Here is a 56,985-nt window from a genome sequence, read left to right on the forward strand (position 1 = left end):
CGAGGGACTGGCCGCGTTCATGCGCTACTGCTCCGTCTTGAGGACCGCGAGGAAGGCTTCCTGCGGGATCTCCACCGTGCCCACCTGCTTCATACGCTTCTTGCCCTCCTTCTGCTTCTCCAGGAGCTTGCGCTTGCGGCTGATATCGCCACCGTAGCACTTGGCCAGAACGTTCTTGCGCATGGCGGAGATGGTCTCACGCGAGATGATCTTCGCGCCGATGGCCGCCTGGATGGCCACCTCGTACATCTGCTTCGGGATGACCTCCTTCAGCTTCTGGCACACCTCGCGGCCGCGCAGGTACGCGCGCTCGCGGTGCACGATGACGCTGAGGGCGTCCACCGGCTCCCCGTTGATGAGGATGTCCAGGCGGGCCAGGTCGGACTCCATGTACCCGGCCAGCTCGTAGTCGAGGCTGGCGTAGCCGCGCGACACGCTCTTGAGCTTGTCGAAGAAGTCGAACACCACCTCGGCGAGCGGCATCGCGTACGTCACCTGCACGCGCTGGCCGCTGCTGCCCAGGTACTTGATGTCCTTCTGCACACCGCGCCGGTCCTGGCACAGCTTGAGGATGGCGCCCAGGTGGTCGTTGGGGACGTGGATGTGGCAGGTGAGGAGGGGCTCCTCGAACTTCTCGATGTTCTGCACCGGCGGCAGCTTGGCCGGGTTGTCCACCAGCATCACGTCACCCTTGCTGGTGGTGATGCGGTACACCACGCTGGGCGCGGTGGTGATGAGGTTCAGGTTGTACTCGCGCTCCAGGCGCTCCTGGACGATCTCCATGTGCAGCAGGCCCAGGTAGCCGCAGCGGAAACCGAAGCCGAGCGCGGTGGAGGACTCGGGCTCGTAGGTGAAGGCGGAGTCGTTGAGCGTCAGCTTCGCCAGCGCGTCGCGCAGGTTCTCGTACTCCGCGGAGTCCACCGGGAAGATGCCGGAGAACACCATCGGCTTGACTTCCTTGAAGCCGGGGAACGGCGCGTCCGTGGGACGGGCCTCCTCGGTGACGGTGTCGCCCACCTTGGCGTCCTGCAGCTCCTTCACGTTGGCGACGAGCACGCCCACCTCGCCGGCCATCAGCTGCTGCACCGGGCGGGAGAACGGGCTGAACACGCCCAGCTCCTGCACCTCGAAGACCTTGTTGTTGCTGAAGAGCTTGATCTTCTGCTTCAGCTTGAGCGTGCCTTCCAGCACACGCACCAGCGTCACCACGCCCCGGTAGTTGTCGTACCAGGAGTCGAAGATGAGGGCCTTGAGGGGCGCATCCGGCGCGCCGCTCGGGGGCGGCACGCGCGCCACCACGGACTCGAGGATCTCCTCGATGCCGATGCCCTCCTTGGCGGAGGCCGGCACCGCGATGGACGCGTCGATGCCGATGACGTCTTCAATCTCGGAGCGCGTGCGCGCCACGTCCGCGCTGGGCAGGTCGATCTTGTTGATGACCGGGATGATTTCCAGGTCGTGGTCCAACGCCATGTAGACGTTGGCCAGCGTCTGGGCCTCCACGCCCTGCGACGCGTCCACCACCAGGAGCGCGCCCTCGCACGCGGCCAGGCTGCGGCTGACCTCGTAGGCGAAGTCGACGTGTCCCGGCGTGTCGATGAGGTTGAGGACGTACTGCTTGCCGTCCTTGGCGGTGTAGTTCATCCGCACGGACTGGGCCTTGATGGTGATGCCCCGTTCGCGCTCGATGTCCATGTTGTCGAGGAACTGGGCCTGCGCCTCACGCTTGGTCAGCGTCCCCGTCTTGTCGAGGAGACGGTCGGCCAGCGTCGACTTTCCATGGTCGATATGGGCGATGATGCAGAAGTTGCGGATGTGCGCGTTTTCAGCCGGCATGTTCGGGGCGCTCGTCGGAAGAAGCGGGCGTGAGTAACACCGAACCGCGCGAAAATCTACGCGCGACCGCCCGCAGCCCGAGCAACCCGTCAGGGGAGCACGTTTGTTCCCGGGACACCTGTAGCGCCCGCCCGGGGGCCCCTCCCCCACCCGGCCTCGGCCCCGTCACGGGCCAGGCACACGGGAGGGGCCGGGCTGCCTCGACAAAACAGCCGGCGGCGCGGGCAGCGCAGCCGGCCGGATGACACACGGGACGGGACGCGCAAGGGCGCCCCGGCCCTCCTCAGCCGTGGACGCGCGAGGGGGTACCGGCCTTCTCGCGGAAGAAGGCGATGGTGCGGCGCAGGCCCTCGCGGATGTCCACGGTGGGCTCCCAACCGAGCACCTTCTTCGCCAGGGCGTTGTCGATGCAGGAGCGCAGCTGCTCGCCGGGCTTGCCCGGGGCGTGCGCCGCGGTGGCGGTGGAGCCAGCGCCCTCGGCCAGCAGCGAGAAGAGGCGGTTGATGTCCGTCTCCACGCCGGTGCCGATGTTGATGGCGCCCACGTAGTCCTTCTCGAAGGCGAGCCGGTTGGCGCGGGCCACGTCCGGGCCGAAGACGAAGTCACGCGTCTGCTTGCCCTCGCCGAAGATGGTGCAGGCCTGGCCGGCGATCAGCCGCTGGCTGAAGATGGCCACCACGCCGGCCTCGCCGTGCGGGTTCTGCCGCGGGCCGTACACGTTGGCGTACCGCAGGGCGACGTACGGCAGGCCGTACTGCGCGCGGTAGTAGCCGAGGTACAGCTCGCCCGCCGCCTTGGAGACGCCGTACGGGGACAACGGCCGCGTCGGGTGGCCTTCCGGCGCGGGGAACACGTCCTGCTCGCCGTAGATGGCGCCGCCCGTGGAGCTGAAGATGACCTTCTTCACCCCGGAGACGCGGGCGGCCTCCAGGAGGTTCAGGAAGCCACGGATGTTCACATCCGCGTCGAAGCCCGGGTCGTCCACGCTGCGGCGCACGTCCATCTGCGCGGCCAGGTGGCAGAGCACCTGCGGTTTCTCGGCCTTGATGAGCTCCGCGGCCTCGCGGCTGCGGATGTCATGCACCGCCAGGCGCACGCGCGGGTCCAGGTTCTCCCGCTTGCCGCCAGACAGATCATCCAGGGCGATGACCTCGTGCCCATCTCGCAGGAACTCATCGCACACGTGTGAGCCGATGAAGCCCGCACCACCTGTCACCAGGACTTTCACGCTTCCTCCCGCCACCCGACCGTGTGGCCGAAATATCTACAGATCCGCAATGTCATTGACGCCGCGAAACTAGGGCGTTCATGCCCTACCGGCAACCTCTCGGAAATAGGCAATGGTCTCCTTCAGACCTTCTTCCAGGGGCACCTTCGGCTCCCACCCCAGCAGCGTGCGGGCGCGGGTGATGTCCGGCTGGCGCTGCTTCGGATCATCCTTGGGCAGCGGCTTCTCGATGATCTTCCCGCCGCCGCCCGCCGCCACGCGCACGGCCTCCGCGAACTGGCGGATGGTCATCTCGCGCGGGTTGCCGATGTTCACCGGGTTCGGCTCGTCCGAGAGCATCAGCCGCACCAGCCCGTCCACCAGGTCCTTCACGTAGCAGAACGAGCGCGTCTGGCTGCCGTCGCCGAAGACGGTGAAGTCCTCGCCCTTGAGCGCCTGGCCCACGAAGGCCGGCACCACGCGGCCGTCGTTGAGGCGCATGCGCGGGCCGTAGGTGTTGAAGATGCGCACGATGCGCACCTGCACGCCGCGGCTGCGGCCGTAGGCGGCGGTGATCGCCTCCGAGTAGCGCTTCGCCTCGTCGTACACCGAGCGCGGACCGATGGGATTCACGTTGCCCCAGTAGTCCTCGCGCTGCGGGTGGACGAGCGGATCTCCGTAGACCTCGGACGTGGAGGCCATCAGGAAGACGGCCTTGTTCGCCTCGGCCAGCTTCAGCCCGTTCTCCGTGCCGATGGAGCCCACGCGCAAGGTCTCCAGCGGCAGCTCCGCGTAGTCGATGGGCGACGCGGGCGACGCCATGTTGAACACGTAGTCGATGGGGCCCTTCACCGGAATCCCCTCGATGATGTCCGCCTTCACGTACTCGAAGCCCTGGCGCCCGTTGAGGGTGGTGAGGTTGCGCTCGCTCCCGGTGATGAGGTTGTCCACCGCCACCACCGACGCCGCGCCGTCATCCAGGATCCGCTCGCACAGGTGCGAACCCACGAAGCCCGCACCGCCGAGGACCACCACCCGCTTCCCACGAAAGCTCTTCACGTCACGCCTCTCTCTCACAGCTCGTCGAAGGTCACCTGACCCGGGAGCTGGGCCTTGTACTTCTCGAGTACCAGATCGATGCCCTGGCGGATGTACTCGGCCACGGGCACCTTCGTCTTCTGGTTCAGCGCCTTGAGGAGCTCGTTCTGCTCCGGAGTGATGTAGATGGTGGTGCTGACTTTCTTTCGGGCCATGGCGATATGTGAAAATATATGAAGTGACGTGTCGCGCGAAAGCCTCTCGTGCACGCGGCGAGGCCCCGCCGCTCCGTCACACCGGAGTCCCGCATGTCACACAGCAAGAGCTTGTTTTTCCTGGGTTTTCTGGCCGTGACTCCCCTGGCCGGCTGCGCGGGCGGCAAGTCGGCGGAGCGCGGGGAGGGGGCCCCGGGGGCCCGGGACGCGGCCCGGACGCAGGCGGAGCCCATCCAGCCGGAGCGCTCGGGTGACGAGCGGGTGCAGGAGCAGGACGTCAACGGCGACGGGAAACCGGACGTGTGGACGTACACGGTGAAGGACCCGGGCACGGGCGACAGCGCCGGGGGCGACCGCAAGGTGCGCCAGGAGCTGGACCTCAACTGGGACGGCCGCGTGGACCTGACGCGCTACTTCGACGCCAATGGCGAGCAGACGCGCGAGACGCTGGACCTGGACTACGACGGCAAGGTGGACGCCACCTACTTCTTCGAGAAGGGCGTCAACACGCGCCGGGAGCGGGACATCAACGGCGACGGCCGCGCGGACAGCTTCACCTTCTACGAGGGCGGCACGCTGGTGCGGAAGGAGCGCGACACCAACGCCGACGGCAAGGTGGACTACTGGGAGTACTGGGAGGGCGGCCAGGTGGACCGCATCGGCGAGGACCTGGACGGGGACGGGACGGTGGACAAGTGGACCCGCAATCCCAACAACGCGGCCAGCGAGTAGGACGCCGGCCGCGCGCGCCAGGAGCGACTACGGCTTGCTGGTGCCGGTGCGGCCGTACGAGTCCTCCAGCCGCACCACATCATCCAGCTCCGGGGTGCTGACCTCGAGGATGTCGCAGTCGGTCAGCGCCACCATGCGGTGCTTGGTGAGCGGCTTGATGTGGTAGCTCTCGCCGGGGTTCATCTCCTTCTCGATGAGCCCCTGGCCTTCATCGACGACGAAGAGCAGCTTGCCGCTCTGGACGTGGATGGTCTCGTCCTTCTGGTTGTGGAACTGCAGGCTGAGCTTGTGGCCCTGCTTCACGTGCAGCAGCTTGCCCACGTACCGCTCGGTGTGGGCCCAGATGAGCTCGTGGCCCCAGGGCTTCTCCACCCGCCTCGTCGTCGTCATGATGCTTACCGTCTTCCTCGCCCCGCTCTAGTTCGTGCCGGCCACGAAGGCGTCGAGCTGGGTCTCACGCTTGAAGTCTGACAGATATCGGCTGGCCGCATCCTTGGACGCGAAGCTGCCCATGCGGACGCGATACCACGTGCCCTTCCCGGGCACCTCGGCCGTCAGGATATAGGGGGCATAGCCCCTGTCGCGCAACCGAGCGGCGAAGCGGTCGGCCTCCTGGCGGTCCTGAAAGGCGGAGAGCTGCAGGGTGAAGGCGCCGCCCTTCACGGCCTGGTCCGGCGGCTGCGCGGCGCGTGCGATGGCCTCCTTCAAGCCCCCACCTTCCTTGTTCGTGGTGCGCGTGGGGACGGCCGCGGCTTCCACCTTGCCCGACACCGGCACCGCCTTGACCTCGGCCCTGGCGGGCTCGGGCTTCACGGGCTCGGGCTTCACGGGCTCGGGCTTCGGGGCCACGGCGACGGGGGTCGGCGCGGTGGGGGCCTCGGCGGCGACGACGGTCTCCGACTCCTCGGGCTCCTCCGGGGGCAGCTCGCCCGTGTCGGGGTCCGGCGTGGGGGCCAGCTTCGGGCGCTCGGCGGTGGTCGTCTCGGCCGGCTTCGCGGCGGCGGGCTTCTCCGCGGGCGCGACGGGCTTCGGGCCAGGCTTCGGTGCGACGGCGACGGCCACGTGCTCGGAGGCGGCCTTCTTCGTCAGCTCGTCCTGGAAGGTGAGCGGCGCGTCCTTCTGCTGCACGTCCTGGAGCGCCTGCGCGTTGGCGTCCAGCGCGGAGAGCAGGTCCGGCGCGGAGGCCGTCTGGACATTGCCCGCCAGCTTCTTGCCGACGACGACGCCCAGCACGAAGACGGCGCCCATGACGACGATGCCGGCAATCAGCAGGCTGACGATTTGCCGGTTGTCCAGGGAGACGTCGAACTTCTCCTTCATCCGGTGGGCGTCACGCATGGCTTGGGAATCCTCGGGCGCGGACGCAGCGGGCCACACGAATCCGTGTTGCGGCCTGTAGCGTCGGCATGGAGGGCAAGGTACGCCCCACCTCCGGGCCGGTCAAATTCGCGGAAGGCGTTCCCCGGCCGCTGTCAACCCGTGGCGAACGCGGGTGGCGCCGGAGGCGAGGGAGCGAGCGGGCCGGGCGGCTCCGCGGGCGACGGCGCGAGGGGCACCGGCGCGGCCACCGGGACGGGCGCGGCCACCGACACCGGCGCGGCCACCGGGACGGGCGCGGCCGCCGTGGCGGTGGGCGGCATGTTGAGCCGCTCGCGCAGCTCCTTGCCGGCGGCGAAGGACAGCGTCCGGCGCTCGGGCACGGAGACGCTCTGCCCCGTCTTCGGGTTGCGGCCCGTGCGCGCGCGGCGGCTGCGGACGGAGAAGACGCCGAAGCCGCGCAGCTCGATGCGCTTGCCGGCCACGAGCGCCTTGCACATGCAGTCGAAGACGGCGTGAACGATGGCCTCCACCTCACGCCGGGGGACGTGCGGGGCACGCACCACGATGCGCTCGATGAGCTCACTCCTCGTCATCGCACACCTCTCTGGAGGGACGAGGGACTCTACAGAAGCAGGGCCCGCGAGGACAAACCACCCCTCCCTCCAGGGCTAGCGGAGACGGAGGTCGGCGGGGCCCGCCACCTCTGTTTCCTTGCCGTCCCCAGAGCGCAGCACCACCTCCGCGCCGTCTGGAATCAGGAGGCGCACGGTGCGGCCCAGGGGCACCTCTCGGTCCTCCAACAGTACGGCGGTGGCCAGGTCGTCCGTCTCGGCCACGGCGAAGCCATCCTCCACGGTGGCCACCAGCCCGCCCTCGCCCAGGGCCCCCGCGTGGATGAAAGGTACGCGCGGACGCATGGGCGGCGGGGGCAGCGGCTGACGCGGTCCGTCCTGCTTCGCCGTGTCCGAGCCCAGGTTGCTCAGGCCGTTGGGCGTGAAGAAGGCCACGAAGTACTGCGCGGAGCTGTAGTCGCCCTGTTCCTGCTGCGCGGACGCAGGCGTCACCTGCACGTTGGTATAGCGCGCGGCGACGATGCGCAGCGCGCGGGGCGCCCCCTGCACCTCCCCGTCCTCCCAGCGGCGGGACGGCAGGTTGACGCCGTGGAGCTTCGCCTCGTCGGCGTCGCCCACCTCCAGCGTGTCGCCGTCCTCCAGGAAGCGCAGGCCACCGCCGAAGTACTCGAGCACCGCGGGGCCGGTGGCGGTGAGCTGCTCATCCGGGAGGAGCTGGGCGCCCACGGCGACGGGGAGCTTCTCCTTGCCCACCGTGCGCAGCACCGGTGCGCCCGCGGCCAGCAGCCCGGCGATGGGCTTGTCCGAGCGCTCCTTGCACCCTACGGCGAGGCCCAGGGCGGCGGCCGCGAGCAGGCATCTTACGAGGCGCTGCGCCATATCCGGCACCCTCCTCAGCGGCGCGGGGTCAGACGATCCAACCACCGCCGAGCACACGGTCCTGATGGTAGACCACCGCGGCCTGTCCCGGCGTGACGGCGCGCGCGGGAGCGTCCAGCTTCACGGAGACGAGCCCGTGCGGCGACACGTGCACACGGCCCGGAGCCCCGGCGTGGCGGTGGCGGATGCGGACCTCCACGGCCTGCTCGGGTGGGGGCGGCCCGTCCACCCAGTGGGGCTGGAGGAGGCCGAACTTGTCACGGCCGGTGCCCTCGGCGGGGCCCACGACGACGCGGTGCGTGTCCGGCTCCAGGCGCTGCACGTAGCGCACCTCGCCGCCGCCCAGGTTGAGCCCCTTGCGCTGGCCCACGGTGAAGCGGTGGATGCCCTGGTGCGTGCCGAGCACCTGGCCCTCGGTGTCCACAATCTCGCCCGAGGGCTGCGGCCCGGCGACCTTCTCCACGAAGCCGGCGTAGTCGCCGTCGGGCACGAAGCAGATCTCCATGCTCTCCGGCTTGTGGCTGGTGACGAGCCCATGGCGCTCGGCGACGGCGCGCACCTCGGCCTTCGTCATGTGGCCCACGGGGAAGACGATGTCGCGCAGCTCGTCCTGGCCGAGCGTGAAGAGGAAGTAGCTCTGGTCCTTCGCGGCATCGACGGCGCGGCGCAGGACGTAGCGGCCATCCGCCTCCTCGACGCGGGCGTAGTGGCCGGTGGCCAGGCGGGCGCCGAGCGCACGGGCGCGCTTGAGCAGGAAGTTGAACTTCACGTCGCGGTTGCAGGCGACGCAGGGGATGGGAGTGCGGCCCCCGAGGTAGGACTGGACGAACGGGTTGATGACGCGGTCCTGGAAGATCTCCTCCGCGTTGGCCACGTAGAAGGGAATCCCCAGCGTCTGGGCCACGGCCCGGGCGTCATCGATGTCATCCGGGCTGCAGCAACTCCCGCACTTCGCCTTGCCCTCGTAGGACCAGACGCGCAGGGTGATGCCGATGACCTCATGGCCCTGCTCCTTGAGCAGGGCGGCCGCGGCCGAGGAATCCACCCCGCCGCTCATGGCAACGACGACTCGCATGGTGCTCCTTCCTACACGCCCGGACGCCCCGGCGCACGCGGGAGGACGCCCGAGAGGCCCCTTTCCCGACACGCACCAGAGGGGCATGGGGTGGGCAGGCCGCTCCCCTGCCCCACCAGCGCTCAGCGCGCGCTCTTGGCGTGCCAGTCCTTGAGCCGGGTCTTCAGCGTCTCCGCCGTGTTCAGGGCCGGGTCATCGAGCACGGACTCCATGAGGAACCGCGTGGCCTCGCCGACGATGGGCGAAGGCCCGACGCCCAGGGTGGCCATGATGTCGCCGCCCGTGAGGGCCAATTCCTTCGCGCTCAGCGGAGGCTTCGCCGCGGCGAGCGCCTCCAGCCGCGCGAAGAGCGCCTCGACCTCCGGCAGCCGGTCCGGAGCGCGGACGCCGACGCGGGCACGGGCCACGGCAATCAGGTGCGGAAGCTGGGGCAGGCCCACGCGGGCCAGGAGCCTGCGCAGCGCGGGGTCGGAGTCCCCGACCCTCGCCTCCAGCTTCGCGTGCTCCACGAGGAGCGCGATGTTGTCGGCGGTCTTGTTGGGGAACTTGAGGCGCAGGCCGATGTCACGGGCCTGGGGGCGGTCCACGAGGTCCGCGAGCAGCACGGCCATGCGGACCTCCACGTCGACGGGCGCGGCCTGCACGGCGGCGCGAGCCTGACGCGCGGCCTCCGCGTCGGCACGGGCCAGCTCGGGGAGGAACACGTCCAGCAGGCCGGTGTCCGCGAGCAGCGCCAGTCCCAGCTCGGCGCGGGGGGTGTTGAGCAACTTCACCAGCTCGTCGTGGATGCGCTCGAAGGCCACCTTCCGGAAGACGGAGAGCGTGGTGGGAATGGCGTCACGGGTCGCCGGGTCCAGGGAGAAGCCCAGCACCGCGGCGAAACGCACGGCGCGAAGGGAGCGGAGCCCGTCCTCGGAGAAGCGCTCCTGCGCCGACCCCACGCACCGGATGAGCTGGGCCTTGAGGTCGTCCTGTCCACCGAAGGGGTCCACCAGCTCGCGGTCCACCGGGTTGTACGCCATGGCGTTCATGGTGAAGTCGCGGCGGGACAGGTCCTTGACGATGTCGCTCTCGAAGGCGACGGAGCTGGGCCGGCGCCCGTCGTGGTAGTCGCCCTCGGAGCGGAACGTCGTCACCTCCACGTGGGTGCCGCCCTGCACGACGGTGACGGTGCCGTGCTGGATGCCGGTGGGGATGACCTTGCGGAAGGCGCGCTGGACCTCCTCGGGCAGCGCGCTGGTCGCCACGTCGAAGTCCTTCGGGTGGACCTTGCGCACCATGTCCCGGACGCAGCCGCCGACGAGGTACACGGCATGGCCCAGCTCGCGCAGCCGGGCGATGACTTCGAGCACGGGCTTGGGAATGTCGGCGTTGTGGAGGTTGGCGATCATCGATTCCGCGTTGTAGCGGCGGGCCTCGCGCAATCCAAGCCCGCTCACCCCCGAGGGCATTCATTGCCATTGCAGGCAATGGAGGGGAGGCGATTCCTGGCCCTGGTGGGTGAACGGCGCTCGTGCGCACAGGCGGCCGGTGCGTGGACCCCAGACCGGGCGGAGGCGCGGCCAGATATGTCCATGCGAGCGACGCGGCCCACCGTTGTGGAGGGTGCCCGGCATGGCCCTGACCAGACAGGTGAGCAAGCGCGAGGCTGAAGGCGAAGTCGAGCGCATCTACCACGAGCTGCAGCAGACGCTGCGGGTGACGGGCGTGGACGTGTCGCTGCGCATGTGGGCGGCCTTCCCGCGCTTCTTCGAGGCGATGTGGGAGACACTGCTTCCAAACGTGGAGACGCGGGCCTTCGAGAAGGCGGCGGACAACCTGCGTGATGAAGCGCTGGAGGTGGCGGCGGACTGGGAGCCGCTCGGCGCATGGGACGCGGTGACGCTGGGCGCGAGCCAGCGCTTCCACGTGAAGGGCGTGCTGGAACTCTATGGTGCCCTGCAGCCGAAGGTGCTGCTGATGGCATCCGCGGTGCGGCTGGCGCTGACGGATGAGCCGGTAGGGCTGAAGGGAGTCCCAGGCACGGTGGAGCGGCTGGAGCGGGGCGTGCCTCCGAGGATGGCGGCGATGGAATGGGTGCCCGACAGGCCCGACGACCCCCGGCTGCGGGCGCTGTTCTCGGACGTGGTGAAGTCGGTGGGACCGCCCGCGGTGCCCGGAGAGTTCCGCGCGCTGGCGCTGTGGCCGGAGTACCTGGAGGCGGCGTGGCGCCGGCTGAAGCCGAAGCTGCGGGAGGATGAGTTCACCCAGGAGGTGGAGTCGCTGCGGCAGTCGGCGCGGCGGCAGGCTCGGGCGCTGCCGTACGAGGTGGTGCTCAGTCGCGAGCGGGTGCACGCGCTGGGAGAGGACGCGGCGGCGGTGTTCCGCGTGACGGACGCGCTGGAGCGTCGGTTGCCGGTGCTGCTGTTGAACCTGGCGCAGCTGATGTTGGACGCGCCGGAGGTGGAGCGTCACCCCTTCCCTGGAGCCACGAGGCGGGTACCGGCCTGGGCGGCAGAGGAGGCGCTGCGATGAACTGGCGCGACTGGCAGGCCCGGCAGGCGGTGGTGGAATTGGGGGACCGCTTCCTGAGCTACGTGGACCTGGGCGAAGGACGGCCGGTGGTGTTGCTGCACGGGATTCCGACGTGGGGCTTCCTGTGGAGCGGGCTGGCACCGGCGCTGGCGTTGAAGCACCGGGTGCTGGTGCCGGACCTGCTGGGCTACGGGTACTCGGACCGGAGGGATGCGTTCGACCGTTCCGTGGCGCGGCAGGCGGAGGCGGTGGATGCGTGGATGGACCGGCTGGGCGTGAAGGACGCGGTGGTGGTGGGGCACGACGTGGGAGGCGGCGTGGCGCTGCACCTGGCGGTGCGCTTTCCCCAGCGCGTGGACCGGCTGTGCCTGATGGACAGCGTCTGTTACGACGCCTGGCCGGGAGAGCTGATGATTCAGCTCGGGCACCATGGGGTGGTGAAGAAGCTGTCGGCCGAAGCTGTGTATCGGCTGTTGAAGGTCGCCGCGAAGCGGGGCGGCTTCGCGAAGGCGCCGCCGGATGGGTTGGTGGAGGGACTGCTGGCGCCGTACGCGACGGAAGTGGGAAAGGTGTCGCTGGTGCGCAACGCGGTGGCGCTGAACACCAACCACACGCAGGAGCTGGCGCCTCGCCTGGGGCAACTCTCCGTGCCGGTGCTGATTCTCTGGGGCGAGGACGACGCCTTCCTGTCGTCGAAGTATGGCGAGCGGCTGGCCTGGGACATCCCCGGGGCGAAGTACGTGAAGGTGCCGGACGCGAGGCACTTCGTCATGTGGGACGCGCCGCACGTCGTGGCCACGGAGCTGTACCGGTTCCTCGGAGTGGAAGCGCCGGAGGAGACCGGCGTCGCGCGGTAGCCGTGGCGGCGGGGGATGGAAACGGAGGGAAGGAACGGGGTAACAAGGTGCGTGAGGCGTGCCGGTCCAGGCACGCGCCGTGCCGAGGTGCGCATGCGAACGCAGCAGAGCCGCTCGCTCGTCTTCCTCCAATGCCTGGGGCCAGGGGTCCGGAGTGGCTACGCGAGCCTCCCTGGACTGGAGGACGTGCTGGCCTCGCTGTACGCCGCGGGACAGCATGCCTGGCCGGGCGTGTCCCTGGAGGAGGAGGACTACCTGCGGCACCTCGCCGGGCACGTGCCACCGGACGAGGACCCTGCCAGGGTGCTCGCCTCCGTGCATGCCGCGGACCTCTACCTGGCCTGTGCCTGCGCGCGAGGTGACCCCACGGCGCATGCCGCGCTGGAGCGCCACGTGTTTCCCAAGGCAGCGGCCTCGGTGGCTCGGCTGCGGGAGACTGGAGTGGAGCCGGCCGAGGTGTTCCAGCAACTGCGCGAGCGGCTCCTCGTTCCGGAAGGAGACCGGCCCGCGCGCGTGGCGGAATACCAGGGCAGCGGTCCGCTCGCGGCCTGGCTGCGGGCGGCGGCGGTGCGCACGGCCCTCAACCTCCAGCGTGCGGAACGCCGGAGGGCCCACGCCGAGGAGGAAGCAGAGGCGCTGCCACTCCCAACCGAAGCGGGCGCGGCGGACGTCGAGCTGGACTACCTGCGCAGAAACCACCGCGAGGACTTCCAGGCGGCGCTCTCCGAGGCACTCAAGGCCCTGCCCGCGCGGGAGCGCACCGTGCTGCGCCTGCACGCCGTGGAAGGACTGAGTCTGGAGCGCATTGGCACCATGTACCAGACGCACAAGTCCACCGTGTCGCGCTGGGTGTCCCGGGCACGGGAGACCGCGCTGGAGGGGACCCGGCAGCGACTGGTGGAGCGGCTCAAGCTGTCCTCCGGCGAGCTGCACAGCCTGATGCGCGCGCTGAACGGGGAGCTGGACCTGAGCCTCCCTTCCCTGCTGAGCAAGCCCGGGTAGCCTTGGGGGCCGAGATTATTTTCGCGGTGTCGTGCAACGCCTCGAGGTGGCCGGTGTCATCCCGGTGAAGGTGAAGCCAACCCCCTGGAGGACACCCCATGCATCACGGAATGAAGCTGGCCCTGGTCGCGCTGACGTTGGTGGGAACCCCTGTGCTGTCGGCGGAGGAGGCGAAGCCGGCCAAGGCCGCCGAGGCCCCGCAAGCCGCTGAGGGGACCATCGTCCTGAAGAAGGGTGGCCAGAAGGACCTGCGCGTGCCGGGCATGGTCCGTGTCGCGATTGACGACCCGGAGGTGGCCGACGTCGACGCGCCGGGCAAGGACGTGCTGCGACTCACCGGCAGCAAGGCCGGGGAGACGGACCTGCTCGTCTGGTCGGGTGCCTCGAACAAGCGCAGCACCTACCACATCGTCGTTCGCGACTGACGGACGCAGCCCGCGCGCGGTGGGGTTCCAGGCTTTCTGGATGGGGGCCTGGGAATTTCCCCGCGCGCGCGGCGCATGATGGAGGGGCGCCGTGGCACTTCGTCACGCCGCCCCGGCTTTCCCGCGCCAGTCCGGGCTGCGAAGATTCGACGGACGCCATGAACCCGTTGCCCAGCCCTCCCCTGCCCTCCTGTCCGGACGAGAACCTGCTCGCGGCTTTCGCCACCGGTTCGCTTCGCGGGGGGAAGGTGTCAGGGGTGGAAGCACACCTCGATGACTGTGCGAATTGCCGGGCACTGGTGGCTGCCGTGGCGGCTGAGTCCTCGCATCCGGGCACGGGTGATTTCGAGGCGCCCACGCGGCTGGACACCGGTGCGCCCACGCTGTCGGACGCACGGCGGGAAGAGAAGCTTCCGCCGGGGACTCAGCTGGGGCCCTACCTGATTCGCGGCGTGCTGGGCATGGGGGGCATGGGCGTGGTGTACGCGGCGGACGACCCGCGGCTGGGACGGCGGGTGGCGCTCAAGCTGCTGCGGCCGCTGCAAGAAGGCGCGGAGGAAGAAGGCCGGGCGCGGCTGCTCCGGGAAGCACAGGCGATGGCGCGCCTGTCCCATCCCAATGTGCTGCCCATCTTCGAGCTGGGCACGGCGGAGGGGCGTGACTTCCTGGCCATGGAGTGGGTGGAAGGCACGACGCTCGCGGACTGGCTCCGCGCGCGAGAGCGTCCCTGGCGCGAGGTGCTGGAGGTGTTCCTCGCGGCGGGAGCGGGGCTCGCCGCCGCGCACCGGGCGGGCCTGGTCCACCGTGACTTCAAGCCCTCCAACGTCCTGGTGGGGCTCGACGGACGGGTGCGTGTCACGGACTTCGGCCTCGCGAGTCGCGGCACGCAGGCGCAGGAGGCCGTGACGTCTGGGGAGAAGGACGAAGCGGCTCCCGCGGATGCGTCCGCGCTCACGCAGCGGGGCCGGGTTCCGGGTACGCCCGCATACATGTCTCCCGAGCAGCGGGCAGGTCAGGCGGTGGACGCGCGCAGTGACCAGTACAGCTTCTGTGTCGCGCTCCACGAAGCGCTCCAGGGTGAGCGGCCTTCGGACGTTTCCGCGCCCTCGTCACGCCGGGCCCTTCAGCGGAAAGCGAGGGCTTCGAACCTGCCGAAGTACGTCCAGGCCGCGCTGGCGCGGGGGCTCGCGAAGGCCCCGGAGGAGCGCTTCCCTTCCATGGATGCGCTGATGGCGGTGCTCTCCCTGCCACCTCCGTCGAGGCTGAGGCACGCGGGAGGATTCACCGCCGTGCTGCTGGGCGTGGGACTCGGGGTGTTCCTGTGGAAGCAGCCTCAGCGCCATGAGCCGCCTGACGCACAGGTGCAAGCGGCCCCCGTCGCAGCGGAGCGCGGTGACACCTCGAACACGCTCATCTCGCTGCGCATGGGCCAGGTGCGCGAGCTGACCATTCCCGAGATCGAGCGCGTCGCGGTGGGCGACCCGGAAATCATGGAGATAGAGAACCTGGGCGGCGGCGTGCTGCGCCTGACGGCCAGGACGGTGGGCGCCACGCACCTGGTGACGTGGACCCACGATAACGCGGAGATGCAGGTCTACACCCTGTCCGTCACCGCGCGCTGACGTCAGAGTCCGCCGGTCCCCTTCTCCCCAAGCTTCGTGAGCGCTACGACGTCACGCAACCCAGATGCGATGCTCCGTAGGCTGTCCGTGCGTGTCCAACTCCAGGCGCATGCCATGGGCGTTCCGTGGGCCGTAGTAGCCTGCGGCGTACACCGCACACCTGCCGCGGTAGGGTGCGACTTCGAGCACCGCCACCCTGGTCGCAAGTGGGTAGTGGAGCCGTGAGTACTGCATGGCGCGGTGGCGCAGGTAGCTCCACATGTCGCGACGCACGAAGCCGGATTCGGTGAGGAACCAGGCCGCAAGCAGCGGCACTGCGGGCCAGGGGCCTTCGAGCTCGTCATCGCTTTCGATGGCTCCCCAGAGCAGCACCCACGTCCCCCAGGGACGATGCTCCTCATCGCGTGACGACCAGTCGGCGACCAACCGCCGGACCGTCTGTTCCACGAGCCATTGACGTGTGTTGTTCGGGGTGGACATGGGACGAGTGTTACCCGCTTCGGTGGACTGGAGCCCATACCCACCAGGCAGGGGAGCCGCGCGCTCCGCGCGCTTCGGGTTATCCTACCGGAGCAACGATGGCCCTCCGATTCGCGCGCGGTGCGCTCTGGCTTCTTCCCCTGGCGCTCATGACGGTTGCCCATGCGGGCACACCGCCCGTGCGCGGCTCCCGCGTCATCGAGGGCATCGCTGTCGCGAGCACGGGGCCCGTGGCCTCGGTGAAGGTCCGCGCCACCCATGGAGGGCGCGTCGTTACCACCCGCACCGACGCGCACGGCCACTTCGTACTCCGCGGCCTGTCCGACGGCTGGTGGACCCTGACCGCGTCCCGAGGCTCCGAGGTGGGAGAAGTCCAGGCAGCGCCAGGAGCATTGGAGCCGCACTTCGTGGTGCTGGAGCTGGGCCTGCCCAGGACCGTGCGCGGCGTCGTGCGCTCCGAGTCGGGACTGCCCGTGCTCGGGGCCCGGGTGGAGGCGGGCCTCCAGGGCGTGGACGGCCTGCGAAACCCCCGCGAGTACCGCACCGCCAGCAACGGACGGTTCGAGCTTGCTGTGGCGGGCCTCTCTCCGATCGCGGTCCAGGTGAGCGCTCCAGGGTTCCTTCGCCAGCAAGTCACCGAGGCGTCGTCCACCGGGGAGTGGGACGTGGTGCTCGAGAGCACGGTGGAGCTGCGCGGCAGGGTCACCGATAGCCGAGGCACGCCGGTGATGGGCGTCCGGGTTCGTCTCAAGCGGTACGGGCAGACGTCGTTCTCCAGGACCTTCTCCGGCCGTGACTCGCTCGCCACCCTGACGGAGGGTGACGGCACCTTCGCCATCGGGGGGCTCCAGCGAGGCCGTTACAGCTTCCTGCTCGAGCATCGGGCCCACGCCGCTCTCATCGGAGACGTAGAGGTCCCCACCGCCGAGGTGCGCTGGGCGCTCCCGGAGGGCATCCGCGTCTCCACCACCGTCACGACTCAGGGCGGTGCGCCCACGCCTGCCACGGTGTCCTTCTCCGGACCGCTGGCGGACCCGGCCTTCTTCCCCTCGGAGCGAACCGTCGAGACCGACGCTGCGGGAGGCGCGGTGCTCGATGGCCTCGTGCCCGGGACCTACCAGGTGACGGCGAGCGTGCGGTCTCGCGTGGAGGAGCGGTCCATGTCCCGCAGGGTCCAGGTCTCCGCCGGCGAGCCGGCCCTGGCGCTGGACTTCCGGAGCCCCCACCTGCTCCGAGGGCGTGTCGTCGACGCGCGCGGGCGTCCCCTGCGGGGCGTACGGCTGTCAGTCCGTCACGAGGACGAGGAGCGGGCGGGCTTCTCGGTGACGCGCCGGAGCATCGACGGCACCTTTACCTTCGACAGCCTTCCTGAAAGAGCGCTGACGGTGGCGGCCTGGAAGGAGGGCTACGAGCCCGTCTCCACCGAGGTCCGGGTCCCCACTTCGGCACCGCTCCGCCTCGTGCTGAAGCGGCAGCGGAGCGTCCCGGTCTCTGGCCGCGTGGTGGATGCGCGGGGCCGGCCCATTCGCTCGTTCAGCGTGAACGGCACCCAGAAGCGGCACGCGGGGGGCCGCTTCTCGATGCCGGTGCCGCCGGGCGTGGAGGCGGTCGTGCTTCGCATCTCCGCCGATGGCTTCGCCCCCAGGCTGCTGACCCTCGATCCGCGTGCCCCGGCGGCGCGGAAACAGGGGGCCGTCCGGCTCGACAAGGGCAGGACGCTCACGGGGCGCGTGGAGACCCCGGAAGGCTGGGACCTTGCCGGAGTGACGGTCCGGTGCAGATGGCCCGGCGCGCCGACACACCGGGACCCGAGCGCCTGCCACGGCGAGACGCTTCCGGATGGGAGCCTCTACCTCTTCCACGTGCCGACAGAGCCGGTCGTGCTCGAGCTGGATTCTCCGGACTGGCCACTGACACGGCTCCTCGTGCCCGAGGGCGTCACGGAGGCGCGGGTACGGGTGCCTCATGGGTTGACGGTGCGGGGCACCGTCAAGGACGCGCGCGGGCTCCCCCTGGAGGACGGCGACGTCCGCGTGGAGGTGAAGGGGGAGGCGCACTTCGCACCCATCCGTCCCGACGGGACGTACGTCATCCGGGTATCGCCAGGGCGCGGCTCCATCCAGGTCGTCAACCAGCGGGGCGAGCCGACGACCTTCGAGGGCGCGGAAGGACAGACGGCCCGCGTGGACCTGCTGGTGCGGAGCGATTCCTGACAGGCCCCGAGCTCGGTGTTCCGTAGGGCATGAGGACCGAACCGGACACCAGCTCCGCGTCCATTGAGCACCGCGTCGGCTGCGGTCTTCTTGGCTGCCTGCGCCTTTGTCAGCCTGGCGGCAGCGGCGCTCACGGAAACTTGAGCGTGCCCTCGCGCCACGCCTTGAGCGCGTACTCCGCTCGTGTCCGGATACGCCCTGGGCGGGCAGCAAACTCCAACAGAACAGGTTCACCCTGAGCTGGAGCGAATTCAAGCGCGTGTGCAGCAGCAATGGAACGGACATTCTCGTCCACGCTCTTCAACAGCGGGAGGAGATAAGAGGCCACCGATCGACTCCGGAGCTCACGGTAGGCACTTGCAATCCTGTCGTGAGCCCGATTGGCAGCACGATGATTCGCAGCGGCCAGCGCCTGTCCGTAGGCTACCGCCGCCTGCTCGTACTCTTGGACGAGTTCATCAATGCTCGCCCCTTGGATATTGCGCATGCTCATGGAACGACTCCGTAGTCCCGGAGGATTCTCAAACAGAACTCGCGTTGGGCCTGAAAGGACTGACCACTCAGCCACTGCCGCACGGTTTGTCCACCAGAGAGGAGGGGATCTTTCGACGAGTAGTACGCGCCGATTTGCCGGTGAATCCCTTCGTCGATGGCGATCACGTTCTCGGTGTTGTGAAGGGCCTGAGGACCGAATCGCTCCACGTTGCCAGGCGTCTGCTCGACGATGTGGTGCCACTGATTGCCGGGTTCCGCCGAGCCCAAGGCGCTCTTAAGGCCACCCCTTTCAAGGTGATGAAGACGGCTCCCTGGCGGGCGGGGTGGCAGGAGGGGTAGCGGTCGCAGAGGGCAGCGGCGCTGGGAGAGGTCAGCGAGAGCATCTTTCAGGGAGGTATGGCCGGAGGAAGAGTCATGGCCCTGGACGTCGTCTTCGAGCGCTTCGTGCACCACAGCCCCTTGCCCCTCATGGCGCGGCTGCTCATGCAGCGGGCCCTGGGTGCTGAGTGGCTCGACAGCCTGTTCGAGCAGCATCGCCAGCGGCAGTACACGCGCGAGCTGCTCTTCTCCACCGAGGTGGACCTGATGGCGCTGGTGGCCCTGGGCCTGCGGCCGTCGCTGCATGCGGCGGCCCAATCCAGCGAGGGGCTGAAGGTGTCGATGCAGGCGCTGTACGAGAAGGTGCACCACACCGAGCCGCGGGTAGTACGGGAGTTGGTGCAGTGCAGCGGGGAGCGGCTGAGGCCCGTGCTGGAGCATCTGAAGCTGCAGCAGCCGTCCTGGGCTTCGGGCTATCGGGTGCGGGTGCTGGATGGAAACCACCTGGCGGCCAGCCAGAAGAGACTCAAGCCGCTGCGGGGCTTGCGAGGCGCGGCGCTGCCCGGCCAGGCGCTGGTGGTGTACGCGCCGGAGTGGGATTTGGTAGTGGACCTGGTGCCGGCGGAGGATGCGCACGCGAATGAGCGGGCGTTGATGGGGCCGGTGCTGGAGCGAGTGCAGGCGGGGGAGTTGTGGTTGGCGGACCGGAACTTCTCGACGCGGCAGATACTCTTCGCCGTGGAGGACAAGCACGCCGCCTTCGTCATCCGCGAGCATGGCGTTTCGCCCTCGCCGACGGAGGCGGGGCCGCTGAAGAAGGTGGGACGAGTCGAAACGGGCGTCGTCTTCGAGCAGGCTGTCGAGATTGAGGACGAGCAGGGGCGGCGCCTGCGGCTGCGACGGATTGAGTTGCAGTTGGAGGAGCCGACCGAGGACGGCGATACCCGCATTCGCGTGCTGACGAACGTGCCCTCCGAGCGCATGGGGGCCAAGGAGGTGGCGGGGTTGTACCGGCGGCGCTGGAGCATCGAAGGGATGTTCGGCCGGCTGGAGTCGGTGTTGAAGAGCGAGGTGAAGACGCTGGGCTACCCGCGAGCGGCGCTGCTGGCTTTCGGCGTGGCGGTGATGGCGTACAACGTGCTGGCGGTGATGCTGGCGGCGGTAGAGACCGAACACCGGTTGAAGGCGACGGAGGTATCCAGCTATTACATAGCAGACGAAGTGAAGGCCACCTATGGCGGGATGATGATAGCCATTGCTGAGCCACTCTGGCGTGGATTCGAGTCTCAGACGGATGAGGAGTTGGGCAAGGAGTTGCTGTGGCTGGCCAGCCATGTGAAGCCCTCGAAGTTGCGCAAGCATCCCCGAGGGCCGAAGAAGAAGGAGAAGAAAGGGTACGCGCCGAGGCGAGAAGTGGACCGGCATGTCTCGACGGCGCGAGTGTTACGGGGAGACGAGAAGACCTGACAGCCTGGCGGGAGATAGTCGCGACTCTAACGAGCGGCGCTGAGGCGAAAAGACTGTCCGGACGCTGGATGGCGCAGCGTGATTTCAGGGGCGAGGCCTCTTTCACGAAACCAAGACACGAAAAGCCTGCTCGTGGGACTCAGAAAACCGCAGGCGCGGGCTCTCATGGAGCCCGGCATGCCCCAGGGAGCGGTATGCTCCCAACACCTTGAAAGGGGTGGCTCTTAAGGCCGCTGAACGAGCCCCAGGACCTGAAACCGATAGAACTGACTCCCGTTACGGCTCCGCTCACGCCCTGGGCCGTCATGGCGACCGCCGTGGCAGGCAGGGAGATGACGACGGTGCTTCCTTGAATGGCTACCGCACTCACCTGCCCCACGTTCGCAAGGCTGATGCCTAGCCGTGAGGCCCCGGCCGCCGCAGCCTCCATGTAGCTGGGCAGCATCGACAGCCGCGAGGCCAGCCCCACGGCGCCCCCGGTCATGCCATGACTCACCACCACGGTGACCGCGAGGACGAAGACGCGCGCCACCTCCGGTCCTACTCGATTGGCGAAGCGATGGCCGGCCTGTTCAAGTTCCACCCAGGTGGTGGCCCGGTCCGTGGCCGTCTTCAACTCCCGGCTCGCGTCCACCACCTCAAGGAAGGTCTCTACTCCCAGGTAGATGAGCAGGACCGCTGAGACGATGGCCGCCACCTTGGTGAACACGGGCTCGGGATTGGCCGCCAGGACGGCCCAGGTAACGAGGCCCGTGGCGATGACGGTGTAGAAGAGCTGGGGCGCCAGGGTCTTCTCCACCGCCCGGGCGATGCTCTCCTTGAGGGGCTCCAGCGACAAGCCCAGGGCAACCCCAGCTTGTCCCACTCGCCCAGGCCTGGCCCGATGTCGAGCAGGGAGAGGCAGTGGTCCCTACGCTGGCCCGGCACGCAGAGGCCACCGAAGCTCTTGCGCATCAGGCGCTGCCATCGGGTGTCTGCACTGTTCTCCGGGTGGGAGGCGCGCACCAGCAAGCCTTGCTGCGGTGCACGGAGCGTCAGAGGTACCTCCAGCACCAGCCGCGCCAGCGCCTCCTCGAATGATTCCGCGTCCACCGTCACGGACTGGCTTGCGGAGGACGGCCTGTACTCCAGGGGCGAGCCCTGCCCCGTGTCGAGGCGGATGACACGCGGGGCGGCGCACGCATCGAGCAGGGCGAGGAGCAGGAGCGCGACGGCCAGCCGGATTGCCATGAGCCGCTTTCGGGAGCGAGGAGGGCTCCAGCCTACGGAAAGGTTCCTCCGGAGACGATGTTGTTCCGGTCCTCATCTTCGTCCTGCAGCTGAACGCGATGGTGCGCTGCCTCTGCACCGCCCCCAGTCCGGCCTTGGAGTGGGCAAGGAAGCGGGCCTCCCGCTGCGGCTCGATGAGCGCCGCGCCAACCGCAGACCTCTTGGCTGCCTCGGATTCTGTCAGGTAGGCGTCAAGGTCCCCGTCGAACAGGGGCCCGCACCGCGCTGGCCTCGCGCTCGTTGCGCGCGTCGGTCCGCCTGCTATAACGCGCCAGCACGACCCCGTAGCTCAGTTGGATAGAGCGGCGGTTTCCTAAACCGCAGGCCACAGGTTCGATTCCTGTCGGGGTCATCGCCCTGCTTCCCAAGTCCGCGGAAGCAGGGCGTTTTTCTGTCCGGTGGCGTTCAGCGGCGTTCAGGCAGGTTCGCTGGATTTGGTACCCGTTTGGTACCGAGTTTGCCCCTCCTGAAGCGCTGTCTCGGTCGCGCCTCGAACCCCCGAGCAGTCAGGGGCTCCACTCAAACCCGTGGGAGACCCTCCGTAGCGTGAGCCCTGGCGAGGTGTGGCTGGGGAGGGGCAGGTGGAGGAGCGCGGGCGGGAGTACCGGCGCAGGCAGCCGGAGGGGACGGTGCTGTACGAGGCGGTGAGGGAGAACCTGGCCACGCTGCTGGAGGAGGCGAGCGAGGTGGGGTGCGGCCTGCCCCGATACGTGGAGCGGGACTTTGCCCGGTACCTGGAGTGCGGAGTGCTGGCACACGGCTTCGCGCGGGTGCGCTGCGAGAGTTGCAAGGACGCGCTGCTCGTCGCCTTCTCGTGCAAGGGGCGAGGGGTGTGTCCCTCCTGCAACGCGAAGCGGGCGCACGTCACCGCGGCGCACTTGGTGGAGGGGGTGCTGCCGCGCGTGCCCTACCGGCAGTGGACGCTGTCCTTTCCGCATCGGGTACGGTGGGTGCTGCTCAAGGACGTGGGGCTGCTCTCGGACGTCCTCACCGTCTTCCTGCGCGCGGTGTTCGCCCTGCAGCGCCGGAGGGCACGGCGGCATGGCCTACGTGGTGGGCAGGTCGGGGCCGTGTCATTCATCCAGTTCTTCGGCTCCGCTTTGCAGGTGACTCCTTATTTCCACTCGCTGGTGCCGGACGGCGTCTTCGTGCCACGGGAGGGCGGCGTGCGCTTCGAGCCGTTGCCGCCGCCCACGCAAGCAGAGGTGGAGCGGTTGCTGAGGGTGGTGCACCACCGGGTGCTGCGGCTGTTGGAGAAAAGAGGCGCCTTGCCCGCCCAAGGGCCTGAGGACGCGCGGCAGGCGTACCAGGCGCACTCCCTGCAACAGCGGCTGCGCTGGACGGAGGTGGACGTGCGGCCCCCTCCCCGAAAGCAGTCCCGGTGCGCCTTGCTGGAGGGCTTCTCCCTGCACGCCAATACGCACCTGCACGCCAACGACAGGCAAGGACTGGAGCGGCTCTGCCGCTACGGGGCGCGCGGTGCGCTGGCGCTGGAGCGGCTGTCACGAGCGGAGGACGGCCGCATCGCCTACCGCATGAAGCGCCCGCTGCCGGACGGCACCACGCACCTGCTCTTCACCGGGCTGGAACTGTTACGGCGTGTAGCGTCCCTGGTACCTCCGCCTCGGACAAACCTCACGAGGTTCCACGGCGTCTTCGCTCCAGGCGCGCAACTGCGGCCATTTCTGGTCCCTCAAGCAGGTGCGGAGGAGGCGAGCGAGGCGCCCCAGGCAGCGGTCAGGAAGGAGCGGATGAAGGAGAGGACGCCGCGAGTGGACTTTCGCAGAGTTGCTCAGGAGGACGTTCGACTTGGCGGTTTAGCCACAATCGACAAAAGGCTGGTGCGGTTCGCCCTGTACCGTCGGGTGCCCAAGCGTAGCTGGCCCTCGGCTCCACCTCCTGAGGTGAAGCAGGAGGGCGGCAGCTCTAGCCGTCCACGTTCGGCTGCGCCACGCGAGAAGGGTGCGCAAGAGAGAATGGAGCATCAAGTGGAAGCCCGCCCCGACGGCCGACGGCCGCGAGCGGATGGGGCGCGCCGTGCAGTTGCTCCTGGACGCGGCCCGCGGCGCGGCCGGAAGGCCCCGAGGGCCTCCAGCCGAGGCAAGCGACGTCACAAGTCCCGGCGTCGTTGAGCTGGGCACCAAGAGAGGAGCCGATGATGGCTGAAAGGGCTGCGCTCTACGCTCGCGTTTCCTCGGCGCGGCAGGAGCAGGAACAGACGGTCGCCTCGCAAGTGGCGGCACTCCACAAGGCTGCCGCGGAGTTGGGGCTGCAGGTGCCCCCGCAGCACTGCTACGTGGACGAGGGCTTCAGTGGTACCCGGCTGGACAGGCCTGCCTTCGACGCCATGCGGGATGCGGCAGCCGACGGCCTGCTCGACGTGGTGCTCGTCTTCGCACCCGACAGGCTGGCGCGCAATTATGTGCACCAGCAGGTGGTGCTCGAGGAGTTGGCGGCGCGGGGCGTGCGCGTGCACTTCGTCGAGCGGCCTATTGGAGAGAAGGCCGAGGACAAGCTGCTGGTGCAGATGCAGGGAGTCATCGCCGAGTACGAGCGAGCGAAAATCATCGAGCGCACCCGACGTGGGCGTATGCACAAGGTGCGCACGGGCCAGACGCCCCCCGTCTCGCGGCCACCGTACGGCTACCGCCTGGTGGCGAGTCCGGACGGGCGGCAGAAGACAGTCGTCCTCCACGAGGAGGAGGCCGCGCACGTGCGCGACATGTACCGCTGGGTGCTGGAGGAGGGCCAGAGTGCGCGCGCAGTTGCACGACGACTCACCGCCCAGGGCGTGCGGCCACGGTGCGCAGCGCGCTGGACGGGCGCCAGCGTCCGCCACCTCCTGGTCAACCCGGCATTCACCGGTACCGCTGTCTACAACCGGCTGATGGCCGCCGTGCCGACACATCCACGCAAGGCTGCGGCTCTGCGCAAGGTCGCCAAGAGCAGCCATCTGCTGCGCCCGCGCGAGCAGTGGCAGACGGTGCCCGTTCCGCCCCTCGTCGACGAGGCCACGCAAGCGGCGGTGAAGCTGCAGCTGGCACGCAACAAGGTGCTCTCCTCGCGCAACGTGCAATATAGCTACTTGCTGCGCCTGCTGGTGGTGTGCGGCCAATGCGGCATGCGCATGACCTGCTTCCGCCGCGCGCAGTCCAACGGACGGGGCGACTACCACTACTACGGGTGCAGCCGAGGCCCCGAGGACAGCGGGCGTGCAGCACGCTGCAAGGCCCAGTACCTCAGGGCCGAGGCGCTGGACGCGACGGTGTGGAGCGCAGTGTGCCAGTGGCTGCGCGAGCCCCGCATTCTGGTGGAGGAGGTCGCCTCTTGGCAGGAGCACCGGGAGGCAGAGGAGATCTCGACACGTGAGCGAGCTCGTCTCGAGTCAACGCGCAGAAACCTCGAGCGGCAGGTGGAGCGACTGGTGGATGCCTACCAGCAGGGCGCGCTGCGGGTGGACGAGTTGAAGGTGCGGCGTACGCAATTGGAGGCTGCCCTTGAGGCAGCACGCGCCCGGGCCAAGGAACTCCAGGAGCAGCATGCCGATGAGGAGCGGTTGGGCGAGCGGGAAGCGCAACTGGAGGCCTTTGCCGCGGCTGTGCGTGAGGGGCTCGACGCGCTCGACTTCGAGGGCAGGCAACGGCTGGTACGCCTGCTCATCGAGCGCGTCGTGGTGACGGGCGAGCACGTCACCATCGAGCACGCTGTCCCTCTCTCCGGCCGGTTTTGTCGTTTGCGGGAAAACGACGTTGGACGTGTTCGTCTGCGTGAGGTGTGGAGGCAGGCTCAAGGGTGCTGGCGTATGTGCAGGGAGGGGGTGGAGTGCGAGCGATTCTGGAGCACCTGGGCCTGCCTCCGGCAGGTGCGAGGCTGGCCCCGGCGCGAGGGCCCCCCCAGAGTGCGGGGTGTTGAGGCTCAAGCCGCCCCAGCCAAGAGAACCAGGCCCCTGCCGCGCACCTCATGGGAAGGCGGCCTGGGCCGACGTGTATCCCATGGGGCTGCGCGGCTTCTCCACCCCCCTAGCGTACTGCCCGGGCGGCCCCGTCAGCGGCCCTCCTCGGCTCCTGCGCTCCAGCACTCACCCTCAACATGGCCTTTATCCCGCCTATGCTTCCTTCGTCCTTGAGTTGTCTGATTTGACGGGAGCAACTCCAGACACACGACTCCCGAGAACGACGAACACAAGAGACACGGCGTGGCTGGCAGGACACATCTCCTGGCACCAGAGCAATCCCCGGGCCAGGGCTTTCGAGAGGACCGAGGCTGCATGGAGACACCCTCGGCCCCTCTCCTGATGGAGGCAATACATAGATGACAAGAGAGGACCCCTCTGGCGGGACAGCGCCGAAGGAGGTGCGGCCTCCATGACACGACGTGGCCAGACTGCCACACAAGACATTCTCGCAGGACGTCTTCGCCCACATCGAGAGCCTTGTTCACTCACGCATTGAATTCACAGACACTCCCTGCGTCGGTCTCCGCGAAACACAAGGAGACAATCACATGAAATGCATTGCGGTGTCGAAGTGGGGCGGAGTCCTGACCCTGTTGGTGGGACTCCTTCTGGGCGTGGGTTGTGGTCAGCCTGCGTCCCTGGCGGAGACAGAAGGCGTCCAGGCATCAACGATTGCCCGGATGCGGCCACGGGCACGCATCGCCACGGGCGCGCAGCACTCCCTGGCCATCCGTTCGGATGGAACGGTGTGGACCGCGGGGGACAACAGGTACGGGCAGCTCGGCACGGGTGACTTCACCAGCTCTTCGACTCCAGTCCAGGCGCAGGGTATGGCGGGAGTGACCGCGGTGGCCGGAGGCAAGAGCCACTCCGTCGCGCTCCGCTCCAACGGCACGGTCTGGACCTGGGGCGCCAACGGGCTGGGCCAACTGGGTGACGGCACCACCCGCACCCGCACCACGCCGGTCCAGGTCCCAGGGCTCATCGGTGCCACCTCCGTGGCGGCTGGCTGGTACTACACGCTCGCGGTGAAAACCGACGGCACCGTCTGGGGCTGGGGAGACAACAGCTTCGGCCAGCTCGGAGATGGCACGACCACCTCGCGCCCTGCTCCCGTCCAGGTCCAGGGGTTGTCCGGCATCGTGGCCGTTTCGACGAGCGCCGAGACCTCCCTGGCCATCCGCGCGGATGGAACCTTGTGGAGCTGGGGACGGAACAGCGCGGGGCAGCTCGGCGACGGCACGTACGCCGACAGTCCCCGCCCCGTCCAGGTCCAGGGGATGACGGGCGTCGTCGCCGCGTCCGCGGGTCTCATGAGCGCGTTCGCCATCCGGTCGGATGGCTCCCTCTGGGGCTGGGGCTCGGACTTCGCCCTCGGAGGGATGCAGACCACGCCGACCCGCATCGAGGGCCTGACGGGCTGCATCGATGTCGTCGTGGGCAACTACTCCGGCCGAGTCATCAAGACCGATGGCACGGTGTGGAGCTGGGGCATGAACGTGGCAGGCGAGCTGGGCGATGGAACCAAGCAGTCCCGTTCGCTTCCCGTCCAGGTGCCAGGGCTCATGGGCGTCTCGGCGGTTGCAGCGGGTCATGACCACGTGCTGGCGCTGCGCTCGAATGGCTCCATCTGGGGCTGGGGCAGCAATCGCGATGGCCAGCTCGCGAACGGAGCCGTCACCCGCCATGCCGTTCCCGCCCCCGTGCAGGGCGGACTGACGGGGGCGCTCTCCGTGGCGGCGGGCAGCATGCATTCACTGCTGCTCCACCATGATGGAACGGTCTGGGCCTGGGGTCAGAACGAGTACGGGCAGCTGGGCGATGGAACGCTGACGCGGCGAACCGAACCCACCCAGGTGCCCGGGCTCGACGGCGTCGCCGCCATCAGCGCGGGAGGGCATGCCTCGCTCGCGTTGCGACATGACGGCTCCGTCTGGGAATGGGGACAGGGAAGCATGACACCCCACCTGGTTCCAGGCCTGCCCCCCATCGTCGCCATCTCCGTGAGTTGGAGCCACGCGCTGGCGCTCGCCGATGACGGGACTGTCTGGGCCTGGGGACAGAACAACGCCGGCAATCTGGGTGACGGTACGACCCTCATGCGCTGGATTCCCGTCAAGGTCCTGAACCTGGACGGGGTCGTGAAGGTGGCCGCGGCGAACGAGCTCTCGCTCGCCGTCCGACAGGACGGCACGGCCTGGGCCTGGGGGCAGAACGCCGACGGGCAGCTTGGCGACGGCACGACTGAAAACAGACACACCCCCGTGCAGGTGCAGACACTGACAGATGTCATTGCCATCGCGGGAGGCGACTACCACGCCATGGCCCTGAAGTCCGACGGCAGCGGGTGGACCTGGGGCCAGGACTACCAGGGCGCGGGAATGCGGAGCCAGGAAAGCGAAGACCTGCTCCCTGTTCCCATGAGCGTCAACGGACTGCTCGACGTGGTCTCCGGCCCCTCTTCGGCCATGGCGACCATCGACAGCCGCGTGTGGGCCAGCGGCCGCAACCACCGGGGCCAGCTCGGCGACGGCACCACGGCCTCTCGCTTCAACCCCGTCCTCGTCCAGGGAATCACCACGGGCGTGACGGCCCTCGCGGTCGGCGGCGAGCACATGCTGGCCCTCCAGCCGGACGGCACGGCGTGGGCCTGGGGCAACAACTCGGATGGGCAGCTGGGGTATGGCGAGCCGCTCGACAAGCTCGTCCCAATCCTCACCCTGCTGCCCTGAGCCATTGAAGGAAGGGGCCCCACACACTCCCGGCAGGCGTCAGGACGGCCCGCTTTAGCTGCTACGCACGCGCCCCAATCCTGCCTGGGGTTTGCTATCGCCCTGCCCACGGGTTCAAGTCCCGTACTCCTCGCCATTGAGAGCCCAGCAATCCTCAGGGGTTGCTGGGCTTTTTCTCCGTCCCCTCATGTGCCCTCCGGCGTCGCCGAGGGCCTGCGGGAGAGGCATCGTGAGTGACGATGCGGTGACCAGGAAGTCTGGCAGGGGATGCTTCGTGCGTGCTTCGGACGATCCCGATCACCCTCTCCGGAGCAAGCCGATCACCTTCTCCGGGACAAGCCGAACACCGATTCCGGAGCAAGCCGAACACCTGTAGCAGGTTGAAGCACCGGGGCCTGAGCAGCGCGGAGGTCCTCGCGGACTGAAGGCCCGGCCGGAACGTTGACGACGCTGGACAGAGCGCCGACCACGCCGCCTCCCGAAAGGAGGAGGCGGTGGCGGCAGAGAGACTGTCCATGCGGAAGCTGAGAGAGATTCTGAGGCTGCACCTGGAGATGGGGCTGGGGCCGCGGGCGATAGCGCGCAGCCTCTCGGTGTCGCCTGGCACGGTGAGTGGCTACCTGGGCCGGGTACGGGTGGCGAAGCTGACGTGGCCGCTGCCACCGGAGTTGGACGAGGACGTGGCGCTGACGCGGCTGCTGTTCGCCGACGAGAGGACGGCGCGCCCGGGCCGGCCGGAGCCGGACTGGGGGCGGCTGCACCTGGAGCTGCGCAAGAAGCACGTGACGAAGCAGTTGCTCTGGGAGGAGTACAAGGCGGAGCAGCCGGACGGGTACCAGTTCAGCCAATTCTGCGAGAGGTACGCGCTGTGGGCCGCGACGCTGAGCGTGACGATGCGCCAGGCGCACGTGGCGGGCGAGAAGCTCTTCCTGGACTTCAGCGGGGACGGCATTGACGTAGTGGACCCGAAGACGGGCGAGAAGAGGAAGGCGAAGCTCTTCCTGGCGGTGCTGGGCGCCAGCAACTTCACCTACGCGGGGCCGGTGCTCAGCGAGAGCCTGCCCACCTGGGTGCAGTGCCATGTCCACGCGCTGGAGTACATGGGCGGCGCGACGCAGGTATGGGTACCGGACAACCTGAAGAGCGCGGTGACGAGCCCGCACCGGTACGAGCCGGACTTGAACCCCACCTACGCGGAGCTGGCGCGGCACTACGGCGCGGCGGTGATTCCGGCCCGGGTGCGCAAGCCGAGGGACAAGGCGAAGGTGGAGCAAGGCGTGCTGCTGGCTGAGCGGTGGATTCTGGCGGCGCTGCGCCACCAGCGTTTCTTCTCGCTGGAGGAGGTGCGCCAGGCGGTGAGGCCGCTACTGGAGAAACTCAACAGCCGGCCGATGAAGAAGCTGAAGAAGTCGCGCCGGGAAGTCTTCGAGGAAGTGGAGCGCGCCGCGCTGCGGCCGCTGCCGGCGCGGCGGTACGAGTATTCCGACTGGGCTCGCCCGAGGGTGCGCGTCGACTACCACGTCGAGTTCGACGGCCACTACTACAGCGTGCCGTACCAGCTGGTGGGCCAGCAGCTGGACGTGCGCGCGACGGCGAGCGCCCTGGAGGTGCTGCACGGTGGACGCCGCGTCAGCTCGCACCCGCGTAGCTTCGAGAGGGGCGGCCACACGACGCAGCGCGAGCACATGCCCAAGTCCCACCAGGCGCAGGCGGAATGGACGCCGCTGAAGCTGGTGGAGTGGGCGAAGAAAACGGGGCCAGCCACCGCGGCGCTGGTGGAGGAAATCCTGAGGTACCGGGTGCACGCGCGGCACGGCTTCCAGGCCTGCCTCGGCGTGCTGCACCTGGGCCGCAGGTACGAGGCGGAACGCATCGAGGCCGCGTGCGCCAGGGCGCTGCGGCTGGGGGCGTGCACGTACAAGAGCGTCGCGGCGATTCTCAGGAACAACCTCGACCGCGAGCCGGTGCGGCAAGAGCCACGGCCCGAGGCGCTGCCCGTGCACGACAACGTGCGGGGTCCCGGCTACTACCACTGAAGCACCGCTGGGCGCCGAGGACGGCCTCGCGGTGCTCCAGCAATGGCCTTGGAGCGCGGTGCACGCGCCCGGGCCGCCAAGACGTCACGAGGCCCCGCACAGGCAACGGACACGCCGCTGCCCAAGGAGACACGCATGCTGGTGGAACAGACGCTCGAGAAGCTCAACGAGATGAAGCTGCACGGAATGGCGAAGGCGATGAAGCAGTGGCTGGAGCAGCCCAAGGGCAAGGACCTGACGCCCGAGGACGTGCTCGGGCTGCTCGTCGATGCGGAGCAGATGCATCGCGACAACCGCAAGCTCCAGCAGCGGCTGAAGAACGCGAAGCTGCGGCAGCAGGCGTGCGTGGAGGACATCGACTACGCGCACACCCGAGGGCTGACGAAGGCGGTGGTGATGGACCTGGCCTCGTCGAGGTGGGCGCAGCGCCACCAGAACATCCTGCTCACCGGGCCGACGGGCGTGGGCAAGAGCTGCCTGGCGTGCGCGCTGGGCCACAAGGCGTGCCGCGACGGCTACAGCGTGGTGTATCGCCGTGCCTCTCGCCTCTTCGACGAGCTGGCGCAGGCCCGCGCGGATGGCACGTACCCGCACGTGCTGCGCAGGCTGGCCAAGGCGCAGGTGCTCATCCTCGATGACTTCGGGCTGGAGCCGCTGGCGGCCACGCAGCGCAAGGAACTGCTCGAAGTGCTCGATGACCGCTACCAGCTGGGCTCGACGATTGTGGCCAGCCAGCTGGAGCCCAAGGACTGGCACGCCATCATCGGCGACGCGACGCTGGCCGACGCCATCCTCGACCGGCTCGTCCACAACGCCCACCGCCTCCGGCTCTCCGGAGACTCCATCCGCAAGGCGGACGCGAATTTGACGAAGGCTCGTAGGCAGGTGAAGTGACGCAACGTCCCAGCGTCGCTGACGCTCCGACTGCTCGCCATGGCCGGAACGGCTGCTCGGCTTGAGCTGGAATGGGTGCTCACCATTGGACGGGCGTCCTCACGCCCCTCACCGACGAGTGTGGCGACCTGGAGCGTGCGCACGACGCTCCACGACCCGGAAGGGATCCTCCGCCAGTCCGTCTACGTGCTGGCCTCGCACCGTGGCCAGGTGCGGCCCGGAAAGGTGCCCCTTGGCGCGTGAGGGCTGCTGTTCATCCTTACAGCCTGCTAGTGCAAACTGATGCCGCGCGTCAGCTTCCACGTGCCCTCTTGCTTGCGCCAGATGAAGACGAACTTGGAGTAGCGCCCCGCCGCGTCAGGGCCGTCCGGCGTGGTGCGGAAGCGATGGACCCCCATCTCCACGGCCCCGTAGTTGGCGATGGGGTATACCTCCAGACTGCCTTCGGCCAGCTCGCGCGTGACACGTCCGCAGATGTTGTCCTTGTAGAGACCAACGAACGTCTTGCCAGAGGTCACCAGACCGCCGATGTCATGGTAGAACTCGAGATCGTCCGCGACGGACGCCGAGAGTGCGGCGACGTCACAGGTGTTGTAGGCCCTGAAGAACGCGCCATCCACCTGGGCAATCGCCTCATGCAGTTCCTGGGATGCGGGCGAGTACGTGCCCAACGGGTTGCTGGAACCGCGTGGCGGGGTGGCGCAGGCCGAAGCCAGGGCGGCCACGAGCAGGAGCACGGCGGCGGAATGTCTTTTCATTCCGCGCAGCCTAACCCGGCCCAGCAGGTCCTTTCGCAGCTTCTGGCGGTCCTCGTCCTTCTGGCCGCGGGCCGCCAGCGCGACCTCCACCGAGGCCTCGCTCACGCCCATCTCGCGCGCCATGGCGAGCACCTCCTCTCGCGTCAGGGTCCGCTCGCGAGACTGGCTCCTGAGGGCGTGCGTGCTCGCCTCGCGGATGATGTCCGCGGCCTCCGCCTCGGTGAAGTGCGCGGGAGGCGCCTTGGTTCGTGTGTCCGCCATGGCCCGGGGACGTTAGTGCGCCGCCCGGGCCCGCGTCGATACGCCGCCGTATGCCTAGGAGCCGGTGCGCCGGGGCATGACGGAGAAGGTGGGCGGGAGACCCTATGCGAGCTTCAGGTCGAGCCCGTAAGGGATGTCGTCGTTCTTGCGCTTTCCCGGCTTGACTGCGACCTGGTCATCGCGGACGAGCGTGGCCGAGTCGGAGCCATCGAAGGACACCGCGTCGTCGACGCCCAGCTTGATGAGCGTGTCCCGGATTTCCGACATCTTCTTCCCGGGTGAAGCGCCGTCCTTCTGCACGATGACGTACTGCGTACCGGTGTCCCTGTCGTATCCGATGATGACCTTGCCCGTACTGGCTTCCCGTTCCTCCTGGCTGATGAAGCCATTGTTGTTCTTCTGGGTGAGATGGGACGCGTACCGGGCCTCCGGGTCCCCCGTCTTCGGGGCGCCTTCAGGAACGCCGGAATCGTATTTGTTGCCGTCCCCGTAGGGCAGGTTGTTGATGATGAGCGGCACCGCCCCACCGAACCCCACCTTCGAGTCGGGCGGCGGATTGCCCTTCCCGAACTTCACACCGCTGGGAGTCCATGCCGCGAAGAAGCGATCCGGCTCTGACCCTCCAGCGATGACCTTGCCATCCTGGATGACCTGGCCGACAGGCGTGCCGCCATCCGCGATGAGCCCCCCGGCCAGCGCCTTGTAGAAGCTCATGTTGACGATGGTGTCATTGCCTGGCTGGGCGCCCTGGGCCTTGGCTGTATCGGTGAAGTTCGTCTTGCCGCTGGCGCTGACAATGGAGGGTTGGGGGTCCTTCATTGCCAGAACGGTGACGCCGTCTACCGAGAACTCCACCGGAACCTTTGGGTTTGCGTCGACCTTCTGCGCAATCGCCCCGGCAATCTTCTTGCCGTCCTCGTCTGTCTTGGGGAAGGAGAGCGGCTGAGCCTCAGCGGAGCTTTGCGCCAGCCTCAGGAGGTTCTCTTTCGTCGCCTGGGAACGGGGGATGTAGATGGGCCCGCTTCCAGGGGAGGCGTGCCCATCCTTCTGCGCGCCGGGAAGTGCGGCGTACTCCTTGTCATCGAGGACTTGAATCTGGACGCCACGCTTTTCGAGGAGCCCGAAGGTCCTCTTGCCTTCGGGCGTCTGCTCGACTTCCTCTCGGAGTCTCGCGACGGATGCCGCGCTCGCGCTCTCGGCGAGCTCCTTGGTCTTCTGGTTGTAGTCATCGTTTGCTTCTTGAATCAGGTAACGATTGTTCAAATCAGAGGCCTTGGGAGGGCCGTTCTTGACGTGCTCCGCGTACTTGTCCCAGGCGGCTGTTTCGGCCGGGCTGTCCGCGACCAACATCTGCTGGAGCTCGGGGGAAATCTTTGCATTCGCCAGGGCTTCCGCGCGCTCGGGGGAGCCGGGCTTCGTGGCGAAGACCTTGGCGGCCGTGGTGCCCTTGATGGAACCCGCCTCGGAGTACTGAGGCTGTTCCTTGAGGTAGGCCTTCATGTCCTCGTAGGACTTGCCGGTGCCCGGGTCGAGGACTCGCTGCCCCTGGCGCACGACGACATGGCCGGACTGGCCCTCGGCCCCCGGACGCGAGTCCTTGAGAAACACCAACTCGGACTTCGCCTGGATGGTTGGCGAGCTCTTGTTGATGAAGTCCGCGGCCAGGTCGAGGCAGTTGACCTGGCCGTCCCGGGTGTCTTCCGTCAGCAACGAGGTCGAGGGCGCGCCGCCCTGTTCGCTGATCTTCAGCGGGCTCTTCTGCCCCGCGGCCTCGAATGTTGATGCGTACCTCCTGGTGTCAACAGGCTGGCGGGCGGCCGCGGCCGCCTGACGTGCCGCTTCTTCAGCTCGGCGTGCCGCCTCCTCCGCTGCGCGCCTTGCGGCCTCCTGTGCCAGCCGTGCTGCTTCTGCCGCTCCGAAACCACCTTCGACGCGTCCACCCATGGGGCTTGCTCCTCTGTTGAAGGGGGCGGCCATGGGCTGCCCCGGGCTTCAAAAGGGAGAGTGGGCGGTCCGGCCCGCGTCCCAGGAAAATCTTCCGGGCCGCTCGTGCGCCCTAATCGCAGCCGTGGCGGACGAGACGACCGACACTGTGCCGCCAGTCTTCGACAATCCGAATCGCCTCGGGAGCGCCCTCCGGCCGTCCTCCTCGAAGGCCACGACTCCCAGGGCCCCCTGCACCACGCACAGCAACTCGAAGCCGTCGCGCCCCGGAGGACGCGGATGCCGGTGCGGCCGGACATAGGTCCCCGGCTGCAACGCGAGCAGCATCCGCTGCCGCGCACCTCATGGGAAGGCGACCTGGGCCGACGTGTATCCCAAGGGGCTGCGCGGCTTCTCCACCCCCCTAGCGTACTGCCCGGGCGGCCCCGTCAGCGGCCCTCCTCGGCTCCTGCGCTCCAGCCCTCACCCTCAACATGGCCTTTATCCCGCCTATGCTCTGTCGGGCGAGGTCCGGCCAAGGTCCGTCACTTCGTGGACGCCATGGTGACGTTGACCGAGCCGGTGCTGCCGCTGCAGCTCGGCAAGCGTCGCGCGGGACGTCAGCGGCGCAAAAGGAATTGAATCATTGTAATGCAGTTGTATTACACTTGTTTGTTTGTGACTTTTGCAACGCCGACTTGCGAAGACATGGCGACCTGGGATTTCCTCGGCCTTCAGGGCCCGAGGGCTCCAGGGGATTCATCCATGCATCAGTCCATCCGAGTCGCCGCGCGGTTCGCTTCCGCGCGGATGTTGTCCTTGCTGCTGCTCGTGGGAGCCAGCGGCGCCGCCGAGGCGCAGGCGCTGAACCCGTGCGGCGGCGTCACGGTGTCCCTCTCCCCCGTGGGGGCGGCGATGAGCGCGCTGCCCCGCGCGGGCATCCAGCACTCCACCTGCGCGGGCGTGCCGGAGTTCTGGCTGTACAACCTCGACGGGCTGGACAGCACGGTGACGCAGCTGGAGGGGACCATCCAGGCGCAGCTGGAGGCGACGACGAGCAGCTTCTCCCACGCTTCACTCTACTTCCATCCGAACCTGGGATTCGCGCCGGGGCTCGCCGCGCTCCACACGAACGTGGGCCTGCGCGTGGGGGCGTTTCCGGTGCCTCAGGCGCTCAAGCCCATCGTCCGGCTGTACTTCGGCGGCCCCAACGAGACGGCCCAGCAGATCTACGACAGCGTCACCGCGCCGCTGGTGGCGCTGGCCGGCGCGGACCCGGCGCAGTGGAACGTCCGCGTCGCGGTGGGGCGCAGTGAGACGCAGCTCAACGGGTGGAACCACTCCAAGCTGAGCGTCCGGGACCGCATCGAGGCCATCGCCACCAGCTACGAGACGGCCCAGCAGGAGCTGGCCATCCACCTGGCCGGGGAGCCCGCGAGCCATGCGGCGAACTGGTTCGACACCATCTGGAACCAGCGCTTCATCCCCTGCGTCGGGGACAGCTCGCTCTGCTACACGGTGCCCACCGCGCCCTCCGTCACCGCGACCACGCCGCACGCGTTCCGGTCCGCCAACGTGCTGGCCCTGTCGCGGGGCAGCCTGGACAGCGGGCAGAACTTCGACGCGGACGACGCGCTGGTGGCCGGCATGGGCGCCACCGAGCGGTCCATGTTCTTCCTCAACCCGGCGCTGGTGGGCTTCGTGCCGCCCTACTCGAACATCTTCTCCCCCATCTTCATGGAGAACGTAGGGGATGCCATCGCCCGGGGCGTCGACGTGAAGTTCGTCTGGGGAACCGACGCGCAGGCCCGGTCACCGGGAGTCTGGAACGTGATGGAAGACATCCTGGAGGCCCGCTTCGCGGACCACCAGCTGAACCCGGTGCGCCGCGCGGTGGGGCACTGCATGTTCCACATGGTGTCGTACCGGGACGCGCGCCCCGGCGCGGTGTCACCGGAGTCCCACGCCAAGTTCTACATGCTGGATGACGGCTTCTACGTGGGCTCGCAGAACCTGTACCCCTCGGGCTTCATGGGGCGCGTGTACTCGCCCGAGCTCAAGGAGTTCGGCTTCTTCGTGGATACCCGGCCGGGCGTGAACGAGGACCTCGCGGACGAGGTCATCTCCCGCATCGTGGAGCCGGTGTGGAACAACTCCCGCGCCGCCGTGGAGCCGAGCGCCTATGCGACGTGCAACGCGCTCGCGCACCCGGTGCGCGCGTCCGGCTCGGCCAACACCCCCTTCGGCGTCTTCACCTGCGGCAGCGACTTCAACCTGACGCTGGACTTCCAGAACGTGGCGCACGACCAGGTGGCCATCGCCCAGGGACAGACGACGTGCACCAGCTCCATCTACACGGTGTACGTGGGAGTGCAGGGCGTCATCGGCACCGATGGCGTCTTCACCGGCACCATCTCCGGCCACCTGCCCGGGTTGACTGGCGACACCGCGCCGCTCACCGGCGTCTTCCATCAGGGGGCGCTCAACGCGTCGTTCTCCGGGCTGGAGCCCATCCAGGGCGTGCCCTACAGCGGCACGGTGTCCACGCGCATGCCTCCTCCGTGAGGAATGGCGGGATCGGGCATGCCGCGCGGAGGGCATGCCCTGGTCCGCGTCAGTGAGGGGACGTCGCGTCCGGCTGCGTGCCCGAGGCGGGAAGTGGCCGCATCGGCCCCTGCTTCCCCTGCGTGAGCAGGTGCAGCTTCAGCTGGTGCCGGCCCCGGCGCTCGCGCTTGAGGAAGAGCTTGTAGAGGTACTCGGACCCCAGGGCGAGCCGCTCCGCCAGCGGGAGCTCTCGCACTTCGTGCATCAGCTTCGCGGACAGCTCGGCACGGCGCCGGAGGATGGCATTGCCACAAGCAGAGGCCGCCGCGCGCCAGGGGCCTTCCGGCCGGTCCACCAGGGAGCGCACGTGCGCCTTCAGCGGGCCCGCGGCCGCTTCGTCTCCCCCGGGCCACCTCCGTCGCGAGCGGCCCCTTCAGGTAGTTGATGACGCCCTCGTCCACCTGCTCCCGGGAGTCGAGCGACTGGCGGACGTCGTTCTCCTCGACGAGGTCCAGGGCCCGCAGCAGCAGCGGCACGAGCAGACGCTGACGCAGGCGGCGGCCCAGCTTCCTACCCTTGAGCGAGACGAGCGCTCCGGCCAGGCGGCTGGCGAGCAGCACCTTGCCCGGGTCCGTCTTGAGCATGTCGTAGCTGCGCCGCACCCCCGCGCCTACAGCGCCACCACCTCTTCGGCCGGGTAGCGCTCCGCGTCCACCAGTGACGTCAGGAGCACCTGGGGACGAACGAGGGGTGGCCCAGCCGACTTGTCGCGAGTGCACCTCCCCCGTGCCGCGGGCCAGGGGAATAGTCGGCCTCGCTGTTCCTCTCCACCGGAGTCTCCATACCTCGCGCCTCGCCCCGCCCCTGCCGTGCACTCCTCCTGGTCGCGCTCGCGGCGCTTGCCGCGTGCGGCGGCGGGTCCACCGACGGGACTGACGATGGAGAAGCAGACGGCGGCCGAGGCGCCGCCGGGGACGGAGGAGACGGTCCTCTTCACCCTCCCGCCGCCCTCAACAGGGCTCCTATCCGTCCTATACGTATACGTTTCAACCAATAAGGAGTGTTCAATGTTGAGGCCTATGTCGGCGGCGTTGGTCGTGAGTGTCTTTTTCGGATGTAACGTTCCAGAGGGTGCTGAGCCTGAGGAAGAGGTTGCGCGCGCACAGCAGGAGGAGGCGCTGTACTCACAGACGGGAGTCACCATGTGGTCGCCCGGCGCTCAAATTCCGGTGTGCTGGGTTACCGTCGGAAATGACGCGAGTAAGGCGATCATCGTGAATGCAGTTCGCAACACGTGGGAGCGTCACGGAAACGTGCGCTTCAACTGGAGCGGCATCTGCCCCTCCACCGGTTCCCAGCAATTCGTCAGGGTGCTCGTCGAGCTCGGCAGTGATCAGGGCGGCGGTGGCAGCAGCCAAGTGGGAATGGCTGCGCTGATGAACCCCACGCCGAATCTCTCGGCACGCAGTACCCACATCGCGCTGCCGCTCAGCGGGAGCGTGTCACGCACGGAGTACCTCGCGGTGCATGAGTTCGGTCACGTGCTCGGCTTCGGGCACGAGCAGGACCGTGGCGACAACACGTCGACCAGCCATCCTGTCTGCAACCCCGCCGGCTCCATCACTGGCAACAACTTCTCCAGCTACGACCCTGAGTCCGTCATGCACTACTGCAACAGCGGCGGAAACAACTCGGGCCGACTGAGCCAGCGCGACATCTACGGAGTCGTTGTTGCCTACGGTGGAAAGCGCGGCGGCATGATTCTGAGTGATACGAACTCCGGTCTCGCCGTGAACGCCTACGGAGGCGCTTCGCATCTCGGCCAGCTCAAGTTGGTCAACAACTGCACCGCCACGAACACGGACTGCACGTGGACCTACCGCAACGGCATGCTTCTGAGCGACACGAACCCGGGCCTGGCGATCAACGCATACGGCGGCGCTTCACACCTCGGCGACGTTCGCCTGGTGAACAACTGCTCGCCCACGAACACGGACTGCACCTGGACGTTGAAGGACGGCCTGTTCGTGAGCGACACCAACCCGAGTCTCGCGATCAATGCGTATGGCGGAGCTGTTCATGGCGCCCCGCTCAAGTTGGTGAACAACTGCACGTCAGCTTCCACCGATTGCACGTTCACGTACCGCGACATTCCGATTCGCAGCAGCGCTGACGAAGGCCTGATGATGAACGCCTACGGTGGCGCTGCGCAGAATGCATTGCTGAAGCTGGTGAACAACTGCACTTCGGGGCACCCCGACTGCACGTGGTCCATCTCACGCGGACTGATCTCCAACCGGGCCGCACCGTCGCTCTTCGTAAACGTCGAGAGCACCGGTACGGGCGTCAGCCCACTCAAGTTGACCAACGACTGCAGTGTCGGTACCGCCCGCTGCACCTTCACGCTCACCAAGGGCATGGTGGTGAGTGAGCTGCCTGCAGCTGTCATGAACGCGTACGGTGGCCCGTCGCACGGAGCGGAGCTCAAGGTGGTCAACAATTGCTCCACCGCGTTCTCGAGCTGTGTGTTCGCGGTGAGCGGCAACCCCTGAAATAGCAATTCGAGCTCGTTCACTAGTTCGCGAATCCGCCCGGCTCACATGCACGAGCCGGGCGCTTTCATGCCCGCCGCTTCACACGCTGCATCGAGCGCGAGTGCCTTTGTCATGGCTTCACTTCCTTGCCGCTGGGCGGCCCCTCCTGACGCGCAATCCTGGTCACGCAGCGCCGCGTCCTCTCCGTGCGTTGAGGCACCCGCTCAGGGCCGCGCCTCGCCGGCCAGCGCCGCGCGGTGGATGGCCACCCAGAAGTCGGCGGCCCGCCGGGCCCCTTCGAGCAGCGGCTCCGGGTGCCCGGCCCCCAGCGCTGCGCAGAGCGCCTGGGCCCGCGCGCCGTGCTCCAGGTCCACGTCGAGGTGGACGAGGATGAAGCGCGCCTTCGTCCGCTCCAGCCCGAGCCGCCCCAGCCCCTGGCGGGCCTCGCCTCCCAGGTGCCGCGCCACGCCCTCCAGCACGCGCAGCGCGCCCAGGAAGGCGAGCTGCCGCTCCGGCCCGATTCCCTCCCAGAAGGCGTGGAAGTCGGCCACCTCGCGAGGCGTGTCGGACGAGGGCTCGCGCCCGAAGGCCGCGAGGTCCGCCTGGGCCAGCAGGTAGTGCGACTGCTCGTCCCCCGCCAGCTCCGCGAAGAAGGCCTTCAGCTCGGGGAGCGTGGCGCGCTCGGCCGCGAGCCGCAGCCGGTCTCCGCTGCGCCGCGTGTAGTGGTACATCATGTCGAGGAACGCCACGTAGCGCTCTGGCGTCACCGCCGGCAGCCAGCTGGCGACCTGCCGCGCCATCCCGACGGTGAGCGCCTCCAACTGCTCCTCAATCGACGACATCCTCAGTCCCTCCGGTCCGAAAGCAGCGCGCCCAACGTCCGCCGAGCATGCGCGAGGTGCGGCGCCGCCCGCTGGGGGGGCAGCTCGTCCAGGCGCACCACGCCCGCGTCGAGCAACCCCTCCCCACCGAGTCCCCGTCCACAGGCGGTGGGCACCGCGCGCAAATCCACCGGCTGGAGCACGCCCCGCGCGTCCCGGGCGAGCGCGAGCTTCAGCACGGCCCCCGTCTGGCACGCCAGCGTGGGCATGATGCTCAGGAAGTTGCCCAGCGAGTACGCGATGAGCCCCATCCGCGCGGGCCCGCCCCGGCGCACCTGCGTGGGGCATGTGGCGTCCGCGCCGTCGATGGACACCCACTCCACCGGCTGGAGGACATGCGGCGAGGAGCCCAGGAGGAGGTCCGCCCCGCGCTCGATGAGCCGCCAGGCGTGCTCGCGCTGGAGGGCCTCGGGCCAGTACTCGTACTCGAAGCCCCAGTGCGGCATCAGCACCACCAGGTCCGGCCCCACCGCGCGAGCGGCGTCGATGAGCGCGCCCAGCCGATCCCAGTCCGGCGCGTGGAGGGGGCTGCCCAGCCGCGTCACCGGCACCCCGGCGGGCGGCGCCCCCACGAGGTGGTTGATGTCATACGTCACGGCGGCGATGCCCATCCGCACCCCGTCCACCTCCAGGGCGGCCACCGCGTCCTCCGGCCGGGGGCCTCCCACGCAGCGGTGCTGGGAGGAGGCCAGCACCGTCCCCCGGGTCCGCTCCAGCCCTTCGGCGCCCTGGTCGAGCGCGTGGTTGTTGCAGAGGGAGAAGACGCGGTGGCGCGCCGTGCCCTCCCAGGCCGCGAGGTAGTCCGGTGGGGCGTTGTAGTGGAGCGTCTCGTAGACGAGCCGGGGCACGGGCCGCGCCGGGTCCACCGGCGTCTCCAGGTTGGCGAAGGCCACCGCGTCCCCCGCCATCACCTCCCGGACGCCGGGAGACAGGGCGCGGTGGAAGCCGCTGCGAATCCACATCATGTCGCCCACGGCGCTCAGCCGGAGCTCCGGCGCGCCCGCGTGCCGCCAGCTCCCCGAGGCGAGGTGCCGGGCGACTCGCGCGAAGTGCTCCCCGGTTTCGGCCGAGCGCGGCTCCGGCAGGTGCAGGAGGCTCTTGGTGATGTAGCGCAGGTTGAGGTCCCACCGGTACAGCGGCCAGCGGCCGTCCTCGTAGCGGATGTCCGCGTACAGCCGGCGCAGGGCGTTCATGGGCGCTTTCGCTCCAGGGTGACGAGTCGCACGTCCTCCTCCACCACCATGGGGCCGGCCAGGAGGGCCCGCCACATGACGTGGAGGTAGCTGTCGAAGACGGGGGCCCCGCGCGCGAGCAGCTCGGGGCGCAGGCGCGCGTGCAGCCGCGCGAGGTTGTAGCCGGGCACCCGCGGGTAGAGGTGGTGGTCCAGGTGGTGGTTGAGGCCGTTCCACAGGAAGGTGACGAGCCGGGTGCTGCGCACCGTCGTCGCGGTGTGGAAGCGGTCGCCGCGCCAGACGTTGGCGTGGTGGTCGGAGATGGACTTGAGCCCGTTGAGGGGGCTGGCGAAGAGCACCGGCAGCAGCCAGCACTCCACCGCGCCCCCGAGCAGCCCGTGGCCCGCCAGGAGCCAGAAGAGCAGCGCGTAGAAGGCCCCGTAGCCGAGCAGCACCCGCGCATGGCGGCGCAGGCGGGCGGCGTCGAAGTGCTGCACCGGGTAGAGGACGTTGAAGTAGACGAGGCTGAGCGGCAGGCCCAGCAGCACGGTGGCGTAGAAGAGTGCCCACAGCCCGGGCGAGCGGCGGCCCGCGTTGTAGGCGTCAGGGTCCTTCTCGGTGCGGTTCCAGCGGTGGTGCGCGAGGTGGTCGTGCCGCATCGGCTCGTAGGCGATGCCCACGAGCAGGCTGAGCCCGTTGCCGAAGAGGCGGTTCTGCCAGGGCCTCGGGAAGAGGGTGTCGTGCCACGCGTCGTGGTCGAGCTGGATGAGCCCCATGACGCCCTGGGCCGCCAGCAGCCACAGGGGCAGCTTCAGCCAGAAGCCGCTGACGTGCGCGAGCCCCACGCCGGCCAGCCCCCACACGCCCAGGTGGAGGACCGCCATGCCCAGAGCCCGCGCGGGGCGGATGCGCAGCAGCTCCACCAGCTCGTCGCGGGAGGGGCCCGGCCCGGCGGGGGCAGCGGGTGAAGCGCAGACGGGGGCGAGGGCGGGCTGCATGGGGCCTTTAGAGGTAGCGGGGGACGCGCTGGCGGTAGCGCGCGTAGGCCTCGCCGAGGCGGGCGGAGAGGTAGCGCTCCTCCTGGAGCACCAGCCCGTGGAACAGCCCCCCCAGCCCCGCGCACGCCCCGAGCGTCACCAGCGACGGAGCCCAGAGCGAGGCGCCCACGAGGTACAGGTAGGAGAAGACGTAGATGGGGTTGCGCGAGTAGCGGTGGAGTCCTCTCTCGTGCAGCACGGGCGGGGCCTCCCCCGCGTCCACGCCGATGCGGAACGTCGCGCCCATGCCGTACTGCGCCGCCAGCATGCCCACCAGCCCGAGCACGCCCAGCGCCCAGCCCACCTCCGGCGGAAGGGCCAGCAGGGGCCGGCCCCAGGGCAGCTCGGACCAGCGCGGCCAGAGCGCCGCCGCCACCACCGAGCCAGCCCACACCAGCGAGGCGCCGCTGATGCGCCGCGTGAGGCGCGTGTGGGCGGAGTCGGCCCCGGTGCTCCGGTAGGCCAGCGGGCTGCGGCCGAAGCGCAGGCGGTAGACGAGGCTGGAGCCCAGGTGCCCCAGCAGCAGGTGCAGCGAGATGAAGCCCAGGTAGAGCGCGGGCGCGTCGCGAAGCCCCTTCATGGTCCCACCACCTCCGCCGGAAGCCCGAAGCCCGAGGACGCCCAGCCCGCAAGCTGCTCGGTGAAGTCGCGCAGCTCGCCCCGGGTCCACAGTCCCTCGAACGTCGCAGTGTTGATGTTGAGCGTGTCGCCAAAGCCCAGGCCCGTCGCGCCCCAGGTGGCCGTGTGGCTGCGCATGGAGTGGATGCGGAAGGGCGCGTCCACGAAGTGCTTGTCGAGCCGCCCCAGGTAGGTCGCCACCAGCGTGTTGGTGCGGGGCTCGGCCACCAGCCCGGGGCGCGCGTTGCGCCGCAGCACGGGCCCCGGGGCGAGCCGCGCCACCGCCATGCACTCCAGCGCCGTCGTCCAGTGCACGCCCTCGTCGAGCACGCGCCGCAGCGCCTCGCGCACCAGCGCCGCCAGGGCGGGCGCGTCCTCCAGCCGGGCGCGGACCTCCCGCAGGGGAAGCTCCAGCGGCACCGTCGAGCAGCCGTTGCCCAGCATCCGCCCCAGCCCCAGCATGCGCCGCAGGTCCACCGGCACCCGCAGGCGGATGAGCCCGTCCTTCGTGGGCTCGCGCAGCGCGACGCCCGCCAGCAGCGCGGCGAAGAAGACCTCCGAGGCCTGGACGTCCGTGCGGCCCGCCGGGAGTGTCAGGCGCGCCGTCGCCATCAACGAGCGGCCCGCGGTGTCTCCACTGCGGCGCAGGCCCAGGCCCCGCTGCGCGAGGAGCCGGCGGCGGGGGCTCGCGAGGCCCAGCACCCGGCCCGGCCCGCGCAGCGCCGCGAGCAGCACCTTGCCATCCGTCAGCGTCGAGGGGCCCAGCGGGGGCGACTCCGACGCGCGCCCCGCGCAGTGCAGCCAGAGCCGCTCCAGCAGGTGGGCGAGCGCCTTGGCGTCCCCAATCGCGTGGTGGAGCTGGATGGCGAGCAGCCACGGGCCCGGCGCGCCATCGGCCAGGGGGTGGAGGTGCAGCCGCAGCGGCACGTCGCTCGCGAGGTCCACCCGGGTGTTGATGACCCGCGTCACCGCCTCGGGCTCGTCCAGCGGCTCGGCGCCTTCCAGCAGGGCCGCGTCCACCGCCTCGTCCGTGCGCGGTGCGGGCACCCACGCACCGCGCGCGTCGTCCCAGGCCACGTTGAGGCGCTCGCTCTCGCGCACCAGGGCGCGCAAGGCCCCGCGCAGCCGCGCCACGTCGGGCCGCGCGTCGATGCGCAGCAGCACCGTGGCCCAGATGGTGGCCACCTCGCCGTCCAGCCGCGCGAGGAGCGTGTCTACGAAGTTCGCGCGCATCGCTCCACCCATCCGCTCCACAGGGCGCGGGCCGCCTCGCCGTCCAGCCGCGCCCGCCCCACCGCCTCGCGCGCCCGCTCCGGCGCCGGCAGGTGCTGGAAGACGATGTCGTCGGGCGCGTCCAGGCGCGGGCGGAGGCCCGTCGGCAGGTAGCCCGCCGCGAGGAGCACGGGCGTGGCCTCGGCCACCCGCTGGGGCTCGCCCATGGACAGGTGGACGAGGTCCACGCGCGCCCGCGAGGACGGGAGCGCCGTGGCCCCCTGCCCTTCCCCGGCAGGCCCCACCAGCTCCCGCCGTTCGAGCCGCAGGGACTCGTTCCAGTCGAGCGGGCGCAGCACGAGGCCCCCGGCGCGAGGGCGGCGCTCCAGCGGCGTCAGCTCCACCGTCCCCGGCAGGCCCGAGGCGGCGAGGATGGACGCGAGCCACTCCCCCCACGGCCCCGCGGGCAGGAAGCGCCGGCGCGGAGGCAGCGGCGCGAGCACCGTCGTCATCGCCAGCGCCTGCATCGGCAGGCCCGAGCCCTCCACCCCCACCAGCGTCTCCCCCTCGGTGTAGTCGACGATGAGGCCCACCGGCACGGCCCGCATGAAGCGCGACGCGTAGCGCTGCGCCATGAGGTGCAGCGTGGACGTCTGCTGGTGCAGGAAGCCCACGCGCGCCTCGAGCAGCTCCAGGAGGTGGCTCCACAGCCGCTCGTGCTCGGAGCGGTCCATGGAGGTGCGCCGGCCAGGCAGGGCCATGGAGAGCCCCGAGTCCAGGGAGTCCCGCCCCGGCTTGCACCACAGCCCCGTGTGCCAGAGGAGCGTGCCCTGGACGTCGAACTCCCCCAGGCTGAGCAGCGCGCCGGCCCTCCAGAGCCGCAAGGCCCCTCCAGGCTCATGGAGGAAGCGGTAGGAGTAGCTCCCGGCGTAGCGCGCGTGGAGCAGCTCGCGCAGCGCGGGCTCATCGGGCTCCGCCAGCCAGCGGGTGTGCTCGCTGGGCTGGGCGGCGCGAAGGCCGTCAAAAGGGGTGGCGGCGCATTCACTGCACATGGAGCGTCAGCAATGCACCAACAGGGCCAGCCGGGAAGCCTCCCTCCTTCCGCGGGGATGGGCCCGGCCGCCGCCCCGCGCCCCCACCGGGTGTGCAGCCCGCTGCACGAGGTGGAGTGCTCGGCTGCACAGGCGGCAAGCGCCTGCCCGGCCGTGCATCCCCGGCGCCCTCAGTGGGGCCCGGCGTCACGCGAGTGCGCGGAGAGCGTACGCACCACCACGGAACGGCACTCCTTGCAGACGACGCCCGCGCGCTCCCAGTGCACCTGCCTCCCTCAAGCGGGGGCGGAGCCGGGGCTAGAGGAGGAGTGCCCGACCCCCTCCCCTTCGCCCCATGCGTTCCGCAAGAGCGCCTGATCGCCGGTTCCGGCGGAGCCCTGGGACAACGCAATCACCTCCGGCCCCGTTCGTAGGGCAGCGAACAGCAATGACACATCAATAGGGCCCACACCTTGGTGATTCGATGCTCGAACTGAACAACGTCAGCCATGTCTATGGCAACGGCACGCGCGCGCTCGACGGTGTTTCCTTGAGCATTCCACGCGGCATGTACGGCCTGTTGGGGCCGAACGGCGCCGGCAAATCGACGTTGATGCGGACCCTCGCAACGCTCCAGGCCCCGACTGGGGGCAGCATCCGCTTCGGCGACATCGACGTGATTGCCGAGCCCGAGAAATTGCGGCGCACGCTCGGCTATCTCCCCCAGGATTTCGGTGTGTATCCCCGGGTCTCGGCCTACGACATGCTCGACCACATGGCGGTGCTGAAAGGCATCTCCTCGGCATCCGACAGGAAGGCGACGGTCGAAAGCCTGCTGAACCAGGTCAACCTCTGGTCGGTGCGCAAGAAGGCACTGGCCGGCTTTTCCGGTGGCATGCGGCAGCGCTTCGGCATCGCCCAGGCGCTGATCGGCAATCCCGAGCTGATCATCGTCGATGAACCCACCGCCGGCCTCGACCCCGAAGAGCGCAACCGCTTCCTCAATCTGCTGGCCGAGATTGGCGAGAATGTAGTGGTGCTCCTGTCCACGCACATCGTCGAGGACGTCGCCGACCTCTGCCCGCGCATGGCGGTGCTGGCCGGCGGCCGGATACAGCTGGAAGGCGCGCCGCTCGAGCTCATCCAAGGCAGCCGCGGCCGAATCTGGATGAAGGCGCTCGAGCGAGCTGACCTCGAGCGGCACAAGGCGCAGTACGAGGTCATCTCGACGCGGCTGTTCGCCGGGCGAACGGTGGTTCACGTCCTTTCCGATATGGACCCGGGCAACGGCTTCACCGCCGTCGAGGGAGACCTGGAGGACGTCTACTTCGCCACCCTCGCCCCCTCCCGCCGCGCAGCCTGAGGGACGACATGCTCGGCCAGATCGCCGCCTTCGAATTCCGCTACCAGGTCAACAGCCCCCTTTTCAGAGCGGTCGCGGCCCTCTGCTTCCTGGCCGCTTTCGGCGACATGGCGGTGGTAAAGCTCGTGACCCCTGGGGGCGGGAATGTCCTGTTCAACAGCCCGCACTCCATCATCGTGTCTCACCTCGTCGTGTCGCTCGTCTTCCTGTTCGTAGGCGCCGCCTTTGTGTCAAACGTCATCGTGCGCGACGATCAGACCGGGTTCGGCCCCATCGTCCGCTCCACCCGGATCGCGAAATTCGATTATCTGTTTGGCCGCTTTCTCGGCGCGTTCGCTGTCGGTGCACTGGTCGTAGCGACCGTTACACTCGGCTCATGGCTCGGCACGCTGATGCCTTTCGCCAATCAGGAGATGCTCGGGCCCAACCGTCTCTCCGCTTGGGCTTATGGCTATGGCCTGTTCGCGCTGCCGAACGCGCTCATCATTTCGGCGATTCTTTTTGCGCTCGCCACCGCAACGCGCTCGACCGCTGGGACCTTCATCGGGGTGGTCGGCCTCCTCTTCCTCTACCTCTTCTCGCAGAGGCTGATGGAGGACCAGCCACAGCTCCTCAATTTCCGTGTGCTTGCCGATCCTTTGGGAATGTCCGCCTATATGGCGAGCTCGCGCTATTTCACGGCGGCCGAGCTCAACGCCGGCCGGGTCCCCGTGACGGACCTGATGCTGCTGAGCAGGCTGCTCTGGGTCGGAGTGTCGATCGCCCTTCTGGCGCTGGCCCATCACCGATTCCGGTTTTCAGATCGGGGTGTGTCGCGGCGACAGCAGCGCAAGCTCCGGCGACAGGGGGCAATGGAAGCGCCTTCTTCCGCGGCCGGTCCAGTCACGCAATTCACCCGGCTGGCGGAACCGCGCTTTGACAGCCGCACCGCTCTTGCGCAGTTCGTCGCCCGCGCCGCGATGGAAGCGCGCTACATCTTCAAGAGCCCCGTCTTCCTGATTCTTCTCACCATTGCCTTCGCCTTCACGCTTCCGAGTCTGTGGACCGCTTCGGGTTGGATGGGCGTGGCGCTCCATCCGCTCACCTCGGTCTCCGTGCCGATCATCAAGGCAAGCTTCGACACGCTCCTGATCATCATCGCCACCTATTACGGCGGCGAGCTCGTGTGGCGCGAGCGCGAACGGAAGATACACGAGCTCATCGATGCGACGCCGCTTCCGGCATGGGCCTTGATGCTCCCGAAGATGCTCGGCCTGGCGCTGGTCCTGTTCACGACGCTGCTCGTCGGCATGGCGGTCGGCATCCTCGTGCAGCTGCTGAAGGGCGGCGTGGAGCTCGCGCCCGGCCAATATCTGCTCTGGTATCTCCTTCCGGGTGGAGTGGACGTCGTTCTGATCGCGGTGCTCGCGGTTTTCGTCCAGGCGCTCAGCCCCAGCAAATATGCCGGCTGGGGCGTGATGGTTCTCTACATCATCCTTCTGTTTTTCGGGCCCACACTGGGACTCGAGCATCCCCTCTTCCTCTATGGCAACGTCCCCGCCGTGCCTCTGTCCGACATGACCGGCACCGGCAACTTCTGGACGGCGGCCTGGTGGTTCCGGCTGTTCTGGGCTGCGACGGCGGCGCTGCTTCTGGTCGCTGTGCACCTGCTCTGGCCGCGCGGCACCGAACAGCGCTTGAAGCCGCGGCTGCGTCAGATTCCCGCGCGATGGACCGGCAGGACCGGACGGGTGACCATCGCGGCGACTGCCCTCTTCGTGCTGAGTGGATCCTGGATTGTCTACAATACGCTCATCCGGAACGACTTTCGCACCGGGGATTCGCAGCGGTACCTCGCCGAATATGAAAAGCGTTTCTTCCGCTACGCACCCTTGCCACAACCGGTGGTCAGGCATGTCGAGCTCGACGTAGCGCTCTATCCCGAGGAGGTCCGCGCGGAGGTGCGTGGCGGCTACCGGCTCGTCAACGAGACGGAGTCGCCGATCGAATCGGTCCACGTGCGCCTCATGAATCTCGATCTCGACCTCGTCGACATCGATTTTCCGGCGGCGCGGCTGGAACGGAATGACGAGGAGTTCGGCTACCGCATCTATCGTCTTGATGCGCCGATGCAGCCGGGGGAAGCACGCTCGTTCGCCTTCCGAACCCGCCGGGAGCAGGTCGGTTTCCGGGCCTCCGGCACCGAGACGGGAATCGCACCGAACGGTACCGATCTCGACAGCCTCGAGCTGACGCCGCGCATCGGCATGAGCGATGTCGGACTGATTGAAGAGCCGGCCGCGCGCCGCCAATACGGTCTTCCGGAACGGCAGCCGCTCCCGCGGCTGGACGATCTGGCGGCCACGAAAGTCATACCTGGCGGCGACGCCAGCTGGACCACCGCGGATATCACCATCTCGACCCCCGCTGATCAGATCCCGATCGCCCCCGGCAAGAGGGTGTCCGAGCAGGTGCAAGACGGCCGTCGGATCGCGCGGTTCGTGTCCGACACGCCCATCAAGAATTTCTTTTCAATCCTGTCGGGCCGCTATGCCGTCAGAAGGCAGACTCACGCGGGTGTCGAACACTCGGTCTACTTCCACCCCGCGCATCACTGGAATGTCGACCGCATGATGACGGCGATGCGGACCTCCATCGATTATTACAGCCAGGCCTTCGGTCCCTATCAGTTCGACCAGGCACGGATCATCGAGACTCCCGTCTACCGGCAAGGCGGCCAGGCCTTTGCGCACACCATCCCTGTTTCCGAAACGGGCAGCTTCGCCATGGACCTCCGGGATCCGGAAGCGTTCGACATGGTCAGCATGCTCACCGCCCACGAGCTTGCGCACCAATGGTGGGGGCATCAGGTGCTGGGCGCCCGGATGCAGGGCGCCGGGCTGTTGTACGAAACGCTTGCTCAATATTCCGCGCTGATGGTGATGAAGAGGATTCAGGGCGAGGACAAGATCCGCCGTTTCCTGCAGTTTCAGCTCGATCGTTATCTGAGCGGCCGTCGTACCCAGGTGCTCGCGGAGGAGCCGCTCGTCAGCGTCGAGCTCGACCAGAAGCACATCGCCTACGGTAAAGGCGCGCTCGCCCTGTATCTGCTCCAGCAGCGGATGGGCGAGGAAGCGGTGAATCGCGCGCTGCGGCGGTACGTCGACCGGTACCGTTTCACGGTTGCACCCTATCCCCGCTCCGTCGACCTGGTTGCCTTTCTGCGCGAGGAGGCACAGACGCCAGAGGACCAGGCGCTGATCACGGACTTGTTCGAACGGATCACGCTCTACGACCTCAAGGTGCAGCACCCGAAGGCCGTGAAGCGGGCGGACGGAAAATGGGACGTCACCGTGCCGGTCGAGGCGAAGAAGCTCTACGCCAACGGCCAGGGCGAGGAGACGGAGGCGCCGCTCAGTGACCTCATCGAGATCGGCCTCTTCACCTCGGAACCGGGTGGAGGCGCTTTCGACAAGAAGGACGTGATCCGCATGGAGCGGCAGAAGGTGCGCAGCGGAAAGCAGGTCTTCCGCTTCGTCACGGACACGGAGCCGACCCACGCGGGTATCGACCCGTACAATCTCTACATCGACCGGAATTCCGGCGACAATGTCGGGCCGGTGACGGGCTGAACCCGGTCCGGCTCCCTCACGTGGGGAAGGAGCCAGGGTTGGAGGAGAAGCGCCGGCCGGAAGGACGGCCGCTCAGGACATCTGGAAGACGCGGAGCAGCACGAGCGCGCGCTGCAGGTCGCCGATGACGGAGATCTTCCCCGCACCGAACAGCGCCATGGCCTCGCTCGGGTCGTTGTAGAGCCGCTGGAAGTCGCTCTCGGAGAGCGCGAGCGAGATATCCGGCGTGGCACGGCCCTCGTACACGGTGGGCTGCGCGCGCGACAGGTCCAGGGTGAAGGTCCGCACGCCGCTCAGGCGCAGCTCGTACACCCCGCCCAGCGTCCGGGCCTCCTCGGCGTTGCGCTCCAGGGCCGGCTTGAGCCGCTCGAGCAGCAGCGCTTCCAGGGACAGGTCCACGGCCGCCTCCGTCGCCGTCTTGAAGAAGATGCGGTCCTCCAGCACCAGCGCATCCAGCGCGCAGCCGAGGAAGAACTTGATTGCATCCGCGGGCGTCTCGACGATGGGCATGCCCTTGCGGTTGAAGGAGGTATTCAGCAGCACGGAGATGCCAGTGACCGCCTTGAAGTCCTTCAGCAGCCGGTAGTACGCGGGGGACACGTCCTCGGTCACTGTCTGGATGCGGGCCGAGTTGTCCTGGTGCACCACGCTGGGCAGGCGCGAGCGCCACTCGGGGCGCACCGGCGCCACCAGGATCATGTACGGGCTGTCGTAGTCGCAGTCGAAGTAGGTGGAGCAGTCCTCCCGCAGCACGGACGGGGCGAAGGGGCGGAAGTCCTCGCGGAACTTCACCTTCGGTTGCGCCGGTTCCGCGACGACATGAACGCGGAGCTCCGCCGCAACGGCGGCTCGTACACGCTGCGCGTGCAGTAACGAGCACGAAGAGGCCGGAGCGGGTGCGCGCCCTCGTGGGGCTGCCCCGCCTCACGCAGGCGTCCCGTCCGACGCCCGGCGTCCGGCCGGAGGCGTCCTGGGTGAGCAGCGGCGAGGGCTGGAGGCCCCTGCCCGGGAACTGCTCCCACGAAATGCAAAAGAATTCCCCACGTCCCATCCCCCTGGAGAGCACCGCTAGCAGCCGCTCCGAGGGGGAGTGACATGGGCATCCAAAAAAGTACCAGCGCGGCCACCACCAACCGCGTCATGACGACCCGTCAGCCGGAGGCCGTCCCCGTCCGTCCCGGGACGGCCCCCCTCCCCCAGTCGTCGCGGACGCCCCGCTCCCTCCTCGAGCAGGACAGCTTCAGCTTCAAGCCCCAGCCGCGCGGCCCCGACCTCACGGGAGCAGAGCGCACGGTGCCGCTGATGGAGTCCCAGCCCTCCTCCATGGCGATGCGGGCCGTGGGCCTGGGCCCCGTGAAGACGCCGCCCACCGGGGGCGGCGTCACCATTCCCTTCCGCATCCGGCTGGGCCACCTGACACCGCAGCAGCGGCAGGAGCTCACGCCCCGGGAGCTGCTCATCCAGTTGGGCATGCAGTACCACAAGGTGGACCGGGCGCAGGCCGAGGCCATGGTGAACACCGGGCAGCTCAGCTGGAAGGGCAAGGAGCCCACGCTCACCGCGGCGGACCGCAACGCCCCCTTCTACGAAGTCCCCCTCACCGATTACACGCTCCAGGCGATGAGCGACGCGGATGCGAAGGAGTCGGACTCGCTCTTCAACGGGCTGCCGCCGGGGGACCAGAAGCGCCTCAAGGGCGAGGCCATGAAGGAGTTCGAGTCCCGGACCCGTGGCACCTACCGGCCGACGTCTCCCCAGGACCGGGACTACCTCAAGTCCATCCAGCGCGACCTCCTCCTCAAGGAGCTCTTCCAGCAACTGCCCGAGCATGTCCGCGAGGTCCTCTTCAAGGAAGGCGCTCCGGCCCCCAAGGACGCCGCGGCCGCCCTGCGTGCCGGTCAGGCGCTGGCGAAGCTCTCGCCCTTGGAGCTGGCCGACTACCTGAGCAAGGTCACCGGCACCACCTCCGACTGGGGCGCGCTGGAGAAGTCCGTCGACACGTACCTGGCCCAGCGTACGGAGCGGCTGCAGGAGCTGGAGAAGCTCCAGGGCCTGTCCAAGAGGCTGGACGGCCTGGGGGCCCTCTACACCGAGCTCAAGGCCCTCCGGAACCTGGAGAAATATCCCGTCTCGCCTGAAGACGGCCCTTCGCTCACGCGGCACCTGAATGAAATCGATGCGAAGAAGGCCAACCTCACCGCCGAGCTCCAACGGCAGGGCATCTCCGGCATCCCGGAGTTCGAGACCCTGCTCCGCGACTACCGGTCGGCCTTCGAGAAGGAGACGGTGTCGGTGGCCAAGGACCTGATGGGCCGGACCGACCACGCCCTCTACGAGCTGCAGAACAAGTACCGCGACCCCGCGGTGACCCAGGACCTCTACCAGCGGCTGTCGAAGGCGCGCGAGTACGAGGCGAAGGCGGTCGAAGCGGAGCGCTCGTCGGCCAACCTGCAGCTGGGAGCGGATTCCCCGAGCATGCAGCCGCCCCAGGTGCGGCAGCAGCAACAGGAGCTCCGCAACGAAGCAGCGTCCTGGCGCGCGAAGGCGCGGCAGGAGGCGGCGCAGCTCACCCGGGACCACCCCATCCTCCGCGACGAGAAGCTGAAGCTGCGCGACCTGGTCCAGGCCCCGCCCGAGCGCATCCAGTCCCTCATCCAGGAGCACCTGGCCGAGCGCCGGCAGAACATCCAAGACACCCGCGCGAACATCGCGTCGAACCCGGACCTCATCTACGGGTTCGACGTGCTGCTGAGCACCTCCAAGCAGGTCCAGAACATCCAGCCCGGCTCCGTGCAGGACATGCTCATCCAGGACCGGGACGCGGAGCTGAAGTTCGACAAGTTCCTCGTCGACGCGGGCCTGTCCGCGCTGGGGCTCGCGGCCGGCATGCTGTCGGGAGGCACCGCCCTGCTGCCCCTCATCGCCGCGGCGAGCATCGGCGGCGTCCAGGTCATGCGCGAGGTCCAGGACTACAAGGTCCAGGACGCGGCCTACGGCGCGGGGATGCAGGAGGTGGATCCGTCGTTGGCCGGGGTGGCGCTGGCCGTCGTGGGCGCGGGCTTCGACCTGCTCGCCGCCGGCCCCATCTTCGACGCGGTCAAGGCCTTCCGGGCGTCGCGCGTGCGCGACCTGGCGAAGCTGGAGAAGGACCTGAAGGCCGTTCCCAACATCAGCGACGACCTGGTCAAGCGCCTGATGGACGTGGAGCGCAAGGGGATGTCCATGCCCCAGGCCACCCGGGACGTCGACACCGCCGTGAGGGACATCCGCGCCGCGGGGGCGCAGTTCCGGGACGACGCCATCAGCGCGGGGGAACTCAAGGCCAAGCTCCTGAAGGCCGTGGACGACGTGGGGGGAGACCCGCGCATCCGGGCGCGGCTGGAGTTGCTACACCCCCAGCTCGTCAGCAAGGTATTCCAGGACCCGTGGCCGCTGATGAACGCGCTGGCGGCCAAAGATCCTCAGCGCACGAAGCAACTGCTGGAGGTGCTCGATCGGCTGCCGGTGGGCAGCAAGTACGAAACCATCGACCTGCCAGGGGCCATGCGCAAGGCGCTGAGCCAGCCGCCCACCGGCAACGGCGAGCAGGTCGTGGACCCGGCGATGATAAGGAAGCTCTTCCGCGACAAGTTCGGTACGGAGGAAGTCGTCGTCCAGCGGGGCATCCGGATCCCCAAGGGGGCGGAGGTCCAGGGCTCCGTCGCGAACAAGGACGGGCAGATGGTGGTCGTCAACAACATGTCCGCCGCGAAGCAGTACGCGCGACAGGCACCAGGGCTCGAGCGCGGCCCCCTGGACACGGACGAGATGGTCGTCGTCGAGTTCCGCATCCGCCCCGAACACATCCGCAAGGACATGTACGGGTCGATGGAGCACCTCATCTTGAAGCCGGACGTGGACATCATGAAGCTCCCGGGCTTCCGGGTGGTCTCTCGCGAGCCGTACTTCCCGGAGAAGTAGTCCCGGGTCCGCTCGCGAGCAGGAAGCGGGTGATACGGTCCGACAGCCACCGTCGGAAGGCATCCGTCGTCGGAGGGCAGTGCTGGCAGTCCGGGATGGGCTCCGCTCCAGCACCGCCACCTCTCAACATGGCCTCCATCCCGCCAATGCGCATGCGAGAGTCGCCGCATGAACGGGAGCGACTGGGGCGAGCTGGAGCACGCACTGGTGACATCGTGGGACGTGGATACGCTCGCGGTCTACGCGGACCACCTCCAGCAACGCGGAGACCCCAGGACCCGACAGTCCGCCTGAGCGCCAGCAGGGTGGCTCATCTCCTCATTGCAGTACGACCGCGACCGTGTTGGTCGTGCAGTAGGGGAAGCCGCTTGGGTAGTAATAAAACGTGGCATAGCGGAGGTAGGTCCCGCTAGCTCCGCCTGCCGGGGGATTCTGGTAGCCAGTCAGCTCTGAATTCCAAAAGCCGAAGGTGCCAGGATAGGTTTCACCGCTCGATGGAAGATCGGGGCCGTAGAACACAACGGTGAACCGCTGGTAGACCCCCTGATAGCCCGGCGGAAACGGGCCAGGACTCGGATAAAAAGGAATATTGATGTCATAGCTGAAGAACTGGCCACGCAAGACATAGGACGACGGGCTGACATTGAGTGAGCAGTCGTAAGAGTCATCCGCGCGCGAATGGCTCGCTGCGAGCGCTGATACCAACACGACAGCGGCCAGCATTGTCTTAGCCTTCATTTCAGTTTCTCCTCATGAGAGAGACTTCATGAATATCGTCCACACTCTTCCGACAGATCCTCACGGCGATACAAGTGATCATACTTGTCTTTCACGCCAAGTAAACGTGAATCACGACTAAGCGAGAAATCCGAATCATCTTGAGAGTGCTCGAAGATGGGCTCAGTCGGTCCTGAGCGTCGCCCGCTCCGGTGGACAGGTTGGCTACGCGGCCCGCCTCTGCACCTCAGCCGCTCGCTCGTACTCGGCGGGGCTGACATAGCCGAGTGAGGAGTGAAGGCGCCTGCGGTTGTAGAACACCTCCATGTACTCGAACAGCGCGAGCTTCGCCTCCTCGCGCGTCCGGAAGCTGCGCGTGTGGACGAGTTCCATCTTCAATCTGCTGAAGAAGCTCTCGACCACAGCGTTGTCCTAGCAGTTGCCCTTGCGACTCATCGAGCAGGTGATGCCGCGCTCGGTCAGCCGCGCCTGGTAGTCCTCACTGACTCCCCCTGTCGGAGTGGTGCCGAGCAGGGGGTAATGGTGCCGTCGTGGTTGCGCGGGCCCAGCACCCGGCGGGCACGGCCCGATGCCAGCAGCCCTGCCTCGCGCATCAGCCGCAGGCAACGGGCCTTCGAGGTGCGTATGTCCTGAGCGCGAAGCTGGGCCCATACATTGCAGTGCCCCTCGCCCAGAAACGGGAAGGCGGTCAGCACGCTGCGGATGGCTGTCAGCACGAGCACGGCGAAGTCGAACCGCCGTGTGGCAGCGACGAGAGACTCGATCGTTCCGTCCCCAAGGTCGAAGACACCTTCGTCCCAGGTCTGCACGTGTGCCTCCCGCGCGAGGTGAGCACTCAACGCGGCTGCCACCAAGCGTCGTCTAGCAGCAGCCCCAGCAGGTACTGCTCCAAAGCGCGGCGTCGTTTCTGCCGCCCCATGCCGGCCACTATCGACTCGATGTACTCGCGCAGTTCCGAGTCCCGCTTGCGTATCTGTGCAGGGGTCATCCTACCCGCAAAAGCCGAGCACATTCCGGGGGCTCTACACAGCCAACCAAGTAGTACTACTGCTCCGACAATAACTCGAACGGCGCGAGCACTTTTTTTGCGTCGTCGTGTGAGAGCCCGAGCGCAGTGCAGATGCGTTGAGCCTGTCCGCGCGTGCTGTCGAGATCGCCAACAGCGGTGGGGTGCGCATCAATGACACGCTGATATTGCGCAGCCGCCTCTGCGACATTGCGTTGCAGAAGGTGAACCTCCGCGAGTGTGCAAGCCGCCCACAAGTCCTGCCCGTCTGTCGCACTCTTCACCAAGGGTAGCACTTCGCCGGCAAGGCGCGCCGCCTCGTCCAGTTCGTTGAGAAAGAGCGATTTGGCGGCCGCATTGATGCCGGTGTAGTAGCTCTTGGTATCGCTCTGGAACGCAGTGCGGTACAGCTCCCGCGATTTGCGGAGGTGGAGGGTTTTTCCCGATTCTTGATACAGGCCGTCCCACGCCGCCGCGAGGATGCCGAGAGTTTCAGGGTCCTGATGTCCGGCAGCCTTGAGCTCCGAGAGTACGTCGATCGCCTCCTGGTAGCGTTTGAGTCGGCGCAATGCGAGTCCTTCGAGCTGGACCACGCGGATCGATTGAGGGAAATGGGCCCGGGCATGCTCGAGCACGGTACGGGCGTTCTCGTACTCCTTCATCGAAATCAGTCCCTGCGCTGCGGCGAGCACGGGCCCAGGGGAAGCGAGCAGTCCCGGATGGGCGGATGTGCTAAACTCGAGCAGACGTGCTGCGTTCCCGGCTTCGATTGCGCCGAGGATTGCGGTCAGAGCTTTTCTCGTATGCTCGTCGACTTCCTGTGCACGACGCACAGCACCGGGATCGAGCGGTATGCCGCGCATGCCGCACATCAATCTCAGGAGACTTACTCCGCGCGGTCCTTCCGGGCTGTCGCCGAAATCGACATAGAGATCGCTGCGCGCAAACAGCGGAAGATCCGCCGCGTCGAGCTTTGCAAAGACATAGTGGAACGTGCCGGACGTATCCTTGAGAGTGCGCATTGACTGCCGCTCACGCTTGCACCATTCCGAATCGTTCGTACGGCGCGACCAGAGAATAACGCCCGACGAACTCGCCTCGAGCGAGTCGCTGAGCGAAGTCTCCAAGTTGGCACCAGGGACGAGATCGTACTGGTCGAGGAAAGGCTCCCAGCCCGCGAGCT

Annotated in this window: 45 protein-coding genes, 1 tRNA gene and 3 pseudogenes (2 of these 49 cut by a window edge); 20 read left to right on the forward strand and 29 right to left on the reverse strand. The window is 68.3% G+C overall.

Translation table 11 applies throughout. The features are described 5' to 3' along the window. The 5 genes from lepB to G4D86_RS01650 form a co-directional block, all read right to left on the reverse strand. Positions 1-21, reverse strand: the beginning of a protein-coding gene (gene lepB / locus G4D86_RS01630) for a signal peptidase I (RefSeq protein ID WP_163988633.1). It extends 1,242 nt beyond the left edge of the window; only the first 21 of its 1,263 coding nucleotides appear in the window; the start codon lies at positions 19-21; its stop codon lies off the left edge, out of view. Positions 22-24: 3 nt separating this feature from the next. Further along, positions 25-1,836, reverse strand: a complete 1,812-nt coding sequence (gene lepA, locus G4D86_RS01635; RefSeq protein ID WP_163988636.1) for a translation elongation factor 4 — start codon at positions 1,834-1,836, stop codon at positions 25-27. Between the two features lie 283 nt (positions 1,837-2,119). After that, positions 2,120-3,064 carry an NAD-dependent epimerase/dehydratase family protein gene (locus tag G4D86_RS01640; RefSeq protein ID WP_163988638.1) on the reverse strand — a complete coding sequence of 315 codons (945 nt, stop codon included), beginning with the start codon at positions 3,062-3,064 and terminating at the stop codon, positions 2,120-2,122. A 78-nt stretch (positions 3,065-3,142) separates the two neighbouring features. Next, positions 3,143-4,102 (reverse strand): UDP-glucuronic acid decarboxylase family protein, encoded by a 960-nt coding sequence (locus tag G4D86_RS01645; RefSeq protein WP_163988639.1) that lies wholly within the window; start codon positions 4,100-4,102, stop codon positions 3,143-3,145. Positions 4,103-4,116: 14 nt separating this feature from the next. After that, entirely contained in the window at positions 4,117-4,296 is a 180-nt protein-coding gene (locus G4D86_RS01650) for a ribbon-helix-helix domain-containing protein (RefSeq protein ID WP_163988641.1), read from the reverse strand. Positions 4,297-4,389: 93 nt separating this feature from the next. Here G4D86_RS01650 and G4D86_RS01655 point away from each other — a divergent pair, with 93 nt between their 5' ends. Beyond that, positions 4,390-5,028, forward strand: coding sequence for a hypothetical protein (locus G4D86_RS01655; protein WP_163988643.1), 639 nt, complete (start codon positions 4,390-4,392; stop codon positions 5,026-5,028). Between the two features lie 27 nt (positions 5,029-5,055). Here G4D86_RS01655 and G4D86_RS01660 read toward each other — a convergent pair whose 3' ends face one another. The 6 genes from G4D86_RS01660 to G4D86_RS01685 all read right to left on the reverse strand — a co-directional run bounded on the left by G4D86_RS01660 (position 5,056) and on the right by G4D86_RS01685 (position 10,265). After that, positions 5,056-5,418, reverse strand: a complete 363-nt coding sequence (locus G4D86_RS01660; RefSeq protein WP_163988645.1) for a cupin domain-containing protein — start codon at positions 5,416-5,418, stop codon at positions 5,056-5,058. A 27-nt stretch (positions 5,419-5,445) separates the two neighbouring features. Beyond that, positions 5,446-6,366 carry an SPOR domain-containing protein gene (locus G4D86_RS01665; RefSeq protein ID WP_163988647.1) on the reverse strand — a complete coding sequence of 307 codons (921 nt, stop codon included), beginning with the start codon at positions 6,364-6,366 and terminating at the stop codon, positions 5,446-5,448. Between the two features lie 134 nt (positions 6,367-6,500). After that, complete coding sequence (locus tag G4D86_RS01670) at positions 6,501-6,941, reverse strand: integration host factor subunit beta (RefSeq protein WP_163988649.1); 441 nt, start codon at positions 6,939-6,941, stop codon at positions 6,501-6,503. Between the two features lie 75 nt (positions 6,942-7,016). Continuing rightward, entirely contained in the window at positions 7,017-7,799 is a 783-nt protein-coding gene (locus G4D86_RS01675) for a hypothetical protein (protein WP_163988651.1), read from the reverse strand. Between the two features lie 28 nt (positions 7,800-7,827). After that, positions 7,828-8,874 (reverse strand): tRNA 2-thiouridine(34) synthase MnmA, encoded by a 1,047-nt coding sequence (gene mnmA, locus G4D86_RS01680; RefSeq protein ID WP_163988653.1) that lies wholly within the window; start codon positions 8,872-8,874, stop codon positions 7,828-7,830. Positions 8,875-8,996: 122 nt separating this feature from the next. Next, complete coding sequence (locus G4D86_RS01685; protein WP_163989367.1) at positions 8,997-10,265, reverse strand: CCA tRNA nucleotidyltransferase; 1,269 nt, start codon at positions 10,263-10,265, stop codon at positions 8,997-8,999. 223 nt (positions 10,266-10,488) lie between these two features. Here G4D86_RS01685 and G4D86_RS01690 point away from each other — a divergent pair, with 223 nt between their 5' ends. The 5 genes from G4D86_RS01690 (at position 10,489) to G4D86_RS01710 (ending at position 15,294) form a co-directional block, all read left to right on the forward strand. Further along, positions 10,489-11,388 (forward strand): halocarboxylic acid dehydrogenase DehI family protein, encoded by a 900-nt coding sequence (locus tag G4D86_RS01690; protein WP_163988655.1) that lies wholly within the window; start codon positions 10,489-10,491, stop codon positions 11,386-11,388. Then, positions 11,385-12,245 carry an alpha/beta fold hydrolase gene (locus G4D86_RS01695; RefSeq protein ID WP_163988657.1) on the forward strand — a complete coding sequence of 287 codons (861 nt, stop codon included), beginning with the start codon at positions 11,385-11,387 and terminating at the stop codon, positions 12,243-12,245. The genes G4D86_RS01690 and G4D86_RS01695 overlap by 4 nt, the downstream gene beginning before the upstream one ends. Positions 12,246-12,338: 93 nt before the next feature. Further along, positions 12,339-13,247, forward strand: a complete 909-nt coding sequence (locus G4D86_RS01700; protein ID WP_205519427.1) for a sigma-70 family RNA polymerase sigma factor — start codon at positions 12,339-12,341, stop codon at positions 13,245-13,247. A 98-nt stretch (positions 13,248-13,345) separates the two neighbouring features. Continuing rightward, positions 13,346-13,672, forward strand: a complete 327-nt coding sequence (locus G4D86_RS01705) for a pilus assembly protein N-terminal domain-containing protein (protein WP_163988661.1) — start codon at positions 13,346-13,348, stop codon at positions 13,670-13,672. 308 nt (positions 13,673-13,980) lie between these two features. Further along, positions 13,981-15,294, forward strand: coding sequence for a protein kinase domain-containing protein (locus tag G4D86_RS01710; protein WP_240359986.1), 1,314 nt, complete (start codon positions 13,981-13,983; stop codon positions 15,292-15,294). Between the two features lie 51 nt (positions 15,295-15,345). Here G4D86_RS01710 and G4D86_RS01715 read toward each other — a convergent pair whose 3' ends face one another. Next, entirely contained in the window at positions 15,346-15,774 is a 429-nt protein-coding gene (locus G4D86_RS01715) for a hypothetical protein (RefSeq protein ID WP_163988666.1), read from the reverse strand. Between the two features lie 98 nt (positions 15,775-15,872). Here G4D86_RS01715 and G4D86_RS01720 point away from each other — a divergent pair, with 98 nt between their 5' ends. Then, on the forward strand, positions 15,873-17,987 hold the full coding sequence (locus tag G4D86_RS01720) for a carboxypeptidase-like regulatory domain-containing protein (protein ID WP_163988667.1): 2,115 nt from the start codon (positions 15,873-15,875) through the stop codon (positions 17,985-17,987). Between the two features lie 130 nt (positions 17,988-18,117). On the opposite strand, the gene G4D86_RS01725 is transcribed toward G4D86_RS01720, so the two are convergent. Together G4D86_RS01725 and G4D86_RS54510 are read right to left on the reverse strand one after the other, a co-directional pair. After that, positions 18,118-18,480 (reverse strand): DUF2019 domain-containing protein, encoded by a 363-nt coding sequence (locus tag G4D86_RS01725; RefSeq protein ID WP_163988670.1) that lies wholly within the window; start codon positions 18,478-18,480, stop codon positions 18,118-18,120. Continuing rightward, positions 18,477-18,764: pseudogene (locus tag G4D86_RS54510) on the reverse strand (AHH domain-containing protein); the annotation flags it as partial. The pseudogene G4D86_RS54510 and the gene G4D86_RS01725, both read right to left, overlap by 4 nt. 186 nt (positions 18,765-18,950) lie before the next feature. On the opposite strand from G4D86_RS54510, the gene G4D86_RS01730 reads away from it, so the two are divergent. Beyond that, a complete protein-coding gene (locus G4D86_RS01730; RefSeq protein WP_420821837.1) occupies positions 18,951-20,267 on the forward strand; it encodes an IS4 family transposase in 1,317 nt (438 codons plus the stop codon). A gap of 220 nt (positions 20,268-20,487) precedes the next feature. Here G4D86_RS01730 and sitA5 read toward each other — a convergent pair. Next, positions 20,488-21,497 (reverse strand): annotated as a pseudogene (sitA5, locus tag G4D86_RS54515) (SitA5 family polymorphic toxin); the annotation flags it as partial. Between the two features lie 317 nt (positions 21,498-21,814). Here sitA5 and G4D86_RS01740 point away from each other — a divergent pair. From G4D86_RS01740 to istB, 6 genes are all read left to right on the forward strand, one after another. Beyond that, positions 21,815-21,888: transfer RNA gene (locus G4D86_RS01740), tRNA-Arg, on the forward strand. 211 nt (positions 21,889-22,099) lie between these two features. Then, complete coding sequence (locus tag G4D86_RS52045) at positions 22,100-23,668, forward strand: transposase (RefSeq protein WP_205519428.1); 1,569 nt, start codon at positions 22,100-22,102, stop codon at positions 23,666-23,668. 23 nt (positions 23,669-23,691) lie between these two features. Next, the gene (locus G4D86_RS52520) at positions 23,692-25,662 is read left to right on the forward strand and encodes a recombinase family protein (RefSeq protein ID WP_240359987.1); all 1,971 of its coding nucleotides are present in this window, start codon (positions 23,692-23,694) and stop codon (positions 25,660-25,662) included. Positions 25,663-26,039: 377 nt separating this feature from the next. Next, positions 26,040-28,223, forward strand: a complete 2,184-nt coding sequence (locus tag G4D86_RS01770) for an RCC1 domain-containing protein (protein WP_163988674.1) — start codon at positions 26,040-26,042, stop codon at positions 28,221-28,223. 515 nt (positions 28,224-28,738) lie between these two features. Continuing rightward, complete coding sequence (gene istA / locus G4D86_RS01775) at positions 28,739-30,259, forward strand: IS21 family transposase (protein WP_163988676.1); 1,521 nt, start codon at positions 28,739-28,741, stop codon at positions 30,257-30,259. A 135-nt stretch (positions 30,260-30,394) separates the two neighbouring features. Continuing rightward, a complete protein-coding gene (gene istB / locus G4D86_RS01780) occupies positions 30,395-31,153 on the forward strand; it encodes an IS21-like element helper ATPase IstB (protein WP_163988678.1) in 759 nt (252 codons plus the stop codon). 269 nt (positions 31,154-31,422) lie between these two features. Here the strand turns inward: istB and G4D86_RS01785 are convergent, their stop codons facing one another. The 3 genes from G4D86_RS01785 to G4D86_RS54210 form a co-directional block, all read right to left on the reverse strand. After that, positions 31,423-32,172: a nuclear transport factor 2 family protein gene (locus G4D86_RS01785; RefSeq protein ID WP_163988680.1), complete on the reverse strand. Its 750-nt coding sequence runs from the start codon at positions 32,170-32,172 to the stop codon at positions 31,423-31,425. A gap of 102 nt (positions 32,173-32,274) precedes the next feature. Next, positions 32,275-34,116, reverse strand: coding sequence for a phosphodiester glycosidase family protein (locus tag G4D86_RS01790; protein WP_163988682.1), 1,842 nt, complete (start codon positions 34,114-34,116; stop codon positions 32,275-32,277). Positions 34,117-34,164: 48 nt separating this feature from the next. Then, positions 34,165-34,443 carry a WbuC family cupin fold metalloprotein gene (locus tag G4D86_RS54210; RefSeq protein ID WP_163988684.1) on the reverse strand — a complete coding sequence of 93 codons (279 nt, stop codon included), beginning with the start codon at positions 34,441-34,443 and terminating at the stop codon, positions 34,165-34,167. Positions 34,444-34,860: 417 nt separating this feature from the next. Here G4D86_RS54210 and G4D86_RS01800 point away from each other — a divergent pair, with 417 nt between their 5' ends. Then, entirely contained in the window at positions 34,861-36,660 is a 1,800-nt protein-coding gene (locus G4D86_RS01800; protein ID WP_163988686.1) for a phospholipase D-like domain-containing protein, read from the forward strand. 49 nt (positions 36,661-36,709) lie between these two features. On the opposite strand, the gene G4D86_RS01805 is transcribed toward G4D86_RS01800, so the two are convergent. Further along, positions 36,710-37,006 carry a hypothetical protein gene (locus G4D86_RS01805; protein ID WP_163988688.1) on the reverse strand — a complete coding sequence of 99 codons (297 nt, stop codon included), beginning with the start codon at positions 37,004-37,006 and terminating at the stop codon, positions 36,710-36,712. Between the two features lie 835 nt (positions 37,007-37,841). Between G4D86_RS01805 and G4D86_RS01810 the strand changes: the two genes are divergently transcribed. Then, positions 37,842-39,191 carry a zinc metalloprotease gene (locus G4D86_RS01810; RefSeq protein WP_163988690.1) on the forward strand — a complete coding sequence of 450 codons (1,350 nt, stop codon included), beginning with the start codon at positions 37,842-37,844 and terminating at the stop codon, positions 39,189-39,191. Between the two features lie 206 nt (positions 39,192-39,397). Here G4D86_RS01810 and G4D86_RS01815 read toward each other — a convergent pair whose 3' ends face one another. From G4D86_RS01815 to G4D86_RS01840, 6 genes are read right to left on the reverse strand one after another with little or no spacing between them, the layout of a single operon-like run. Next, on the reverse strand, positions 39,398-40,015 hold the full coding sequence (locus tag G4D86_RS01815) for an iron-containing redox enzyme family protein (protein ID WP_163988692.1): 618 nt from the start codon (positions 40,013-40,015) through the stop codon (positions 39,398-39,400). Between the two features lie 2 nt (positions 40,016-40,017). Beyond that, positions 40,018-41,247 carry a CapA family protein gene (locus tag G4D86_RS01820; protein ID WP_163988694.1) on the reverse strand — a complete coding sequence of 410 codons (1,230 nt, stop codon included), beginning with the start codon at positions 41,245-41,247 and terminating at the stop codon, positions 40,018-40,020. Beyond that, positions 41,244-42,224, reverse strand: coding sequence for a fatty acid desaturase family protein (locus tag G4D86_RS01825; RefSeq protein ID WP_163988697.1), 981 nt, complete (start codon positions 42,222-42,224; stop codon positions 41,244-41,246). Before G4D86_RS01825 ends, G4D86_RS01820 begins: the two co-directional genes overlap by 4 nt. 7 nt (positions 42,225-42,231) lie before the next feature. Then, entirely contained in the window at positions 42,232-42,843 is a 612-nt protein-coding gene (locus tag G4D86_RS01830) for a methyltransferase family protein (protein WP_163988699.1), read from the reverse strand. Further along, positions 42,840-44,114: a condensation domain-containing protein gene (locus G4D86_RS01835; RefSeq protein ID WP_163988701.1), complete on the reverse strand. Its 1,275-nt coding sequence runs from the start codon at positions 44,112-44,114 to the stop codon at positions 42,840-42,842. Before G4D86_RS01835 ends, G4D86_RS01830 begins: the two co-directional genes overlap by 4 nt. Further along, positions 44,096-45,145 (reverse strand): hypothetical protein, encoded by a 1,050-nt coding sequence (locus G4D86_RS01840; protein WP_163988703.1) that lies wholly within the window; start codon positions 45,143-45,145, stop codon positions 44,096-44,098. Before G4D86_RS01840 ends, G4D86_RS01835 begins: the two co-directional genes overlap by 19 nt. Positions 45,146-45,608: 463 nt before the next feature. Here G4D86_RS01840 and G4D86_RS01845 point away from each other — a divergent pair, with 463 nt between their 5' ends. Then, positions 45,609-46,487, forward strand: coding sequence for an ABC transporter ATP-binding protein (locus tag G4D86_RS01845; RefSeq protein ID WP_163988705.1), 879 nt, complete (start codon positions 45,609-45,611; stop codon positions 46,485-46,487). Positions 46,488-46,495: 8 nt separating this feature from the next. Then, on the forward strand, positions 46,496-50,098 hold the full coding sequence (locus G4D86_RS01850; protein ID WP_163988707.1) for an ABC transporter permease/M1 family aminopeptidase: 3,603 nt from the start codon (positions 46,496-46,498) through the stop codon (positions 50,096-50,098). A 72-nt stretch (positions 50,099-50,170) separates the two neighbouring features. Here G4D86_RS01850 and G4D86_RS01855 read toward each other — a convergent pair whose 3' ends face one another. Next, the gene (locus tag G4D86_RS01855) at positions 50,171-50,890 is read right to left on the reverse strand and encodes a carbamoyltransferase C-terminal domain-containing protein (protein ID WP_163988709.1); all 720 of its coding nucleotides are present in this window, start codon (positions 50,888-50,890) and stop codon (positions 50,171-50,173) included. A 303-nt stretch (positions 50,891-51,193) separates the two neighbouring features. Between G4D86_RS01855 and G4D86_RS01860 the strand changes: the two genes are divergently transcribed. Then, complete coding sequence (locus G4D86_RS01860; protein ID WP_163988711.1) at positions 51,194-54,058, forward strand: type 1 periplasmic-binding domain-containing protein; 2,865 nt, start codon at positions 51,194-51,196, stop codon at positions 54,056-54,058. A 168-nt stretch (positions 54,059-54,226) separates the two neighbouring features. Then, a complete protein-coding gene (locus tag G4D86_RS53690) occupies positions 54,227-54,352 on the forward strand; it encodes a hypothetical protein (protein ID WP_275899089.1) in 126 nt (41 codons plus the stop codon). A gap of 24 nt (positions 54,353-54,376) precedes the next feature. On the opposite strand, the gene G4D86_RS01865 is transcribed toward G4D86_RS53690, so the two are convergent. The 3 genes and pseudogenes from G4D86_RS01865 to G4D86_RS01880 all read right to left on the reverse strand — a co-directional run. Continuing rightward, complete coding sequence (locus G4D86_RS01865) at positions 54,377-54,796, reverse strand: hypothetical protein (protein ID WP_163988713.1); 420 nt, start codon at positions 54,794-54,796, stop codon at positions 54,377-54,379. 204 nt (positions 54,797-55,000) lie between these two features. Next, positions 55,001-55,301, reverse strand: a pseudogene (locus G4D86_RS52525) (IS3 family transposase); the annotation flags it as partial. A gap of 539 nt (positions 55,302-55,840) precedes the next feature. After that, positions 55,841-56,985: the 3' portion of a TIR domain-containing protein gene (locus G4D86_RS01880; RefSeq protein WP_163988719.1), read on the reverse strand. 166 nt of this gene lie beyond the right edge of the window; only the last 1,145 of its 1,311 coding nucleotides appear in the window; its start codon lies off the right edge, out of view; its stop codon occupies positions 55,841-55,843.

Source organism: Pyxidicoccus caerfyrddinensis (assembly GCF_010894405.1).
GTDB lineage: Bacteria > Myxococcota > Myxococcia > Myxococcales > Myxococcaceae > Myxococcus > Myxococcus caerfyrddinensis.

Excerpts from the sequence above, each read along its gene's own strand:
- G4D86_RS01705 (WP_163988661.1), top strand. The coding sequence starts at position 13,346 with ATGCATCACGGAATGAAGCTGGCCCTGGTCGCGCTGACGTTGGTGGGA.
- istB (WP_163988678.1), top strand. The coding sequence starts at position 30,395 with ATGCTGGTGGAACAGACGCTCGAGAAGCTCAACGAGATGAAGCTGCAC.
- G4D86_RS01660 (WP_163988645.1), bottom strand. The coding sequence starts at position 5,418 with ATGACGACGACGAGGCGGGTGGAGAAGCCCTGGGGCCACGAGCTCATC.
- G4D86_RS01670 (WP_163988649.1), bottom strand. The coding sequence starts at position 6,941 with ATGACGAGGAGTGAGCTCATCGAGCGCATCGTGGTGCGTGCCCCGCAC.
- G4D86_RS01665 (WP_163988647.1), bottom strand. The coding sequence starts at position 6,366 with ATGCGTGACGCCCACCGGATGAAGGAGAAGTTCGACGTCTCCCTGGAC.
- G4D86_RS01865 (WP_163988713.1), bottom strand. The coding sequence starts at position 54,796 with ATGAAGGCTAAGACAATGCTGGCCGCTGTCGTGTTGGTATCAGCGCTC.
- G4D86_RS01810 (WP_163988690.1), top strand. The coding sequence starts at position 37,842 with ATGTGGTCGCCCGGCGCTCAAATTCCGGTGTGCTGGGTTACCGTCGGA.
- G4D86_RS01770 (WP_163988674.1), top strand. The coding sequence starts at position 26,040 with ATGAAATGCATTGCGGTGTCGAAGTGGGGCGGAGTCCTGACCCTGTTG.
- G4D86_RS01675 (WP_163988651.1), bottom strand. The coding sequence starts at position 7,799 with ATGGCGCAGCGCCTCGTAAGATGCCTGCTCGCGGCCGCCGCCCTGGGC.
- G4D86_RS52520 (WP_240359987.1), top strand. The coding sequence starts at position 23,692 with ATGATGGCTGAAAGGGCTGCGCTCTACGCTCGCGTTTCCTCGGCGCGG.
- G4D86_RS01845 (WP_163988705.1), top strand. The coding sequence starts at position 45,609 with ATGCTCGAACTGAACAACGTCAGCCATGTCTATGGCAACGGCACGCGC.
- istA (WP_163988676.1), top strand. The coding sequence starts at position 28,739 with ATGCGGAAGCTGAGAGAGATTCTGAGGCTGCACCTGGAGATGGGGCTG.
- G4D86_RS01715 (WP_163988666.1), bottom strand. The coding sequence starts at position 15,774 with ATGTCCACCCCGAACAACACACGTCAATGGCTCGTGGAACAGACGGTC.
- G4D86_RS01815 (WP_163988692.1), bottom strand. The coding sequence starts at position 40,015 with ATGTCGTCGATTGAGGAGCAGTTGGAGGCGCTCACCGTCGGGATGGCG.
- G4D86_RS01785 (WP_163988680.1), bottom strand. The coding sequence starts at position 32,172 with ATGGCGGACACACGAACCAAGGCGCCTCCCGCGCACTTCACCGAGGCG.
- G4D86_RS01655 (WP_163988643.1), top strand. The coding sequence starts at position 4,390 with ATGTCACACAGCAAGAGCTTGTTTTTCCTGGGTTTTCTGGCCGTGACT.
- G4D86_RS01840 (WP_163988703.1), bottom strand. The coding sequence starts at position 45,145 with ATGTGCAGTGAATGCGCCGCCACCCCTTTTGACGGCCTTCGCGCCGCC.
- lepA (WP_163988636.1), bottom strand. The coding sequence starts at position 1,836 with ATGCCGGCTGAAAACGCGCACATCCGCAACTTCTGCATCATCGCCCAT.
- G4D86_RS01690 (WP_163988655.1), top strand. The coding sequence starts at position 10,489 with ATGGCCCTGACCAGACAGGTGAGCAAGCGCGAGGCTGAAGGCGAAGTC.
- G4D86_RS01850 (WP_163988707.1), top strand. The coding sequence starts at position 46,496 with ATGCTCGGCCAGATCGCCGCCTTCGAATTCCGCTACCAGGTCAACAGC.
- G4D86_RS01650 (WP_163988641.1), bottom strand. The coding sequence starts at position 4,296 with ATGGCCCGAAAGAAAGTCAGCACCACCATCTACATCACTCCGGAGCAG.
- G4D86_RS01700 (WP_205519427.1), top strand. The coding sequence starts at position 12,339 with ATGCGAACGCAGCAGAGCCGCTCGCTCGTCTTCCTCCAATGCCTGGGG.
- G4D86_RS01860 (WP_163988711.1), top strand. The coding sequence starts at position 51,194 with ATGGGCATCCAAAAAAGTACCAGCGCGGCCACCACCAACCGCGTCATG.
- G4D86_RS01730 (WP_420821837.1), top strand. The coding sequence starts at position 18,951 with ATGGCGCGGCTGCTCATGCAGCGGGCCCTGGGTGCTGAGTGGCTCGAC.
- G4D86_RS01685 (WP_163989367.1), bottom strand. The coding sequence starts at position 10,265 with ATGATCGCCAACCTCCACAACGCCGACATTCCCAAGCCCGTGCTCGAA.
- G4D86_RS54210 (WP_163988684.1), bottom strand. The coding sequence starts at position 34,443 with ATGCTGCTCGCGTTGCAGCCGGGGACCTATGTCCGGCCGCACCGGCAT.
- G4D86_RS01695 (WP_163988657.1), top strand. The coding sequence starts at position 11,385 with ATGAACTGGCGCGACTGGCAGGCCCGGCAGGCGGTGGTGGAATTGGGG.
- G4D86_RS01835 (WP_163988701.1), bottom strand. The coding sequence starts at position 44,114 with ATGCGCGCGAACTTCGTAGACACGCTCCTCGCGCGGCTGGACGGCGAG.
- G4D86_RS53690 (WP_275899089.1), top strand. The coding sequence starts at position 54,227 with ATGAACGGGAGCGACTGGGGCGAGCTGGAGCACGCACTGGTGACATCG.
- G4D86_RS01825 (WP_163988697.1), bottom strand. The coding sequence starts at position 42,224 with ATGCAGCCCGCCCTCGCCCCCGTCTGCGCTTCACCCGCTGCCCCCGCC.
- G4D86_RS01725 (WP_163988670.1), bottom strand. The coding sequence starts at position 18,480 with ATGAGCATGCGCAATATCCAAGGGGCGAGCATTGATGAACTCGTCCAA.
- G4D86_RS01790 (WP_163988682.1), bottom strand. The coding sequence starts at position 34,116 with ATGGGTGGACGCGTCGAAGGTGGTTTCGGAGCGGCAGAAGCAGCACGG.
- G4D86_RS01720 (WP_163988667.1), top strand. The coding sequence starts at position 15,873 with ATGGCCCTCCGATTCGCGCGCGGTGCGCTCTGGCTTCTTCCCCTGGCG.
- G4D86_RS01800 (WP_163988686.1), top strand. The coding sequence starts at position 34,861 with ATGCATCAGTCCATCCGAGTCGCCGCGCGGTTCGCTTCCGCGCGGATG.
- mnmA (WP_163988653.1), bottom strand. The coding sequence starts at position 8,874 with ATGCGAGTCGTCGTTGCCATGAGCGGCGGGGTGGATTCCTCGGCCGCG.
- G4D86_RS01830 (WP_163988699.1), bottom strand. The coding sequence starts at position 42,843 with ATGAAGGGGCTTCGCGACGCGCCCGCGCTCTACCTGGGCTTCATCTCG.
- G4D86_RS01820 (WP_163988694.1), bottom strand. The coding sequence starts at position 41,247 with ATGAACGCCCTGCGCCGGCTGTACGCGGACATCCGCTACGAGGACGGC.